This is a genomic window from Paenibacillus koleovorans NBRC 103111 (genome assembly GCF_004000845.1).
GTDB classification, from domain to species: Bacteria; Bacillota; Bacilli; order Paenibacillales; family NBRC-103111; genus Paenibacillus_AA; species Paenibacillus_AA koleovorans.
On record NZ_BIMA01000008.1, the window covers coordinates 57,672 to 110,686 of the forward strand.

Here is a 53,015-nt window from a genome sequence, read left to right on the forward strand (position 1 = left end):
CAACGCCTGCCCGGCCTCGGTCAAATGCACTTTCCCCGAGCTGGAGTAGAATAGCTGCACCCCGAGCTCCTTCTCCAGGCTTTTCATATGAAACGTAACGGTCGGTTGCTTCAGCTCCAGCTGTTCGGCTACCGATGTAATCCGCTTATGCTGGTCCAGCAGCTCGACAATTTGAAGCTTCACCGAAGTCCAATTCATCCTGAATGCACTCCTTCAACAATCTTTATGACCTCATTATAGATAAAATCTATGCACTTGAATAGTTTCATAAAAAAACTTAACAAATGATTTACACCGCGTTGACACTCTACTGATTTTCGAGGACTAGACTGAACTAGAATTCCTCCCATGGAAGGTTGCTAGACTAAGATGACATTACAACTACGCGGTATTCACAAATCGTTCGGCGAGGCGAAGGCGCTAGAATCGATCGACCTGACGGTGGCGTCCGGCAAGTTCACGACGCTGCTCGGCCCATCGGGCTGCGGGAAGACGACGCTGCTGCGCATTATCGCCGGCCTGGAAACGCCGGATCAGGGAGAGCTCCGAATCGGAGACATCGTGCTGTTCGATCGAGCTCGCCGAGTCAATCGACCGGTGCATCAACGCGGCTTCGGCATGGTGTTCCAGGATTTCGCTCTTTGGCCGCATATGACCGTACTGGAGAATGTGGCGTTCGGCTTGAAGGCGAAAGGGGACAAGGCCGGCTGGCGTAGACGGTCGCTGGAGGCGATCGAGCTTGTCCGGCTGGGCGGCATGGAGAAGCGTTACCCCCATCAGCTGTCCGGCGGGCAGCAGCAACGGGTGGCGCTCGCCAGAGCGATCGCGATTCGGCCGCAGCTCGTGCTGTTCGACGAGCCGATGAGCGCGTTGGACGCCATGCTGCGGGAGGAGATGCGTCTGGAGCTGCTGAGCCTCGTGCGGCAAATCGGCTTCACCGCCATCTATGTGACGCATGACCAGACCGAAGCGATGTCGATGTCCGACGAGATCGTCGTCATGCAAGGCGGTCGCATCCTTCAGCAGGATTCGCCGGAAGCGATCTACCGGTCGCCCAAACATGCTTTTACAGCGCGGTTTATTGGCAAGACGAACTGGCTGGAAGCGGACAAGAGGCTCGTCCGACCCGAGCATGTGAGCTGGTCCAGGAAAAGCGAGTCCGATCTGACATGGAACGGGACGGTGCAAGCCGTCAGCTACATGGGAGAGCGTTATGAGATGGCCGTCGATTTAGGGGAGAAGGGCATGTGGCTGGCTTATCATCCAGCCCGCATGTCCATTGGGGAGCCGGTTCAATTGTTTGTGGCTCCAGAGTTTGTTCGCGTGCTGCAATCTGAATAAATCCATTTAGAAGAGAGGAAGTAAGAAACATGAAAAAGCAAGGATCGTGGAAATCCGGTTCCGTCGCAATGTTGTCCGTCTTGATCGGGGTCAGCTTGAGCGCCTGCGCCGGCGGTACGGAGTCGAATAACCAAGGAGCGAGCACAAGCTCTACACCGACGCCGACATCGACTGCGACGGCAACTCCTTCCGCATCGCCTACCCCTACGCCGGTCAAACTTAGCGGCAAGCTGGTCGTTTATAGCGCAGGCCCTGCCGGTCTCGCAGAAGGCATTCAGAAAGGTTTTACCGCCAAAACCGGCGTACAGATCGAAATGTTCCAAGGCACTACCGGTAAAATTTTGGCCCGGATGGAAGCGGAAAAAGCGAATCCGGTCGTTGACGTAGTCGTGTTGGCGTCTTTGCCTTCGGCAATCGGGATGACCAAAAGCGGCTTGACTATGCCTTATAAAGAAGCGAAAAATGCGGACAAGCTGTTCCCGGGCTACTCGGATAAAGACGGCAATTACTTCAGCTACAGCTTGTCGGCGCTCGGCATCGCCTACAACACGAAGCTAGTCACGAATCCTCCGAAAGAGTGGGCCGATTTGACCAAACCGGAATGGAAAGGCAAGATCAATATCCCGGATCCCGCTTTGTCCGGCTCTGCGCTTGATTTCTTAACCGGCTATGTAAACAAAAACGGCGAAGCCGCTTGGGACCTGTTCAGCAAAATTCAAGCCAACGGCGCGATCATCGCAGGCGCGAACCAAGAAGCGCTCGATCCGGTCATCTCCGGGGCGAAAAGCATCGTGATGGCGAACGTGGACTATATGACCTATGCTTCAAAGGCGAAAGGCGAGCCAATCGATCTTATTTACCCGGCCGGCGGCACTGTCATTTCCCCTCGCCCTGCCATGATCATGAAAACAACTAAAAATCCGGATGCGGCTAAAGCGTTCATCGACTACCTGCTCTCCGACGAAGCTCAAAAATTGGTAACCGACAGCTTCATCCTGTCCGGCCGCAACGACATTACGGTGGCAGGACGTCCTAGCGCGAAGGATATTCCGGCGATTCAAGTGGACTGGGCCTGGATGAACGACAATCAGAACGCGGTAACCGAGAAATTTACTCAGCTGTTCAAAAAGTAACACCGGATGGGGATGACCGCCCGATGAGGCTCAAACAACCGGGGACGCTGCTGGCCTTGCTGCTTCTGGCTACGCTGGTCGTCCTCCCTCTTTTATATGTGTGCATGACGAGCATACTTCCGCAGGGCAAGCTGGATTTGTTCGCTCCGATTCGAACGGTGACGGCGAAAAACTTGACCGGCGTATTCACGAACTCGCTTATGCTCGGCGTCTATGTAGTCGCCTTGTGTACCGCGTTCGCCCTGCCGCTTGCGTGGATCATGGCGAAATCGCCGCTCGGCAAACATCGCTGGCTCGATGTCGTGCTGCTCATTCCGTTTATGACGCCGCCTTACATCGGCTCGATGGGCTGGATCTTATTCATGCAGCCTCGCGGATATTTGGAGCAGCTGTGGCCGGGCGGAGTTTGGCTGAGCACCAGGTTTTTCAGCCTGACGGGAATGGTCGCCATTATGGCGCTGCATTTGTTCCCGTTCCTGTATTTGATTCTACGAGGCGCGATTGAACAAGTCGGGGGCAATAAGGAAGAGGCGGCAGCCGTGCATGGCGCCGGGTTTTTCCATGCGGCCCGACGCGTGCTGCTGCCGCTTATTTTCGCCAGCTATGCGATGGGGGCGCTGCTCATCTTCGTGAAGACGCTCGCCGAGTTCGGGACGCCCGCTACGTTCGGCAGGAGGATCGGATATTTCGTCTTGACGACGGAGATCCAGAAGTCGATCTCGAGCTGGCCGATCGATTTCGGCAAGGCGACCTCGCTCGCTTCTTTGCTTCTGCTAGCTTGTCTTGTTCTCTGGTACATCCAGTCCGTAATTGTGAGACGCCATTCCTACAATTTAGTAGGGGGCAAGGGCTCGCGGGGGAAGCTATATTTGTTGCATGGCTGGCAGCAGGCGGTTGCTTGGCTTTATGTAGGCGTGCTTCTGTTGGTGGCGATCGGCGTACCTTATTTCTCCATCGTCTCGGCATCGCTCATGAAGCTGCGCGGCAACGGACTAGCTTGGAGCAACATGACTTTGCAGCATTACGGCAAGCTGCTTGCGTGGGGATCGCCCAGTATGGAGGCGCTGCTGAACAGCTTCGGTCTCGCTTTGTTCGCCGCCAGCATCGCCGCAGCCGTCGGGACGTGGCTCGCTCTCGTAATCGGACGCTCCAAGCGGATTCCGCAGAGGATAACCGACATGCTTAGCATCTTGCCGAACAACGTGCCGGACATTATCATGGTAGTTGGTTTGATCATGGTTTGGAACTCGACCTGGATGCCGATCAAGCTGTACAACACGTACGGGATGGTCGTGCTGACCTATGTCATCTTCTTCTTGCCGTATACGGTGCAGTATGTTAAAGCCCGCAACGGGCAGCTGGACGATTCGCTGCGGCATGCGGGGCAAGTGTTCGGCGGTCGACCGGTCTATATTTTCCGGCGCGTGGTGCTGCCTTTGCTGGTCCCGGGCGTGCTGGCCGGTTGGATGATGACGTTCACGATCTCGTTCCGCGAGCTCGTCGCCTCGATGCTCGTCCTGCCGCCTTCCATGCGGACATCGGCTACTTACATTTTCGCCCAATTCGAGCAGGGACAAATTTCGCTGGGGATGGCCATGGCGGTCGTTTCCGTCGGCCTGACCACTTTGATGCTGCTGCTCCTGACCCTTACAACTACGAATAGAAAGTGGAATCGATCATGATGCAGCTGCATGTGTGGGGCGGTGCGGGCGAGCACGGCCGCTCCTGTTACCTGGTGTGCGCGGGAGGGAAGCGGCTTTTGCTCGATTGCGGCGTGAAACGGACCGGACTTGGCGAGTATCCGCTTGTGGATGCTTCCGTCATTCCGCAGCTGGATGCTGTTTTCCTGTCGCATGCGCATGAGGATCACTCGATGGCCATCCCTTGGCTGTATCGGCTTGGCTATCGAGGTGTAGTATGGACAACCCGCCTGACGGCGGAAAAGATAGAGGCTTATTTGGCCTCTTGGGGCAGCTATGTGTCGAAGCAGGGCGGAGCGCTGCCTTATGACGAGCGGGATATTTCACGTGTGGACTATGCTTATTTGGACGAGCTGACTCCCGCCTTGGAATGGAAGGAGATTGGGGACGGCCTGTCGGTCTGCTGGGGACGCAGCGGCCATATGCTGGGCTCGGTGTGGCTGCTGCTCGAAGTGGAGGGCCGGCGGCTGTTTTTCTCCGGGGACTATACGGAGGAGTCGACGCTGCTGCGGACCGACCGGCCTGCGGATGCCCCGGGCGGATTGGACGGCTTGAGCCTGGCGCTCGTGGACGCGGCCTACGGGCCCGACCCGGAGCGGCAGGCGGACAAGCTCGAGCGGCTGTACGCCGCGGCGGAGCGCGTCTGGGCCGGCGGCGGCCAGCTGCTGCTGCCGGTGCCGCCGAGCGGCCGCGGCCAAGAGCTGCTGCTGCTGCTGCGGCAGCGCTTCCCTCGCGTGCCGCTGCGGGTGGAAGCGGAGCTGCTCCGGGGACTGGAGCAGCTCCGCCTGTCGCCGGGCTGGCTGCAGCCCGGCGCCCTGGGGCAGCTCGCCGACGCGATGGGCGAGCTGGAGATCGTTCGCGGCGAGGCGCAGCGAACGGCGATTTGTGCGCCCGGCGCGGAGCCGGGCGTCATCTTGACCGGCGACGGCATGATGCAGTCGCCGGTGGCGCAGCGCTACTATGCGCGGCTGCGGGGGGAGGCGGCGAACAGCATCCTGATTACCGGGCATGTCGCCCGGGGGACGTTCGCCGAACGGCTGCTCGCGCTGCCCGAATCGGAGCGGGGCTGCGTGGTGGAGCGCTGCGGCTTCAAGATTCACCAGGGGCTGCACGACGTGCGCCGCATGATCGCTTCGATGGCTTCCTGCCACGCGACCGTGCTCGTGCATGCGCCTCACGCGGACACGCTCGCTTTGCGCGACGCGCTAGAGGCGGAAGGCTATAGCGGTCTATTGGCCTTACAGCCGGGGGATCGAATAGAGTTGTAGCAAACTTAGTGCAATGCTATAATGGGAAAAAGCGGAAGCACCGCCAACACGCAAGCCGAACCGGAAACGGATCGGCAGCGTGCTGGCCGGTGCTTTTTTGCATTTTGCTGTTTGAGGAGGCTGGGGTTTTGCCCGTAGACCATGATCGTTTATTCAAGGAATTGATTCAAACGTATTTCCGCGAGTTTCTGCAGCTGTTTTTTCCATCGGCATTTGAGGCGATCGCCTTTGAGCCGCTTACCTTTTTGTCGGAGGAGCTGTTTACCGATTTGGTCGCCGGGGAACGACGCCGCGTGGACCTCCTCGCCGAGACGAAGCTATTGGGAGATGAGGTGCTGATCATTGTGCATGTGGAGCCCCAAGCCTACTACCAGAAAAACTTCGCGGAGCGCATGTTCCTTTATTCGAGCCGCTTGTACGAAAAGTACCGACGGCGCATTTTGCCGATCGCCGTTTTCAGCTACGATCAACTCAAAGAGGAGCCCGATACGTTCGGGTGGGCTTTCCCGTTTCTGGAAGTGCACCAGTTTCGGTTTTTCAAGCTGGAATTGAGGAAGTGCAACTGGCGGGACTATATCCGGCAAAATAATCCGGTCGCCGCTGCGCTGTTGAGCAAGATGGGCTATAATGAAGAAGAGCGCGTGCAAGTGAAAAAAGAGTTTTTGCGTATGCTTGTACGCATGGAGCTCGACCCCGCCAGGATGCATCTGATCGCCGGATTGTTTCATTCCTATTTGGTGCTGAACGAGGCGGAAGAGAAGACGCTGAAGGAGGAGATTCGTTTGCTGGATAAGAAGGAAGAAGAGCAAATATACGAGATTCACAATTATTGGGACAAAAATGCGGTGCAGCGAGGCGTGGAGATTGGAAAGATCGAGGGAAAGATCGAAGGAAAGATCGAAGGAAAGATCGAAGGTAAAATTGAATTTATCGAGCAATACGTTAGGTCTCGCTTTGGCCAGGCAGGTGAGCCAATACTAGTGAAACTTCACAAAGTAAATGAACTCGATCGACTCGAACGTCTGGCGAACGCACTATTCCAGGCAACAGACATCGCAGAAGCTAGAGCATTGGTGGACAAAGCGTAGCCCTGCTGCGTCCCCCAACAAATAGTGCTGCACCCATAACGCTATTTTGCGTCGTCGCCTGCAACAGATTCACATGCAGCTGCGACTTATGAAAAAAACAAGTCCGTAATCGCCAAAATTATTTATACTGAGAGAGGAGATCAAATCTAGCAAACGGAGTGTGCAGCATGCGAAAGTTGAGAACTGGCGTTGTGGGACTAGGGAGAATCGGGTGGAGGTTCCACCTGCCGGAAATAGCGAAAGAGGAAGGGTTTGAGCTGGCCGCGGTCGCGGATCCTTCCAATGAGAGGTTGGCAGAGGCCAAGGCGGAGTATGGCGTCCAAGCGTATGCCGATTATGAAGCGATGCTGAAGAAGGAGCGCCTTGACCTGGTGGTCATCGCTTCGCCGACGATGTTCCATACGGAGCAGACGATTATGGCTTTCCAATACGGAGCGGATGTGCTCTTGGAAAAGCCGATGGCGGCGACGCTTCCGGAAGCGGACCGGATGATCGAAGCGATGCATAATCACGGCCGCAAGCTGATGGTGTATCAGCCGCATCGCACAACCGCCGCCTACCAAGCCGCCAAAAGCATTATCGACGGCGGTCTGCTCGGCCCGATTTACATGCTTAAGAAATCGATTTCTAGATATACGCGCCGAAATGACTGGCAGGCCTTCACCAAATTCGGCGGCGGGATGCTGAACAATTACGGCGCACACGCGATCGACGAGCTGATCAGCCTTGCTGGCCCGAATGTCAAGCGCATAGACGCTCATTTACGAAAAATTGCGAGCCTCGGAGATGCCGACGATGTGGTCAAGGCGGTGTTGGAAACGGAAAGCGGGGTTGTGCTCGACATCGACATCAACATGGCGATCGCCGCGCATTTGCCGGAATGGGTCATATTGGGAGAGCGGGGAACGGCGATCATAGAGGGGGTGGACGACCAGCAGGTGTTCAAGCTCAAGTATTATTTGCCGGAGGAGCTGAAGGAGCTGGCGGTTCATGACGGGCTGGCGGCGCCGGGACGAGAATATAGGAATTTCGATGAGATCCCGTGGCGGCAAGAGGTTGTACGTCTAGCGGACTTCAAACCGATTCCTTTTTATGAGAAATGTTACGAGCACTATGCTTTGAACGAGCCGCCGTTCATTCCGATCGAACAAACGCGGGAAGTAATGCGGGTTACCGCTGAGTGCAGAAAAGAGCAATAAGAGGAGGACAACGGTGGAAATGAAGGAAGCGTTTCTGTCCATGCAAGTATCCAAGCTGCTCGACGGTGTTGCATCAATAGCGGACTGGGAAACGAAACGATCGGAGATTCGTCGCAAGTGGCTTGATACAATCGGGGGCATTCCGGAGAAGGTCCCATCGCTAGTGAAGATCCTGGACGAAACGGTAGAATTGAACCATACCCGCGTACATCTGACGTATGACACCGTGTTCGGCGATGTCGTGACCGCCTATCTCCTGGTGCCGAACAATAGAGCCCAAAACCAAATCTTGCCGGCCATCGTCGCCGCCCATCCGACCTCTTCGATTGGCAAAGCGGAAGTTGCCACCGTTCAAGGGAAGTTCGACCATCAATATGGGCTGGAGCTTGTGTCGAGAGGGTATGTCGTGCTGGCGCCGGATACGATTACGGCGGGGGAGCGCCTGAAGGACGGCCAAACTCCATACCGGACGGAGCCTTTCTATCAAGAAAATCCCGAGTGGAGCGCCGTAGCCAAAATGATCGTCGATCACAGCCAAGGCATCGATGTTCTATGCTCGTTCCCCTTCGTAGATCCCAGCCGGATCGGGGCGATCGGCCATTCCTTGGGCGGATACAACGCCTACTTCCTCGCTGCGATGGATGATCGCATCCGAGCCGTCGTGTGCAGCGGCGGCTTCGGCATGTTCGCCGGCGATCCGGAGCCGCATCATTGGGGACTGCGGGATTGGTTCAGCCACATTCCGGAAATTAGCCGTATGGTAGACCGCGGACAGCTGCCGCCGTTCGAATTTCACGAGATCGCGGCGCTGCTCGCCCCGGTTCCGTTTCTTAACTGGAGCGCGCAGGAGGATCGTTTCTTTCCGAACTGGCAACAAATCGGAATGGCGATGATCGAGCTGAGCGGGCTGTACCGTTTTCTCGGCGCAGAGGAGCGATTCGTCTCCATTCTAGGCGATGGCGGGCATCGCTTCCCGGGGTGGGTGCGCTCGGTGGCTTATGATTTCTTGGATCGCTGGCTGAAAAAGGAGACGATCTAAGGATTGGGGAATGCATCATGATTCAGTACACACGACGTCTGTTTGGAAATTTGTCGCCGGCGGTGCAGCGGTTTATCGGCACGGAAGCCGTATTCGGCACCGGCACCGGCATTTTCAGCTTGATTCTTAATTTGCATATGCTGGACCTGGGCTATTCCCAAGAAGTGGTCGGACGCATCGCTTCGCTCGGAGCGCTGACCGTCGGTATCTTGAGCTTGCCGGCGGGATGGGTCGTGCAGCGGATCGGCCGTAAAAACACGCTTGTGTTCGGCATGGGACTGTCTTTTGCATCCATGATAGTATTTGCATTCGGTACTTCGATCACTGCTCTGACGGTGGCGCAATTGATTTGGTCGCTTGGGATTACCGCCATAGTCAATTCGGAAATCCAGCTGCTGTTCGAGTACTGCCGTTCGAGGGAAGAGGAGCCGGTCGCGTATTCGCTGCTGTTCGCCGTTTTCACCTTGTTCGTAGGTGTCGGTACTTTGCTTGGAGGCTATTTGCCGATCTGGCTGCCGGGAAATACGACGGTGTATCAGTATGCTTTCATTGCGGCTGCGATATGTTTTGCTGCAGGGACCGCACTTCGCGGTTGGTTGCTGCCTGCGTCGGGCGAGGCGTCCATAGCGGAAGCGAGGATAAAGAATACCGCTACGGAAAAATCAATCCCAGGTGAGCCCCTCAGCAAGAAACGAGGCAGGATGACCTCCTTGTTGCTGTTGTCGGTGTTCATCTTTATCGCGGGCTTCGCGACCGGCATGCTTAATCCGTTTTTGAACGTAATCTTGAAGTTCCGCTTCTTATGGGACGACGGGAGCATTTCTTTGCTGCTGACGCTGGCAGGCGTGTTTCTGTTCGTAGGCTCCATGTTGACCCCTTATTGTCTGGACAAATGGGGAAGCCGCCGGACGATTGTAGCTCTGTTCCTCAGCAATCTCGTATTCGTCGCGGTGCTTGCGCTCGCCATGCCGGCGTTGCTGTTCTCTGCGCTGCTGCTGCTTCGCGGCGGACTCTTCAACATGCTGGCCAATTTGCTGGACAGCGAGGCGATGTCCGCCGTCGAAGAAGAGGACCGCAACCTGTATGCAGGGATGCGGACCGTTTCACGCAGCTTAGGCAACGCACTGGCTTCGTACTTGGCCGGTTACATTATGGCGGGCAACGACTATACGCTGCCGTTCCTGATCACCGCTGCATCCTTGTTTGTCGGGTTCCTGCTTTATAAGGCCGTCGTCCAACCACTGCTGAGGGCGGAAGGCGCGTAACGAGCAAAAAAGACTCTGAGGGCTTCCGAATAGGACCCCCAGAGTCTTTCTTCGTTTTCAAGCGTACGCCCGGATCTCAATGATCTCGGCATATTCGCTGCCGTTCGTGGAATCGATGGCTATTCGCAACTGATCGGTCATGACCGACGAAGAGAGCGTATGCACTTGCTTCCGCTTGCGGTTGTCGCCCAGCTCCGCAACGGTCTTCCAATTGCCGCCTTCGAACGCTTCGATGCGGTAATCCTTAGCCAGCTCCGGTCGAATATCGTTCGGTGTCCGATGGTGGTGCAGATTGATCAAGTCCAGCTGGACGTCGTCGTTGAATACGAGTTGAATCGTACGGATCTCAACCGGCTGCGCCCAGGAGAGCTGCAGCCATTCGGGACGGCCCGGAGCCATCGCGGCGGACGACCACAGATGAGGTCCGGCGTAGGGCCGCAAATAGCCGTCCACCGCTTTGCTCGGCGAGAGCGCCGCAGTAGGCGACTGCAAACGGAAACAAGGCGTTTGTCGGATGAAACGGCGCGTGCTCCATTGCACGACAGGCTGGTCCGGCTGTTTCTCCTCGAGCTGCGACGAGACGATCGGCTTCTCGCCCTTCAAGAAAGCGAGTACGCCGGTACGAGCGATCTCTTGGACGTGCAGGGATACCGACTCATTCGCTTTCACGATGACGAATGCATTGCAGGCGGTTTCCGGCTTCCAGCTCAGGTCGAAAGCGACCCATTGCCGTTCGCCTGCAGCAAGCGTAACGGTAGAGGAGGCGATCAATTTGTGCGGGACATAGTTTTCGGCCAAACCGGTATCCCATAGCTCAACGGTCAGTTCCGCAGCGGAACCGCCGTCAAGCAGAAGCTCCAGGCCATTAAGCTCCGGCTCGACCGGCAAGAGCAAGCCGATATCGCTTTCCAGCGCAACGGCTGTAGAGTCGCCTGTCGGCGAGGAAGGCTCCACGGCGAGCTGTTCCAGTACGCTGGAGGCGGTCACCGTCGCCCGGCGCGCCAGATCGGCCGGGTCCTCGTTGCGCAGCCCGATAATGGAAGCGTCCTGCCGCAGCATCGTCTGCTGCAACTCGCTCAGATGCTGCGCGTACAGCTCGCGCGGCGTAACGCCTTTGGCCGCGCAGAGCGCCGCCGCCGACCCGGCCGCCTCGCCGATGACGGCGCATGTGGCCATGACGCGGGTCGTGCCGAACGCCACATGGGTGGCGCTGATGTCCCGACCGGCCATGAGCATGTTCCTCACGTTGACCGAGTATAACGAGCGGTACGGGATATGATAGTTGCCGTCGGGATGCAGGTGTTTGGACCCGGCTTCCGTCGAGTAGACGCCTTGCGGCGGATGCAGGTCGATCGACCATCCGCCGAAGGCTACGCGGTCCTCGAACGGCGCTTGCTGCAAGATGTCGTTCTGGTTCAGCACATAATCGCCGACGAAACGCCGATACTCCCGTTTGCCGGGAATCGAGCCGACCCACTCTAACGTCATGTTGTCTGCGTCGAACTGACCGGAATTTTTGATATAGTCCCAGATGCCGTAAATAACCGACCATAGCTCGTCTCGAATACGTTCGTTGTCGTGGACGGTGTCAAGCTCGCCGCCCCATTCGATCCACCAATAGGCGCAGCCGTTGTCCCCGCTGCGGATGACACGCCGCTGTGGAATGGTCGTCTTCGTAATATCCTTCGCGAAGCTGGGAGGAATGTACTTGACCGGCCGGCCGGCATCCTTCGTGTAGAACAGCAAGGTGCTGCCTAGCGTAATGTCGTCGGAGACGAGCGGCGCCCAATCCTCGTTGTACTCCTCGCGAGCTTCGCGTCCGATTTTGTATTTCGCCCCTGCTAGAAAGCCGACCAGCCCATCTCCCGTACAATCCAAGAAAATCTGGCTTTCGAACCGGATGCGCCGCTCCGACGCCATCATCCATCCAGTGACGGAACGAATCGTCCGATCGTGCTCGTCCCCGTCAGCCTCAACCTCGTGTACGTCGGTGTTCAGGAATACCCGAATGTTCGGCTCCGCACGCACCGCCTCGAGAACGACCAAATCCCAAATGTACGGATTGCCGTCGATGTTGCGGTATTGATTTTCCACAAACAGCTCTCCCATGATGCCGGTTTCACGCGCATATCGATGCGTGCCGTGGCCAGTCGCCCCGCATACCCAGACGCGAACCTCGCTGCTGGAGTTGCCGCCGAGTACAGGGCGGTTGTTGATCAACGCTACCGTTTGGCCGAGACGGGCAGCGGCAATCGCCGCGCATACGCCTGCCAGCCCGCCGCCTACGACGGTAATATCCGATTGAACGACTTCTTGTCTCATCTGAATCCCACACTCCTCGACACGCTATGTGTGAATGATATTGCTTATCCTTGATTTCATCTTAAATCGAACGGTTGCCAAGAAACATACACCGAGTTACGATAGAGCATATCTTTTATTTCACGACAAATGAGAGAGTGGGACAAGTCGATGAGCCGGAACTGGTTGGTGTATCCGATGGGATACATGTACTGGGTGGAAAAGGAGCAGTTTTTGCTGGAGCAGGATACAAGCCGATTTTGGACGATGTGCGCGGTCGAAAGCGGCTCGTTCCGGTATCGCATCGGCGAGCAGGAAGGCGAAGCCGGGTTCGGCGACGTGGTCGTCTGTCCACCGGAAACGCCGTTCAACCGCTGGACCATTTCTCCATTAACGTTTCACTACATGATTTTCATGTGGGAGGAGGAGCCAGGGAGAGAGGAGGTGGCCGGCCGGGTCGGCAAACTGTCGATCCAGGATCTGGAGCGGCTTGCCTCTACGTACCGCTATTTGCGCGGGTTGATGGGAGAAGGGCTAGTGCTGGAGGAGCCGCTGTTCGGCCGTTTCCGCCATTGGCTGGGCGACATTTGGCGGCAGCTCGAATATGAGCGCGGCTTAATCGGCCATCATGCGAACGATCCCGAGCCCAACCGGGAAGACGAACCGGAAGCGGCGATGCAGGCGGCGCGTTCGTGGCTGCTGGAGCATGCTTACGAGCCGTTCCTCATGCGCGAGCTGTCGGACAAGCTCGGGCTGACCGCCGTGCAGCTCACTCGTCGATTCCGAGCTGCTTACCGGGTCACGCCGTCGGAGTTCGTGACGGGCTTGCGCATCGTCCGCACCAGCCGGCTGCTCGAAGAGACGGCACTGCCGCTGGAGGCGATCGCCGAGCGGATCGGCTATGAGAGCGGCTTCTATTTGAGCCGTATTTTCAGCCGCTATAAGGGGATGCCGCCTTCAGCTTATCGTAAGATGTTCCAGGTCTAGCGGACCAGAACCACGGCCAGCACCAAGACCCGAACCAGAACCAAAATCTGAGCCCGAACTCAAACCCGAACGTGAACGCACGGAAGCCGGGAAACGAATGTTTCCCGGCTTCTTCTACGACATCAGCAATCATACGAGGTGCTCGTCTTACAAGTCGGAGAGCTCCTTAAGAGACTTGATCTTCCCATGAGGATGCTGCGTTTGCTTGCGCATCTTGAACGCGTTCTCTCTACGGCGTTTGGACGTGGACACAGGCATGGCCCCTCTCGTTATGAAGTTGACGCACGAGTTAGGATGGCTTGCGCCGCCGCTTCGTATGCGCGTCAGCCGACAATTTCCTTGATCCGGACGGCGCCGGTTTTGCTCAAATCGATAAACTCGTTCCCGACCTTTATGAAAGGACGATTCGGATAGTTCGTATTATTCAGTACGATGCGGCCCCGGCGCCCGTCCGACAAAATGATATCGCTTCCAATTTGAGCGGACATCAAGCGGCTCAAAAATGTCAGGCCGAGGTTCGACTCCAGACGTCCCAGCGTAATTTCGTCGAACAGCTGCGTAACCACTTGGTAGAAAGGCATCGCCGCTCGATGCGGACGTTCGGTTGTCATCGCCATATACATATCGGCCAGGCCTACGATCCTGCTGAGCGGGTCGAGCTGGCTGCCGGTCAGCCGGTTCGGGTACCCGCTGCCGTCCTCGCGCTCGTGATGCTGCAGAGCAATGAGCGCTACACGGGAATCGACGCCGGAGTCCAGCAGCAACTGATGGCCCATGACGGTATGCTGCTTCATTATTTCATACTCATGGGGCATCAGGCCGGTCGTTTTTTGCAGGAGGCCGCTGGGCAGCTTGATCATCCCGATGTCGCACAGGCTGGCGGCGGTCGTGAGCAGATGCAGCTCCGGCTCGTCCAGCTTCATCCACCGGCCGATTGTTGTCGCCATAATAGCTACCCCGATGCTGTGGTTGTACCGGTAATCGGCTCCGGCTTTCAATTGCGTGAACAGCTTGTAAATATTGCTCTGCCCGCTGACATTCAAAATCACAGGCAAAATCGTGCGCTCGATTTCCTCGGTAGGCACCTTGCCGTTCTTTTCAATAAAAGTCTCGATTTCCTTCAACTTCGACTCCGTATGATGCACCCATTTGCGTTCCTCGGATTCCCTCGACGGGGCTTGATCCGCCGGCCAGTCCAGCTCCTCGACATGAATATCCATCACGTCGATGCGGAACTGCTGCAGCTTCTCGATATGAGCATCCGTCAAAATCGTCTCGATCGGAATCAGCAAAACACCTCGGGTGTCGAGGATGTCGTGAAGCAGCTGCTTGCCCACCAACTCGTCGTATTGAGCGCAAATCATTCCAGTTCCTCCTAGAAGCATCGTCCAACGCCACGAATGCGCTTTCATTTCCAATATACGACAAATTATAATGGATTTCGATGAAGTCAGCTACCTGTTGCAGCTAAAATAGTTCTAAAGCATCAGGAAAACAGCTGATCGGAGATCAAAGAGACGACCAGGAAATAAATCATATTGCCGAGCAGCGTTGCGTAAAGAAAATTTTTGAACTTGACGGAGCTCATACCTGCCGTAATATTGACGATACTCGAAGGGATCACGGGGATCAGGCGACCGATAAAAACAACCCAAAACCCCCGTGCGTCGATCCGCGCCAGCAACCGTGGGGACACATACCGGTGAAGCAACGTCTGAAACCAGTACCGCGAGATGAAAAAGGTGATAGTCGCGCCGATGACGCTTGTCGCACAGCTCCAAAAATAACCTTGCACAAAGCCGAAAATCGAAACATTGACCGAGATCAGAAGCACGACCGGAATGAGCGTAATTAAATTTTGTACCGCCATCAGCAGTAAGGTGATCGACAATATGAGCCAAAAATTGCCTTTGGACAAATCTTGAATCGCGGCCGGGTCGCCGGATATAAGGTTAGAGAACGTATCGCTTTTGAGTAGCAGCAGCAGCAAGATAAGGATGCTTGCGAAAGATAGCACTTTCTTCGTATTCAAAGACTGGTCATCCTTCCTGTCCGATCGCCGTGGTCTTTACAACTAGTACATATCATACCTTATAAATCTTAAAAGAGTATAAAGTATTGCTTATTATTTTCGTGTAGTTGGACTTGAATTAAATAGACATTATATTATCAATTTATAATTATATTTGCATTGACCATGCTAAAATGAGAAGAGTATAATAATAATGTGGATTAGATAAACATTAGAAAGTGGGCAGCGCTTTCATATGCTTATCCGTGGATCAATCCAATTGAACGATAGGGGATGGTTGAAAAAAGGGCAATTTAACAATGCATTTAAGGTTGGGCGTGATGAGAGACAGTTCTCGCATGCGCTCCTCGCGGTCTTTCGCGGGGGGCTTTTTCATCATCTCGATGACCGCTTGTTGGGATGCGGCAACTTGTGTATGATGAGGAGAACAAGCGTATATTTTGGGAATAGAAAGGGTTTGGGCATGGAGGATAAATTCAGCCGCAAGACGTTTCGGCTCCGATTGGAGGAGATGACGCGAACGCTGCGGGAAGACATCTTGTCCGGGAAACGTCCTCCCGGCGAGTTTTTGCCATCCGAGCAAGACTTGGCCCGCCAGTTCCACATCAGCAACAAGACCGTGCGCAAAGGGCTGGAGGTGTTGCAGCAGGAAGGTTTGATCGAGAAAATGCCGAAGATCGGCAGCCGTGTAGCGAATCCGTCCACCGACGGCCGTGTTGTCATTCGGTTCGGGTATCACGGAACGCTGATCCGCGAGCTGGGGATGGCTCAACTGCTTGCCGATTTTCACCGCCGTTATCCGCATATTCGGGTCCAGCCGCTCGAAATTCCCCGCGACCGTTATTTCCGCTTCGTGAACGACTGCATGGAGTCCGGCATGCTCGATCTCGTGACGATCAATCAGCATAATTTCCAGGAGTTCTCGGAGAAGGGGAAAAGCGTCCTGTTCGAACCGCAGCAGGAGCAGCCGGGCATGCAGCCTTTCCTGGCAAGCACTTTTCGATCGGGATCTCGGACATTCGCTCCTTCAGCAACCGGGGAGCTGCTGGCGCAGCCGCTCGTTTTTTCGCCGATAATACTATGCTACAACAAAGACCATTTCGCCGATGCAGGCTTGCTGGAGCCAGACAGCAGCTGGACTTGGAACACACTTCTGGATGCGGCGGAGCGACTGGCTGTCGAGAATGAACGTTTCGGCTTTTATTTCCATCTATTCTCGACCAATCGCTGGCCGATCTTCCTGCTGCAGTGCGGAGACCGGTTCCAGCGGGATGCGAGCGGGAATTATTCCATAGCAGGAACGCGGCTGCTGGACGGGCTGGAGCTGTGCCGTAAAATCGTCTCGATGCCGCATGTGTTCCCGGCGTTGCTGTCGGGGAGCGACGCCGATGCGGAGGAGCTGTTCCTTCAGGGCAAAGTGTCGATGATTCTAACCACTTATTTTGGCTTGAACGATTTGAAGCATGCTTCTATTACTTATGATGTCGCGCCGGTGCCGCATTTGAACGAGTTCAAGACGCTGCTCGCCGTCATCGGCTTGGCCATGAACCGCAAGACCGATAATCGGGAAGCGGTCAAGACGTTCGCCGAGTATTTGCTGTCGTACGAGTCGCAGCTCAGCATCCGGCGGAACACCTACAGTTTGCCCGCGCTGAAGGCGGCTGCGGATTGGGAGGGGCAAGAAAGCTTGACCCGTCCGTCTCGTTTCCATATGTATCGGGAAATTATCCCGACCTTCAAGCCGTTCACGGATCTCGGCCTGACGACGGAGCAGCTGGAGGACGTCTTCCGTGAGGCGAAGTGGTACTGGTCGAAGCTGCAGGACAAGTCGACCGCTTGCAAACGAATCGAAGCCGGTTTGAATGGGCAGGGGTAGTGCATAGCTGTGTACGGCAGTGCATGGGCGTACGAACCCAGCCTTCCTATTATGATGGAATTGGAGGCGCTTACAAATGAATGTGATCCGTTATCGGGACCATACGGGAGAGGTTAGGTTGGCGGTCAAGACAGATGAGGGGGGCGTTTACTGCTTGCCGCAGCGGGATTTATTTGCATTGCTTCACGAGGCAAGGAGCTGCGGGCAATCTCCGGGTGAATGGATTCGCAATTATTTGGTTGGCGGCGATCCGGCCCTGCTGGTTGAGGAAGGGCTGGCGTTTCTCGTGCCTGTGGAGGCGCCCGAGGTTTGGGCGGCTGGCGTGACGTACCAGCGCAGCCGGGAAGCTCGCAATTATGAAGCGACCGGCGGTAAGCTCGATGCGTCTACGTTCTATGACAAGGTGTACGATGCCGTGCGTCCCGAGCTTTTCCTGAAGTCGACGGCGGCGCGGACGGTCGGCACCGGCACGGAGGTGCGATTGCGGAGCGATTCCGACTGGCAGGTGCCGGAGCCGGAGCTTGGGCTCGTACTGGATAGCGAAGGGACGATTGTCGGGTACACGATCGGAAATGACATGAGCTGTCGCGATATTGAAGGCGAGAATCCGCTGTATTTGCCGCAGGCCAAAATGTGGAGCCGTTCCTGCTCCATCGGCCCATACGTTCGGCTGGCAGAATTTGTGCCTGATCCTTATGCGCTTGATATTGGCTGCCGCATTTTTCGGGACGGGCAGCTTTGTTTTGACGGCTCCGCCAGCACCGGGCAGCTCAAACGCAAGCTGGAGGAGCTGGTCGAGTTTCTGAAGCGGGACAACGACTTGTTCGAGGGGACGGTCTTGTTGACCGGCACCTGTGTCGTACCGCCGAATGAATTTACGCTGGCGGCGGGTGACCGGATCGAGATCTCGATCACTGGATTGGGGACTTTGGTGAATGTGGCGGCTGCAGGAGCTGGTGCCGATGCTGCGGTGAAGTTGTAGAAGATAGACAGGGAGTCGGGAGCAGGTAGGAGTAGACAGGCGTAAAAGGGGAGATCGGATTGAATGTCGATGACGATTGGGATGCGATAATGGGTCCGCAGGACGATGAAGAAGGGGACTCCGAGGCGCTTTTCTCGATTCGCACGCATGCGCCGGGACCAGAGGGGCGTCTGCCGCTCACGTCCGAGCTGCTGGCGAACAGCCCCAGCGGCGACTTGTTCGGCATGTCGCAGAATGCAGGGATGGGCTGGCAGCCTTCGAAGCTGATGGGCAAGCAAGTTCTCATCCTCAGCACGCAAGGCGGCATCCGCGATGAGAACGGAGCGCCCGTCGCTCTGGGCTACCATACCGGCCACTGGGAGATCGGTCTGCTCACTCGTGCGGCGGCGGAAGAGATCGCCAGGTTTGGCGGCGTGCCGTTCGCCGGAGCCGTCAGCGATCCGTGCGACGGCCGCACGCAGGGCACGACCGGCATGTTCGATTCGTTGCCGTATCGCAACGATGCGGCGATCGTGCTGCGCCGGCTCATCCGTTCGCTGCCGACCCGTCGCGCCGTCATCGGGGTCGCCACCTGCGACAAAGGACTGCCCGCCATGCTGCTCGCGCTCGCCTCGATGCGGGACTTGCCGGTGGTGCTCGTCCCGGGCGGCGTGACGCTGCCGCCGACTTCCAGCGAAGACGCCGGCAAGGTCCAGACGATCGGCGCGCGGTATGCGGCGGGCGAGCTGAGCCTCGAGGACGCAGCGGATCTCGGCTGCCGCGCCTGCGCGAGCCCGGGCGGCGGCTGTCAGTTCCTCGGCACGGCCGCGACGTCGCAGGTCGTCGCCGAGGCGCTCGGGCTCACCGTGCCGCATGCGGCGCTGGCGCCGTCCGGGCAGCCGGTGTGGCTCGAGCTGGCGCGTCAGTCGGCGCGGGCTGCCATGGTGTTGGAGCGCCGAGGCATCCGCGCGAGCGACATCGTCACGGAAGCGGCGATCGCCAATGCGATGGCGGTGCATGCGGCGTTCGGCGGCTCGACGAACCTGTTGCTGCACATCCCGGCGATCGCACATGCAGCTGGGGTGAGGGTACCGACGGTAGAGGATTGGAGCTCGGTCAACCGCCGGGTGCCGCGGCTCGTCAGCGTGCTGCCGAACGGCCCGGTGCATCACCCGACGGTTCGGGTGTTTCTGGCTGGAGGCGTGCCGGAAGTGATGCTTCATTTGCGCCGGTTAGGCGGCATTCTGGACGAATCCGCGATTACCGCAACCGGGCGAACGTGGAAGGAGACGCTCGATTGGTGGGAGCGCTCGACGCGTCGGCAGCGAATGCGGGAGCAGTTGCTTGCGCTGGACGGCATTGACCCGGATACGGTCATCTTGAGTCCGGAGCATGCGGCTAAGCGGGGACTCACGTCGACCGTGACGTTCCCGACCGGCAATTTGGCGCCGGAAGGCGCTGTCGTCAAGTCGACCGCGATCGATCCGTCGGTCGTTGATCCGGACGGCGTGTACCGTCACACCGGGCCGGTTAAGGTGTTCACGACCGAGCGGGCGGCGATCGCGGCGATTAAGACCGGCACTGTTCAGCCGGGCGACATCATGGCGCTAATCGGCCGAGGACCAGCCGGCACGGGCATGGAGGAGACGTACCAACTGACATCGGCGCTCAAGCATGTGTCGTACGGCAAACATGTCGCGCTGCTTACCGATGCGCGGTTTTCCGGCGTCTCGACCGGCGCCTGCATCGGCCATATCGGCCCGGAGGCGCTCGCCGGCGGGCCGGTGGGCAAGCTGCGGGACGGCGATCTCGTCCGCATCGAGATCGATTGCCGGCGGCTGACCGGCACGCTCGACTTCATCGGCGAAGCCGGGCGCGAGGGCGCCCTTGCGCCGGAGGAGGGCGCCGCCGTGCTCGCCGGGCGCACGCCGCACCCGGGGCTCGCGCCGGATCCGGCGCTGCCGGACGACACGCGCCTCTGGGCGGCGCTGCAAGCCGTCAGCGGCGGCACGTGGCGCGGCAGCGTGTACGACGTCGAGCGCATCCTGCAGGTGCTCGACGCCGGCAGACGCGCGCTCGGCCTCTGACCGAGCGCGCGCTCAAGCAAGTCCCTGGGACACAGTTCTCAGGGACTTTCTGTTCACCTGCCCACGTGTGCTTACTTCCAAATATATCCAATCTTAATTACAAGCTTTTGATTGTTCGTGGCGAACGAATTGGAGGAGCCGAAGGGCATGACGTTCTGATCTGAGAGGAGGAGAAGGAAAGCGATGAGCGATATCGTAGTGGTCGGCAGCATCAATGTCGATATGGTCAGCTGCGTCGAGCGGTTTCCCGTGCCGGGTGAGACGTTGAAGTGTCGGTCGACCGAGTATTATCATGGCGGCAAAGGCGCGAATCAAGCGGTGGCCGCTGCACGGGCCGGAGGCAAGGTGGCTATGGTCGGTGCTGTGGGGACCGATGCATTCGGCGAAGGTGAAATTCGGTCTTTGCAGGAGCAGGGCGTGGAGACGGGATTAGTTGCCTTCAAGTCCGGTCCGACGGGGATGGCTTATATTATGGTGAGCGACGACGGGGAAAATGTGATCGTGCTGACCGAAGGCGCGAACGGAATGCTGGCGCCTACAGATGTGGTTGCGGGAGCCTTCGACAAGGCCAGGATCATTCTGCTGCAAAATGAGATTCGCTGGGAAACAAACGTTCATGTGATGGAGCTTGCGCGTGAGAAGGGTATTGATGTGATTTTCAACCCGGCTCCCGCTCTGACGATTCCGGCTGAGGTACTGCCTCTGATCAATACGCTCGTTCTGAACGAGACGGAGGCTGAAACTATAGTCGGCCGTCCGGTGCGGAGTCACGAAGAAGCGAGGGCAGCCTCGTTAGAGCTGATTGAGAAAGGCGTGCGTGAGGTCATCGTCACCTTGGGCGAGCGTGGCTGTTTATATTGCAACCATGCAGGCGTATCGATTGAGCAGCCCGCCTTTCAGGTGCAAGCGGTCGATACGACTTCGGCCGGGGATACGATGATCGGTTACTATGCGGCTTGTATCGGCGAAGGGATGCCGGTCCGAGACGCGCTCAAGTGGGCGTCGGCTGCAGCGGCAATTGCCGTCACGCGAAGTGGAGCACAGTCCTCGATCCCGGAGCGGGCGGAAGTGGACCGGTTGGTGAACAACTTTAGAACACGATAAAGATGGAACGACAGATGGCAAACGGGCAAGCGTACGTGGAGAAAGTGTGTGCCGGCTGGCTGGCGAAAGTGATCGGGGTTCGGCACGGAGATTGATCGAGAACTGGACGAAGCCCTAATATGCAAGTTAGCTTCCTTTGCGGGCAGCCGATTACTCGGCTGCTTTCGCGAAGGAGGCTTTTTTTCTTTGGCTGATGGGCGGGCGGCAAATTGGTGGATGTTGTGAACTTAAGATCACAACCAATGAACCAATTTTTCGTACGTAGGCGCTGACCTATCTGCGGTCAGCGGCAACTGGAGTAGGGTGCAGCAGGTGGGTACCGGATAGGAGGTCAATTCAATCAAGGGCCACGATTACAGCAGCCGCTCGCAACCCCTTTTCCTGCCCTGCACAACCTGAACGCCACACACCAACAAACTTACATCATGCAGGCGCCTGGTGCTGCCGGCGGAACTCGCCCGGCGTGACCCCCGTGTGCCGCTTGAATGCCCGGTTGAAGGGAGCGACCGTGAAATAACCCACCAGCGAGGCGATATCCTGGATTTTCAAGTCGGTGTTCTGCAGCATCTCGCTCGCCTTGTTCATGCGCAGCGTATGCGTGTACTCGCTCAGGTTGGTGCCGGTCTTCTCCTTAAAGTACGTAGACAAGTAAGAACTCGTAATATTCAGCTTCTGCGACAACAAATCGAGCGAAATATCGCTGCCATAGTTGGACTCGACGTAATCCTTGACGAACGTGATCATGTAGTCGGTTTCCGCCGCCGCCTTCTTATCCCTGACTGCCAGAGCGAATGCAGACAAAAAGGTCTGGAAAAATGCCTCATACTGCTCAAGCGTATAACACTTCTTCAATTCCTCATACAGCTGCCGGCTATTCTCATAACCAGGAACGACCAAACTTTGCGCGTAAATCACCTTAATCGCCTTCTCCACGATTTGCCGGCTAAGCGCCTGGATCGCATGAGCTGGCGCACCGGCTTCGCCAAGCTGCTGGATCAGCCGATGCACGAGCGGGATGACGATGACGTCGTTGCCGACATGAAGATTCGTCGCCAGCTTCTGCTCCTGCGCAAGCGTCGGGACTAATGGCAGCTGCAGCGAGACACGCTCCGTGAACAGCTGGATCTGCTCGCCCAATGTGCGCTGCCGGACCAGCTCCTGTACCTCCTCGTATGCCTCGGCGAACTGCTCGGAATGCCGAAGCGTCGGACTGGTACCGATCGTAAAGTTGAAATACGGCGTCTCCGGACGCAGCAACTCCACAAGCGGCTCCAGCTCCTCGTTTAGCTCGGACCATGTGGACTCACTTCGTTCGTTCAGAGATGCTTCACTTCGCTCCCGCTCGAACAAAATCGTCAAGATATGATCCTGCTCGGTCTGGAATGTCAGAGAATCCGGGCATCGATTCGAGAAATGATGCTGCACCATTTCCTTGATCAGCGCATAGGCGCGATGAGGCTCAATCGCCATCTCCGCCTGCGATTGCTCTTTTAGCACCAAGTGCAGCAAAATGAGCCTATAGGGCTTATCGGCGTCGATCGCCGTTTTGATGTCCGCGATGTTCGTGGAGATCATCTTCAATCTACTAATATATGCGTAATGCTGCAGCAAGGAATTTTTGGCGTCCAGGTCGCGGTGAATATCGTGCTGAGTCCGGAACAAGTCATTCAGCTTGTCGGAGAGCAGGTTGAACTCCTTGATGCGACTCGGCCGCAGTGACGGCGTCTGACCGAGCTGGCCGATCGCCTGAACGAGGCCCGACAACGGATTGTGGAACCTTCTCGCGAGCAGCAGCGCCAGCAGCAAGCTCAGTACTAGCGACATCAGCACGATGACGACGAAGATGACGTTCAGCCTACGGATTTGCTGCGAGATGTTGCGAAGCGGAATTTTATCGACATAGAGGAAGCCGGATTCGCCCTGCTGGTACAAATACAACACATCGCCTCGTTCGAGATGCCCGTGCCCCGTCACTCCTTCGAACATTGGCTCACCGGCAGTAGAGGCATTTAATGAAGCGAACACCGTCCGTCCGTCCCGATCGAACATATAGAAGGAGCCGTCCTCAATCGGCTGATGGAGAAAAGCATACATCGACGTCCCGCTCAACATGGCGATCAAGCCGAATTGGTCGTCGTTTTCTTTCTTAACCAGCACGGGGATCATAACGCCAAGCTTGTTTTGACCGAAAGCGGTAATCTCCTTAAATGTCACGGCAGGATACAGATGAAAGCTCTGCAGCTTGGTAATCTCCCGGTCCCAAAAATCGGCGGAATAGCCGTCCCCTACATACAGCTTGGAAAACATCGTATCCGGGTCGCGAGAGCCGTCTTTGTCCAGCAGCAGCTGCGATCCCCGGAGATAGTAGATCAAATTGTCGATGAACAATAGCGAGCTGCTGATCGTGCTTTGAAGCTCCACCTGCACTTTGCGGACCCTTTCATAATCGATCCGACGATTGCGATTGTCGGCTATCGCCTGAGTGTCCGGACGGAACAAGTAGCTCATCAGATAGCTTTTCAACTGCACGATATGATTCTCATAGTTCGTTACGGTTTTGCTCAAATTCAAGCTGTTGCTCTTGATAATCTCTTCTCGAATGTTCTGGCGAAAAAAGGTGTAAGTCAAATAATTGAATGTCATGAGCAGCACGATGATACCCGCGAAGCTAAGGCACAAGGCTAAAAAGAGCGACGTATTGCCGGTCCTGGCCGTCTTCCGCTTCAGCGTTCCTACCCATTTCCTGACCAAATGCATCCGGACCCCGCTTTCTTGGAAGCGTTTTAATTCTGTCAGTATACCATCTGCCATCCGCAGCAACAAACGATTGTTTTTTGCGATTCTTGACTTTCATTTGACTCTGGACCTTTTTTTCGCCGCATTCCATCTCAAGTCAAGGTTCTCAAAATCGCATTATATCGACCCGACCGCCTCTTCTGCTACGATGGCCTCAGTCCCGGGATGCAGCCACACCAACCAGTCCATTTCAGCACCGGAGTTATCCATCCGATAGCGAATAGGAGGAGATCGAACAAGAGGGCAGGTCTATCCAAAGCGAACAGCAAGCGATCGGGGAGTGGTCCGTCCCGGTCAGTGACAATCAGGATTCGGAGGAGCTCGACTCATGGAAAGTAGCGGTCGACTGCAAGCAGGGGCGGATAAAATGACATTCGGCCGCCGCTTGCACAAAAGCAAATATTTACTTCTTCTGTTTTTACCTACGCTCGTGTATTACGTGATGTTTAGGTACGTGCCCATGTTCGGGGTCGTCGTCTCGTTCAAGGATTACAATTTGTTCCGAGGTGTATGGGAAAGCGATTGGGTCGGGCTCAAATATTACAAGATGTTTTTTGACAGCCCCGATTTTTTCAAGCTGCTCCGCAATACGTTTCTGCTTGGGTTTTATCGGCTCGTGTTTGGGTTTCCGGCACCGATCATCCTCGCCCTGCTGCTGAATGAAGTGAGGCGGATGGCGTTCAAGCGGTTCGTTCAGACCGTCAGCTACTTGCCTCATTTTATATCCAACGTCGTCGTCGTCAGCATGCTGGTGCTGTTCCTCTCGCCTTCGAGCGGCATCGTCAACCGGGTGCTGGAGTGGCTCGGGATGGAAACCGTCAACTTCATGGCCCAGGAAGAAATGTTCCGGAGCATCTATGTCCTCTCGGAAATTTGGCAGCATGTCGGATGGGAGACGATCATTTATCTTGCCGCGCTCACGGCGATCGATCCCCAGTTGTATGAGGCGGCCACAATCGATGGAGCGAACCGCTGGAAGCAGATGCTTCATGTAACGTTGCCGGGCATTCGCGCGGCGATCATCATCGTGTTCATCCTGAATGTAGGCAGCGTGCTGGAGATCGGGTTCGAGAAAGTGTTCCTCATGCTGAATCCGGCGATTTATGGAACCGCAGACATTCTGAGCACCTACGTGTACCGGACGGGGATCAGCAAAGGCAACTATAGCTACGCGACCGCTATCGATCTGTTCACGAGCGTCATCAATTTGATCTTCATCGTCGGAGCGAACTGGATCAGCCGCCGTACGAGCGAGACGAGCTTGTGGTAGAAGGGAGGGATCTACTCGATGAAAATGAAGCTGACCGGATTTGACATTCTCCTCTTCATCATGCTGTCCGGAGTCGTCTTCGTGACGCTGTATCCGTTCGTCTACATGCTGGCCGTGTCGCTCAGCAGCAATGTGCATGTGCTGAAGGGAGACGTCTTCCTGTGGCCCAAAGGGCTAAATTTCGATGTGTATCGCGTCGTGCTGCAGGATCCGCTGATCCTGAGAGCGTATGTGAATACGATCCTTTATGTGGTGCTGGGGACAGCCATCTCATTGTTCGTCACCGCTGCCGGCGCGTTTGCCATCTCGAAGAAAGACATGCTGTTTCACCGTGGCTTCATGACTATGATCGTCATCACGATGTTTTTCGGCGGGGGGATGATTCCGACCTTCCTCGTTGTCAAAAGCTATGGACTAGTCGACACGATCTGGGGTATGGTATTACCTACAGCCGTGAGCACGTGGAATTTGATCTTAATGCGTACGTTTTTTGCCGGCCTGCCGAAAGAGATTGAAGAGTCGGGCAAAATCGACGGGCTGAACGAGATCGGCGTCTTTTTCCGGCTCGCTCTGCCGCTGTCCAAAGCGATTCTGGCGACGATCGGCCTGTTCTACGCAGTCGGCATCTGGAACAACTTTTTCTCCGCCATGCTGTATTTGCGAAGCACCAGCTTGTTCCCGCTGCAGGTCGTCCTGCGGAACATCGTGCTCCAGGGCAGCAGCAATTCCAGCGAAGCGACCAGCATCAGCGGAGATACGCTGTTGGTCGACGAATCGCTCAAGTTCGCCACGATTATTGTTTCTACTTTACCTATTCTGATGGTCTATCCGTTCCTGCAGAAATATTTTGCCAAGGGTGCGATGATCGGTTCGATAAAAGGTTGATTTCGTTGGTCAGTTGAAAATAGGAGAGGGGCTCATTCGATGAAAAAATGGGTTATGCCGCTATTGGCGATCGTATTAGGAGCTTCAACACTTGCGGGCTGTTCCGGCTCGGGCTCGGGGAGCACCAAGGATTCCGGCTCGGCTTCGACCAGTCCGTCGGCAGCAGCAACGTCGCAGGCGCCGACGAAGCAGACGTTTACTTTCTTGAACTATAGCAATGCCAGCTGGCCGTATTCGAAGGATTGGCCGGTGTGGAAAATGATCGAAAAGGAAACCGGCGTCACGCTCGATGTTCAGCTTCCTTCCGGCGGCAAACTGGAGGATGCCATCAGCCTGATGGTTGCGGGCGGCACGTTGCCGGATCTGCTCTGGACGCAGAACAAGTCTTTGGCGGATAAGTACGGGCAGCAGGGCGCTCTGGCAAACCTGTTGGACTATACGAAGGATATGCCGAATTTCAAGAAATGGATGGAGCAAAACCCGACGGTTGCGCAAAGCGCCTTGTCCGCTGACGGTAAAATGTATGCGCTTCCGAACCAAGGGATCGGCGATACGAACCGGATGATCTGGATGTACCGAGACGATGTATTCAAGAAACACGGGCTGAAGCAGCCGACCACTTGGGATGAGCTCTACACCGTGCTGAAAGCGCTCAAAGAGCAATACCCGAACAGCTATCCTCTCACATTCCGCAGCGGGCTCGCTTATTTGCGCAACTTCGGCGCTTCGTTCAACTCGTTCGCCCAATACGGCTCCGACCCGAGCGTCTACTTTGATGAGAAGTCGAGCGAGTGGAAATACGCCCCGATCGAAGAAAACTTCAAGACGATGATCGGGTACTTCAACAAATTTTATAAGGAGAAGCTGATCCCGCCTGATTTCCTCACGGTCGACACGAAGCTGTGGCAAGACATCATGTCCACGAATCGCGCGTTTATCACACTGGATTACATTGGCCGGATCGACTTCTATAACTCGGCGCTGCGCAAGGACAATCCGGATTTCAACCTGGCGTTCATGGCACCGCCGGCCGGCTTGAGCGGCGGCCCGCAGAAAAACGCGCACACGCAAATTTCCGACGAAGCGTTCATGGTGTCGTCCAAGTCGAAGAACATTAAGGAAGTCGTGAAGTTCCTCGATTTCTTCTACTCCGAGAAGGGCAAGAACTTGGCCAGCTGGGGCGTGGAAGGCGAGACGTATAAGCTGGAGAACGGCAAGAAAAGGTTCCTCGTCGATGTGAAGGATGTCTCCGATCTACGCAAAAAAACGGGCTTGTCGACGGACGGCACCTTCATCCTGTTCGACTACGACGCGCATATCTCGCTGGCATCACCGGAGCTGAGAGCGGCTTACGAGCAAGCGCCGAAGTACGATTCGCCTCGCCAGCCGAAGCCGGCTGTGTCGGCAGCGGAGCAAGAGATCCTGAGCACGACGGGCGACGCGCTGAACAAGAGCCGCGACGAGAACTTGTCCAAGTTCATCATCGGCGACCGGAGCTTGACCGAATGGGACAAATACGTGGAGGAGCAGAAAAAGCTCGGCATCGACAAAATCCTGGGCATCTACAAAACCGCCTACGAACGGGCTCAGAAGGCAGCGAAGTAAGCAAGTAAGCAGGAAACCCGTCAGTCCCTGGGAGGGTCTGATGGGTTTTTGTGCTGAATGGTGTGAGGACGGCCTAGCTCCAGCTCAATCCCCATGTGAAATGCACGACACACTCGTTCCACTCCAGTAACTTATCTCTCTTCCCCTCCCCCCCACCACGGAGAAGCTGTAATTAACTAACGCCAAGAACCAAAGCAGCGCGAGGGAGGGCGGGTAGAGGGAGTGGAGAAGCGAAGCGTCCGCCTTTGTTATCGTGGCCCAACCTCAACCCCAATTCAATCAAGGGCCACGATAACAACAGCCGGTCGGAACCCCTCAGCCCGTTCTCCCCATGCACTAACTGAACTCCCGCACCAAGTAACCTTCGTACTCCTTACAGCTTCTCAAAATTCAAATTTTTGAACTCGATTTTCCCGCAAAAAGCAAAGTGAGTAATGCTCTTGCGCTCCCCGCTCGTCAGCTTCGCCAGCTCCGGATTGCCCTGATGTTTGCCAAGCCCGGTGTCGTCCAGGTTCATCCAGCGATCCATCACGCTGCGAACGATCTCGTCGAGTGTGCGGGAGTCGTTGAACTTCGTCTTGTAGATGACCGGAATCCACTTTTTGCCGAACCGCACATGCATTCGCTCGTCGACGATGTCGATCTCGGCCGTCATACCGGAGAGGATGTCGCCTTTGGCGTAGTACGCTTCGAGCGACTTCTTCTTGCGCGTGAAGGAGCACGTTTCCCCGATCATGGTCAACTCCGTGTAGTAATTCTCGAGCTCTTGGGTCGCATCCTCGCCGTACGGAATCGGGAAGTCATGGATATTGTAGCCCATCTGCCTCAGACGACGGACACCCATCAAGTGATGGCGCACTTCGTCCCATATATGCCGGCTGAAATCGACGTAAAACTCGAACGGCATATCGTCCATCCCGTAGAAAATGTAGCACATCGGGTCGCACACCTGGATCTCGGTCATGTAGTGCCACATGAAAATTTTCAAGTTGTCCACGACTTCCTCCGGAGGTTCAAAACCTTCCTGCACCTTCAACCATGCCGGGCGGGAACGCTTCTTCGGCGCGGGACCATAAGCTTCCTGCACGGGGCAAACCGGCTGCGGCTTTCCATCCGCTTCCAGCCGTACGTCAACACCGCCGATGTGGCGGGTATACGCCCGCACATAATGGCGCCACCTCTCCACACTAGCGAGCACTTCGCGATCTTTCACCATGTCGTGCACCAATCCGTTGGCCCAGGCAACTTGCGCACGTTTTTTCGGGATCACTTCGTTCAGAATCTCCAACGTCGGCGCATCGAAAATCGGATCCAGCGCTTCGGCATACCGCTCGTACGCTTCAACCGCCCCTTTCGTCAGCTCCAGGAACCAGCCGCCGAGAAAAGCCGGGAACCCGTCCGCCCTCGCGGCATTTTGAACGAGTTGCTCGAACCCGGCGGAAGGGATTAATATTTTCGAATTGCCGGACAGCTCTTCCTTGCGGGTTTTCAGCTTGTCCGCGATCGTCATATTTTGCCACATATAATACGTCATCTGCTGCTTCCATTCGAACTCCGAGGCGGCCGGCACCCAGCCTGCGATAACCCGCGCCGAAGCCCATTCCAGAAATACCATTCGATTGACGAGGGTAATTTGATCGGACACCCGCATCCAGTAAGTCCCCAATTGATTTTCGATACTCTCCGACTCGAACTGCTCGATATCAAACCGCAGCGCCATCCCGAATCCCTCTCTTTTTTCCCAGAATTGTGTGGTATAACTGAAGTGTAAAGCGTTTACGCGCAAACAGACTTGGGTGGAATTCCAAACGAATAAGGCGATTTCACAACACTAGCGGCGAGCAGAGGTGGAGGACGACGCATGACGTTATTGACCGATCGCGAGTACTTGGAGAGCAAACAGTTCCCGTTTTCCATCCGGCTATATCCTTTCACAGCGGACGAGGCGTTCGAGCTGCATTCCCATGAATTCATCGAGTTTGTCTACGTATTGGGGGGGCGAGGGGTACATACGTATCAAGGGAGCGTGCACCCGCTCTCAGCCGGAGACGTCTTCATCATAGAGCCTCACGCGGAGCACGGGTATGAATCGGAAAGAGATAATCCTCTGTTGGTGTATAATGTGCTGTTTCAGCCCTCCGTGCTGGCGGCGGAGCTGGAGCTGCTTTCGAAGGTCAATGCGTTCGTCGATTTCTTCTACCTGGAGCCGTTTAATCGGAAATATGCGAATTTCAGCTCGCAGTTGAATCTGAAATACGAGGAGCAGGCGGAGATGAGCTTGCGGCTGGAGCGGATGCTGAAGGAATTTTCGGCGAAACGGTCCGGCTACCAGCTGGTGATCAAAACGATTCTGCTCGACATGCTGATCATGCTGAGCCGGACCTGGGACGAACGGGATCGGCGGGCGAACCTGACACTGGAAGACGCGGACGAAACGATGGTGCAAGTGTGCCGTTATATTGAGCAGCATCACGCTAGGGCGATTCCTTTGAAGGAAGTGAGCCAGCTGTGCGGGATGAGCCAGTCGTCGTTCTCCACGAAGTTCAAGCAGAAAACGGGGAAGACTTTCATCGAATACCGGAATTCGGCGCGGCTGCGAATGGCGGCCAGGCTCATGCTGGACTCGAAGGAGAAAGTGTTCCTGATCGCGCAGCAGGTCGGCTTTGATGATTTGAGCTTTTTCAACAAGCTGTTCAAGCAGGAGTTCGGGATGTCGCCCAAGCAGTATCGGAATCGGTAACGATGTTGTAGGTGTTATAGCAAGATGTGTAGATTATTCGTTAAATGAGCAATCAATGTGCTGAAAATAAACGGAATTTGCGGTACATTCATGGTAGAGCAACACTCTATAACAAGCTGGGTAGAGGAGCTTCGCCATGATCAGAACATTAATGGAATCGGACTTGGAAGATTGTCTGGCGCTGACCGAATTTTCGTTCCGGCTGAAGCTAAGCGAGAAGGAGCGGGCGCTGCGGCTGGAGCAAATGAAGGGCGATTTTACTCTAGGCTACTATTCGGGAAGCACACTGGCGGCGAAATTGACGATTTTGCCCTTGCAGCTATACTTGGGTGGTCGGCGTCTCGCGATGGGCGGGGTGGCAAGCGTGGCGACATGGCCGGAATTCCGACGAAAAGGAATGGTCGGGGAGCTGTTGTCCCGGTCGCTCGGGGAAATGAGGGAGCAGGGGCAAACCGTGTCGGTGCTCAATCCGTTTTCGTTTTTTTTCTATCGCAAATTCGGTTGGGGGTATATGAGCCGGATCAAAAGGTACTGGATTCCGATCGGCTTGCTGAAAAGGGATTCCGGTACGAGCGGGCATGTCGCCGTTGCACCGATGCAACTAGACGAGGATACGCTGCAGATAGTCGCGCAAGCTTATGAAGCGTACGCCGCTCGTTACAACGGAATGCTGAGCCGGGACGCCGATTGGTGGCAGCAAAACGTGACCCGCAAGAAGCTTGGGCGGCTTGCGATCGATTACGATGCGAATGGACAAATTGCCGGCTACGTGATGTATGCGGTGAAGGACGGCTTGCTTGACGTGAGGGAGCTCGTGTACGTCGACGAGCCTAGCCGTCGCCGGCTGCTAGGGTTTCTGGCGCAGCACGATTCGATGGCGGAGAACGTGACCTTCGAGGCTCCGGCCGACGATACGCTGCTGGAGCTGCTGGACGAGCCGTCGCTGCGGACGGAGCTGAACGCTTGCTACATGTTCCGGATCGTGGACCTGGAACGGCTGCTGGCGATGTATCCGTTCGTCGGAGACGGAGAGGAGCACCGCTTCCGGTTGGAAGTGACGGATCGGTATGCGCCGTGGAATGCCGGATCGTTCGACTTGACCGTGCATGCCGACGGCAGGGCGGAGGTCGTGCGAGAGGCAACGTCGGAAAGTGGCGATGCTTCGACTGACGCGGGGGGAGAAGCGGGGACGCTCGTTGGAGCGATCGACCGGTTGTCGTCGCTATTCGTCGGTTTCTCGAGCTGCTCGTACTATCGGCAGCTCGGCCTGTTGACGGCGTCGGAGGAGACGGCGGCGACATTGGACCGGCTGCTGCCGAAGAAGACGCCGTATTTGTTGGATATGTTTTGAGAAAAATATAGTTGGTTCAATGCCAGGGGCTGGTGCATGCAAGTGATGCGCCAGCCCCTCTTTATGCTATAACTGCTCCTCCAGCAACGCGAGCACAGACTTCGGAACCTTGCATACGACGCTGTACGCCGGGTTGTACACATTGGCAATCTCGTACTCGACCGTCTGCCCGAGCAGTTGGCTTGCCTCCTCGACAGTCAGCCCGTAGTCCTGCTGCAGCCAGAGAGCCATCTCCGTAGTAGCGTGCTGTAGCGCCTGATCCAGCGGGCGGGCATTGCCCACGCAGAACAGATGGCTGTCGGTTTCGCCGCGCGGCCAGCCGATCTTGCGCCCTTTGTGTACGCGCACAGTGAAGCGCACATCCATCGAGATCTCGATGCCGGTGCCGACGATCTCGCCGTCCCCTTGCAGCGCATGCCCGTCGCCCAGATGGAGCAGCGCGCCTTCGACTTGCACCGGGAACAATACCCGCACCCCGGCTGTGAAGCCGCGATAGTCCATGTTGCCGCCGTACGGCCCGGACGTCGCGGTCGAGATCGCCTGGCCGCGGGCCGGCGCAACGCCGAAGCAGCCGAGGAACGGCCGCAACGGCAGCTTGAGCCGGCTAAGCCCGTATGTCGGCTGCTCCGGGTAAGCTGCTCCGGCGTCTGTGTCGACCGTCCAGCGGACGATCTCCGAGCGGGGCAGCGCCTGCACGGCTTCCGGATCTACGACATTCGGCGCCAGCACGTTGGATGTCCAGCCCCACGGCCGGTTCGGCCGGATCCAGTCGAATACGACTTCCAGCGTATCGCCGGGGGCGGCGCTTTCGACGTAGATCGGGCCGGTCATCGGATTGCCGCGTTCGGCAGCCTGCGCTCCATCCCGGTCCCAGCCGCGGGCGTCGACGGTCGAAGTCTCAATCGTATCGCCGTCCCGAACCTTAAGCTGCGGCTCATGCGACCCTATCGTGTTAAAGTAGACACTCGGATGCAAAACAACTGTCATCTCGTCTTCGCTCCTCTCATCTTTACATGGATCCGGATCGGATGGTGCAAGTGAATCGAATTGTTGCGCCAGCGTCAATCGCGCGTATACCCGTCACCTCTGCGGGATACGGCAGGTTGAAGCCATCCGTCGCCGCCGAATAAGGCTCAAGCGAAATCGCCGCTCCCCACGCCGGCTTGAAGACGACCATCAGCGGGAAGGTCCCATCCGTCTCGTAGACGATCGAGGAACCGGTCCCTGCCGAACGAATTTCACAGCGATTATCGTCGCTCCCGCTCATCCGGAACAGCCGATAAACGGTATCCGGAATCGAAGCAGCCGCCACTCCGCTCCCGGCATACTCCATGCAAAGCGAAGTTTCCTGCGGCGGGCCTGGCAAGAAGTTGTCGTTCCCGACCGGCCACTCCTCCACAGCAGGCACTACGACGACCGCATCTTCCGCACATGGAAAATAAGGATGAAATCCTAATGAGAACGGTGCAGACGTATCACCGCCGTTCTCGATTTCACCCTCCAATATAAGACATCCCTCCAGCAGCCGATAAGTGAAACGGAAAGACAAAGCATGCGGAAAATACGCCATCATATCCGCATGGTCGCTATAGTCGAAACGGCTGATCACATAAGCGCCTTCCGTGTCCGAAGCTCCCGTCTCCTCCACCTTCCAAGGCCGTCTGCACAGCTCACCATGGATGTAATCCACGCCATTGTTCGGCGGAAAGCGGTATGTACGGCCCTGAAACGTAAAGGTGGCATTTCGCGTCCGATTGGGCGGGAACAGGATCGGAACGCCATAGCGGCTAGGAGTTTCTTGAAGCATATCCAGGTTAGGCGGAGCGAACACCAGAGGCGCATGCCCTACCCGGAAATCATACGCATTGTTGCCTAGCGCCGGCACGATCAGGGCTTCGGCATCCGTCTTCCCGTCTTGCAGCACAATAACTTCTCTATCTTCCACAATGATGCGATTTACTTCATAGCGGCTCAATGGGCGCCCTCCCTGTACATGAACTGGTCCTACATGTTCATAGTACAAGGAAAGCGGCCGGTTCATCAAGAAGGCGATGAAAAAGCAGGAGCAGGCAGCGTTCGGCCGATTCGCTCGATGCGATAGCCGAAGCCGTAGCCTTGCAGCGTATCAAGCTTGACCGTGCCATTCTCCCGGCTATACAAGCCCGGATGAACAGCCGCTTCATAAGACGAAGCTTCCGGATAAAACTGCATGCCGTTCGTCTCGACGCCCATGATCGTCCCGGCGTAAGCGGCGAGCAGCACATGCGGAATTTGCGCCAGCATCGGGTTGGTCAAATCCTGCACCATCAGCGTCATGCCATGGGCTTTGGCCCATACTAGGCTGAGTAAGGCGCCGGTCTGCGTCTTGCAGGTCTTGAGGGCTACACCGGTCCAGCCGAGCTCGCGTCCGAGTCGAACGACTTCCCAGTCGTGGGCGCTTTCGTCCATGAACAAGGGCTTCCGGGCGCTAACGCTGCGAACATCGATCGGGTGCGCGTGAAGATCGTAAGGAAATGGCTGCTCGACATATAGAATCGACTGGTACACCTTCGGATGCTCCAGCATGAGGCGGTCCAGAATATCCGTCACATAGCCTGGCGCCGTCACTTGACAATTGAAATCCGCCGTCAGCCATTGCACACCCTGCGCTTGCGCGATGGCTCCGACTTGCACAAGGCGGTCGTAGTCCCAGGCCGGATCGTTGCCGGTCAGCTTGATTTTCAGCGCATACAGTCCGTCTTGCCGGGTCCAATCCTCCAGCGCGTACGGATAGCCGTCCTCCGGCTCGGAGCCGTTTAGCTCATGCCGATATAGCATGTCCTTGCCTCCGACGAGATGCCAAGCTACCAACTCCTGGGGAGGCTGAGCTGCGAGAAAATGATCCGGGTACCGCCCGTCGAAACGAACGTCCGCCTCCGCGGCAGGCTCCAAGTAGGCGGATAAGTCGGCGTTCATATAGGTGGCATTGTAAGTGGAATAAGTTGGTACCCGATTCGTCATCCCATAAGCGTCATGCAGCGCTATATCGAAGAGCGAGAAGCAGACGAGAGCAGCCAAGTAGGGCAACGATTCGGAGTCCGACACACCTGATTCGGCGCCTTGTTCCTTCTGGAATCGTTCCTTAAGCTCAGGCAGCCGCTCATGGATGAACCGATAGCCCAGCTCGAAAGCATGTCCAGGCTCCGTCGCCCACTCCGTTAATTCTCCTGCAATCATCAGGCAGAAAGCTTGAAGCGCTTTTTCTCGCGTCTCATAGCTGAGCGGGCTCGGCCACACCCATTGTACGCTTAGCGGCGTTTCGCCCCAGCCTTCACCGGTTTCGCCATTGCGATTTCGTGTCTGGATGCAGGCTCTGGCACATGTCACCTCCGTCAGCGTCTCTGCGCCGAATTTGAGCGGAACTCTGGTACGCACCGGTATAAAGTACAATTGCACGCCTGTGATTTCAATGTCGTATGGTTTCATCCTCGATTGCCTCCTTTGTATTTGCGCCCGTAGGTCTGTGGGAAAGATTGCATTTTGCGCGGGGGGTGATAGGATTAGGGATAGAAATGACCGATGAATAATGTCCATGGGGCAGGTCAATGCTGAGCCTACTTTATCATTGGGAGCTTGTAGAACGAATGGCATTTTTCTCGATAAATTTAGCTTTTTGTGTGATTGAACATTTAAATGACGACGGTGGTGACCGAGTTGAAGGGGATACTAGAAGAAGTACAGCTGCTCATCTTACAGAAGGTCGAGCATTCCGAGCAAACCCGGGTTCACGTTCATAAGCATACGTTCTGGCAAATAGAAACAAGCTTAAGGCAAGAGGTTGGCTATTCGCTGGAGGAGCGAGAGGGTTATTTGCAGCCTGGCGATTTGCTGTTCATTCCGCCGGGGACGCCGCATTCGTTTCATTATCCGTCCCGCGAATGCGCCTGGATCACATTGAAGTTCGATTGGCCGATGCCGCTTGATGCCGTGCGTCTTCCCGAGGGAGGCGTGCTCCATAAAGGTTTGTTGGGCGATACGTTTATCGCCGCCTTGCAGACGATCGGGACGAGCGGCATCATGCAGCCTTTTGAGAAGCGGTTCGTCGAAGGTCTTGTGCGTTCGCTGTTCGGCCATCTCATGTCGGAAGAGCAGGAATGGGGCGGGGATGATCCGGATCAGACGCTCGTTCGGACGGTCAAGGAGCTGGTTCGGGAGCGGGGCGGCAAACCGATTCGCATTGAAGAGCTGGCCGAGATCACGTCGTACTCGCGCAGCCATTTGTCCAAGCAGTTTACCCGGCTGACCGGCGAGAACTTGAAGGCTTACATCGATCGTGTGCGGCTGGAGAAGGCGAAGGAGCTGCTGCTGTACGGCGAAGGGGCGATGGCGGAAATCGCGGAGGCGTTGCAGTTCAAGGATTTGTTCGCGTTTTCGAGGTTTTTCAAAAGAGGGACCGGCCAAAGCCCGAGGGAGTTTCGCAAGCATGAGAAGCTGGTTAGGGGAAGGAGGCTATAGGTGGCTGGAGTTGTTCCCATTCCAAGTGCCTGTGCCAACGATCGCTCCCCCAAGATGACAGAATTGTAAGCTTGTCCGGCGCAGCCGTAAGCTGAATGGATGGTTGATCTCGGCGAATCCTTGTACAATGTTGCCATAAGCCTCGAATTGGCAAGTCTACAATGGCAAATGACGGGTAAGGGAGGAAGCTCGGATGACTTTGTTCCAGTTGGCGCGCAAAAATATGGTGGGCAATGCCGGCAGCTATTTGATTTATTTCGTCTCGATGCTGGTCAGTGTCGTCATTTACTACACGTTCGTGTCGCTTCGATACAGCGATCAAATGGCGGAAATCGTGCAATTTTCGGATGCCGTCGAGTCGATTTTTATGCAAGCTTCGATTATATTGATTTTGTTCGTCGCGGTCTTCATTTGGTATTCGAACGGTTTTTTCACCCGCAAGCGCAAAAAAGAAATCGGTCTGTACTCGTTGCTCGGCATGCGCAAGAAGACGATCGGCAAGCTGCTGTTTTTCGAAAATTTGCTCATCGGCATCGTCGTGTTGGCGGCGGGCATTGCGGCAGGGACGTTTCTGTCCAAGCTGTTCACGATGATTCTCGTCAAATTGGTAGGCTCCGGGGTTCAGGTCAAAATGACGCTGTCGCTCGGCGCGATCCTGAATACGCTCATCGTGTTTGCGATTTTGCTGCTAGTGACGTCGTTTCAGAGCTACCGGCTCGTATACCGGTTCACATTGCTTGAACTGTTCCAAGCGGAGCGGAAGGGCGACAAGCCGCCTCGAATTTCGCCGACGGCCGCTGCGATCGCGGTGGCTTTGATCGGTGGCAGCTACTGGCTGCTGTTCCAGCCGCTCGATACGATCGGGCAATATTATCGCAATCTGCTGCTCTTCCTGGCGGGAATTGTGTCGGGGACGTATTTATTGTTTCGCTTCGTGATTATCGTGCTGCTGAGGTTCGCCCAGTCTCGCAAAGCCAGCTACTACCGAGGTATGAATCTTGTTTCCGTTTCTCAGCTGATGTATCGGATTCAAGGCAATGCTCGCATTTTCACGATGATCGGGTTGCTCAGCGCCTTTACGATCACCAGCATCAGCACGGTCTATGTGCAGTATTATACAAGCGCGGAACGGGCGGAAGCCGCCTCGCCGTTCAGCTATATGCATTTGTCCAAAGGTGAGGCCTTCGATGCGCAAGTGAAAGGCATTTTGCTGGAGGATAAAAGTCATCCGATCGTGATGGAGCAATCGTTCCAGGTGCTGGAGGCAAAGGCGAAGCTGTCGGACTGGGTGTACATCGGGGAGGATGAGGGCACCGCTCGACTCATGTCGGCCGGCGATTACAATGCGATTTCGGATGCTCTGGGGCGTGAGGCTCATGTTAGCTTGGCCGGGAACGAGGTCGCGCTCGTGCGGCAGATGAACGTCACGTTGTCGGCGGATTCATTTCTCGGTCGGCAGTCATTATTGCAGCTTGGCGAGACCGGCCGAGAGGTGATGTTCAAGGAAACCGCTCCGGAGCGGGTGTTCGAGTGGCGCTATCCCGACCTGACGATTGTCGTCAGCGATTCGTTGTTCGCAGAGCTGAAGGCGTCAGGCTCGGTGCCGATCCAGACGTACAAAGCCTACAAAGTCGATACCCAACGAAGTACGAAGGCTACTTTCAATCGGCTGAATGGGTTAGGCTTCGGGGAAGGGGAGCTCACTTCGTACTATCAAGTGTACAAACGGGGGCTGGAGCAGAACGGGCTGGACATTTTCCTATTCGGCTTTCTGGGCCTTGTGTTTCTGGCGGCTACCGGCAGCATGCTGTACTTCAAGCAGTTGACCGAAGCGCAAGGAGATAAGGAGCGGTACGACATTTTGCGCAAAATCGGGGCCAGCACGCGGGATATTCGCCGTTCGATCGCCCGCCAGACGCGGTTCGTGTTCGGGCTGCCGCTGGCCGTCGGCATCATGCACAGCCTGATGATCCTCAAGGTCATCGGCACCTTGACGGAGCGCAGCTTGCTCGTGCCGGTGCTTGTTGCGTTCGCAGCCTATCTCGTCATCTACGTGCTGTATTATGGGCTCACTGTCCACTCGTACAACGCCATCGCGAATCGTTCGCCGCAGTCGGTTCGGTACTGATCGGTTCTTTGCTCGACTGCCTGACATCCAGGAGTATATTTGGGGTATAATGGAACGGACAGGAAGATGACCCCTGGTGCAAGTGGGAGTAGGAGTGGGAGGCAACGAGATGGGAGAAGACTTGTTGAGCTTGGTGTCGCGCGGATTGGCGGTGGCGGGGGCGAGCGTGCTCGAGCTATGGGCGGCCATCCCGCTGGGGTTCGCGCTGGGCTTTCATCCGGTTTGGACCGGCGTGCTCAGCGCCATCGGCTCGATGGCCAGCGCCTTCATCGTCGTGCTGGTCGGCGGGCCGCTGCGCAACTGGATGGTGAAGCGGTGGGATCGCAAGCGCCAGAGCGGCAAGCCGGGCAAGATGAAGGCGATCTGGGATCGCTACGGCGTAGCCGGCTTGGGGCTGGTGTCGCCCTTGATCACCGGCGCGCCGCTTGGCGCGGTGATCGGCGTGTCGTTCGGAGCCCGAGCCGGGCGGCTGCTGGTGTGGATGTGCGTCGGCATCGTCGTGTGGAGCGTGATCTTGACGGCGCTCGTCCATTACGGCGTGGCCGAGTTTTTGTGAGGTGGTATGCTTTCAAGACGGACTGTTACTGCAAAATCTGCAGCTAATTGTTAGCAAAAGCCAGATTTGAAGGAAATACATGCTAAAGATACAGCTAATTATGGAGATTACCCTGATTTTTGTACTGGTAAACCACAATTAGCTGTATTTTTTGCATCTTTCAAAGTGAAACGGCTGTCTTCAGAAAAATGAACTGCAGTTTTTACATCTACTGAATGGCAACCGGGGCGGTTGTTCGTTGTTAATTATCGTATAAACTCAAACGCCCGGTGAGTCAGCTCAAAGCAAACCATACGCTCTCCCTTACCTCGAACCAAGTGCACGAACCAGCCTTTTTCGCAAAGCTTTCGCAACAGCGCAACGGCTGTACGATGATTGATTTCGAAGTGCAGCTCCACATCCTTCGGACGAATGGGACGGGCAAGCTGGATTGCGAGCCGGATGAGTTCTTTCTCGGCTAGCTTCAGTCTGGTGACGGGTGCCTCGGCGGTTTGGAACCGACTCATGATGGAACGCAGCAAATGCATGCACAGCTCAGGTCTTTGCTCCACATCGTCATAGGCGAACGATACGACCGGATACCCTAAGCCGAGTAAAAAAGCTTCGCGGTTCAGCTCTCTGCAATAGGACTGGCGGTCCATGTCCCGGACGTGCTTGCTGAACCCTTTGATCTCGATCAGCAGCTTCGTATACCCTGGCAGCCAAGCAAAGTCCGCGAAGTAGGAGCGCCCTCGCCAATCAAGCACCTCATATTCCGGATGCAAATGATCGAAGCTTCGCATCAGCTCCCACCACACTTGACGCGCAAATAACTGCTCTCCATGCAGGTGACCTCGCTCCAAACGGCCCTGTCGTTCTCCAGTACGCCGAGTTAGATGATGCTGAATAAAACCCGCATGCACCTCTTCATAATTCACTCCCGCCCCAACCTCCTCACAGAAAATAAAAAACGCCCCGGACTCATTTCAAATGAGCGGGACGTGCTTCGTCGCTAGCTATAACAGCAAGTATAAAGGATTAACCCAACACATGCTAGTATTTTCTACGAAAACCTTCAACCCATCTCCATCTTCCCCATATCGCCGCCCGGCATCGCCACCATCATGGAGCCGCCGTCCTCGTCGTTCTCCACAACCGGCGACAAAATAACCGGCGTGCCGAACTTGGGCGTTGCGAAGGGCAGATGCGTCCGGCCGCGCGCGAGGATGTGCCGCTCGTTCGAGCCAGACCAAGGCACCCAAGACCGCGCATTGCAGTAATGGGTAACGTAGGAGCGGCGGTAGCGGTCCGACGTGCGGTTCACATAGGAGCGATGCAGCAGATGCGAGTGGAAGAACAGCACATCGCCCGGCTCCAGCACCACTGGAACGGAGGATCCGTATTTGGCGGCGACCCCGGACAAGTTATTGACCTCGTCGTCCATGTGGCTCGCGTTCTGAACAGTGAACAGGCCGTCGATGACTGTCTCGGTCGCATGCACGAAATGGCCGCGTGCCTCCGGTGGATAAACCGGCTCGTGATGGGAGCCCGGCGCGACCCAGAGGCAGCCGTTCTCTTCATCGGCGCGGTCGAGCGCGATCCAGGCGCCGATCAGCGAATCCGGCTGCGTCTGGATGTAGAACGAGTCCTGATGCCAGCCTTGGCCGCCTTTGCCCGGCGGGTTGAAGAACATCATCGACTGCAGCGCCAGCACGTCGGGGCCGATCAGCGCCTCCAGCACGTCGAGCACGCGTGGGTGCAGCAGCCCCCACTCCGCAGTCGCATTCTCGTTATGCGGCTGGTGAAGCCGCGCGGAGGAGAGGCGCTCCGGCTTTTTGCCATCCTGCCACGAATGGTCGTGGTGCAGATGATCAAGACTTGTTTCCCGTCCGGAATAAATGTCGTCGGTCCAGGCCTGCAGCCGGCTCGTATCGGCGGGGGAGAGCAGTCCTCTAACGATCAGAAACCCGTCTCTTCGATAAGATACATATTCGTCAATGGTTACGGTATATCGGTCCAATCCGGTAGATGAAGTCACTTCCATCGGGCATTCCAACTCCTTCGTGAAAATCGGATATTCTCCCTCTATTGTGCAGCATCACGCCGATACCCACAATGCACGCAGCCGGAAAAAAGATGGACGAATTTGATCTCTCAATCTGCCGGAAGATCGCGCAGCGCCACGAAATGATTGAGCGGGTAAAACCGCTCCCACTCGCCCGGCGGCGCTAGCTGGCGCATCCGGCTGTCGGCGAATTTGCGCCTGTACTCGACGGCGGTCATACCCATCAGGCGGCGAAACAGGCGGTGAAAATAATACTCGTCGGCAAAACCGAGGCCGCGGGCGATCTGCTTGACGCTGTCCGGGCTTTGCAGCAAATGCTGGGCCGCCAAGTCGATGCGGCGCTGCGAGATCCAAGCTTTCGGCGAATGGCCGACATAACGCTGGAACGTGCGAGTGAAATGCTCGTGCGACCAGCCGGACAACTGAGCGAGCGCCTCCACGTCGATCGGACCGTCCGCGTGACGTTCAATATACTCGAGCGCAGCTGCGATCTGCGCGGGCATCTTCAACGCCGGCTCACCGCCGGGGCCGCCGCCGGTCGAGAGCTGCGCTTCCATCTCCTCGAGCACGGTCAACACCAGCGTCTCCGCGAAGGAATGCCAGCGTACTCCCCGGGTGTGGAACAAATAAAGCATTTGCTTCATCAGCACCGGGACGAGCGACTGCTCCTGGAGCCGAACGACCGGCGTGCCGACTGCAAGAGACGGATAACGCCGCTCGAACAGCCCGCCTGCAAAGTCGAAATGCAGAAACAGATGACGCGTGGGCAACTGCGTATCGAACCGATATGCATGCGGCTCACCCGGACGAGTCAGCAGCACGCAAGGCTGTCCGAGCGCATGTGGAATTTCCCCTAATGTATATACAGTCTCGGAGCTCTTGGGGAAATAGACGAGCTCATAATCCGCCAGCCGCCTAACCTCTAGATGCTGCCCTGGCTTCACCGTTACATCGCCTGCGGAGTGGAAGTTCAATAAGATTTCGCGGTTGCTGCCCACAGCTAACTTTCCCCCTTAATGGACCAAACCTCGAGTCGTTTCTCCTATATAAAAGTCGCCTTGAATGCGAGTATGCTCGAAAGGCAGCGTAGGATTGGCAAGCCGCCAAAGCATACGGTCGGCCGCCCGATAGCCGGTCTCGCGGATCGACAGCAGCGGTCTCGTTAGCAGAGGCAGTCCACCCGGCTGCTCGTTCGGCATGCCGACGAAGGACACGTCCTTCGGGACGCGAAGCCCAAGCGAGCCAAGCAGTCGAAACACCGGCTCCACCTCGTTGCTGATCCCGCATAAAATCGCCGTCGGCCGATTCGCCCGAATAAGCCCGTTCAGCTCATCCAGCCATAAGCCGCCCGTCTCGCGTCGGGAGATCGAATGCCCCTGCGTATCGACTGCGATGCCGAATTCCCGCATCGCTTGCTGGAACGCTTGCCAACGCAAAATAAAGCCGCGTTGCCCGTAAGTGTCGCCTGTATATAAAATTCGCCGATGGCCGATGCCATATAAATAAGCTACAGCTTGATACGTCGCTTCATAGATATCCCAGATCACGCTATCCACCCGGCTGCCAGCCGGCGGAAAGTTAAGCAAGATTTTGGGTGTGTCCAGCTGCAAAATCGGTGCTTCCCAAGCTCGGGGCACGATGCTCGGAGCAAGGAACAACCCGTCGGCGTAAGCCATCCCGCTTGATTCCACCCACCGTGGGATCGCTGGCAAACCGACATCTTTGGGTAACCGGCACAATTCGATCCGGTGGCCGAACGAGGCGAACCGCTCGTGAAGCCCTTCCAGCATGAGCTTGTTATAGCTGACCGACTCCTCGGTCTGCACGAGCAGGAACCGCTTCCGCTCATGCGGATAAGGCGGGATGAGCTCCGCTTTTAGGCTGCGAATTTGCTCCATCGAGAAGTAACCGAGCTTCTCAGCTGTCGCCAGAATCAGCTTGCGGGTCGACTCCGCCATGCCGGGTTTGCCTTTCAACGCCTTGGACACGGTCTGGACGGAGACGCCGAGCTCGCGGGCGATGGTCACTTGCGTCACCGTTTTTTTGATGGGCATTGTCCAGAATCACCTCCCCGTCCATCGTACCACGAATTCGTTTTTAGCTTAAACTAAAATTAAACTAGCTCCCTCAACTACGCGCTCTATAATGAAGAGTAAATTCGCATTAGCTAGCAGGGAGGACTTCTAATGAAAACAATAAGCGTAACAACAGAGCTGCCGGTTCGTTACACCGCCGATGTGGTCGTGCTGGGCGGCGGAGCTTCCGGCATCGCAGCAGCCATCGCAGCAGCACGCAATGGAGCGGATACGCTTCTGATCGAGCAACGAGGTTACATGGGCGGTATGGGTACAGCCGCCCTCGTGCCGGCATTCTGCCCGTACACAGACGGCGAGAAACCGGTTATTCGCGGCATCGGGCTGGAGCTGCTGGAGAAGATGAAGCAAGCAGCGGGAGAAGCTTACATGAGCCAGTACAAAGACTTGCTCGATTGGGTGCCGATCGACGTCGAGACGCTGAAGCTCGTGTATGACCGCGAAGTCGCGTCGAGCGGGGCGCGAATTTTGTTCCATACCGTCGCGGACCACGTGCTGATGGACGGGGACCGCATCGGCGGCCTCGTCGTCACGAACAAATCCGGCCGATCCATCGTGCAGGCGAGGCTCTACATCGATGCCTCCGGCGATGCGGACTTGGCGGCGCTGGCCGGCGTGCCGTTCCTCGTAGGCGGTGAACAAGGCGAGCTGCAGCCGGGGACAATGTGCTATCTCGTCAGCGGCGCAGATCGCGCCAAGTTCAAGCAATTTCTGCAGGAAACCGGCCAGGGAGGCCAGCTCGACAAGTCGGTAATCGAAGCTCAGGAGAACGGCGATTTGCCGGAGGGTCGCAAACGCGTATCGGGCATCTCGTGGGTATCGGATACGGTGGCCGGCTTCAACTTCGGGCATGTGTTCGGCATTGACGGCACGAATGCGGAAGATTTGACCCGCGCGGCGATCGAAGGAAGGCAATTGATTCAGACCCAGCTTCGCTTCCTGCGCAAATACATCGGAGGCTTCGAGAACGCGCATCTCGTCCATACCGGCGACCAGATCGGCATTCGGGAAACGCGCCGGATCGCCGGCGACTACACGCTCGTCGTCGAGGATTTCCTGACTATGCGCTCATTTGAAGACGATATCGCCCGCAATTCGTATTTCATCGATATCCATCTGGCCAATGCGGACAGCAAGATGGTCATCAAACATTTGCCGAAGGGCGAGTCGCACGGCGTGCCTTATCGCTGCATGCTGCCGCAAGGCGTCAGCAATCTGATCGTCGCGGGCCGTTCGGTCTCTTCGGACCGGCCGGTGCAAGGCTCGCTGCGGGTGATGCCGAACTGCTTCGCCATGGGACAGGCGGCAGGTACCGCGGCAGCGATGCTCAGCTCGGCCGACGGCCAGCCTGGATTCCGCGACGTGTCGGTGCCGCTGCTTCAGCGCAAGCTGATCGAACAAGGCGCTTACCTGGGCGTTCGTCCCGGCCAAGCCGAAGCAGCCGTAGCCGTGCTTGCCGGCGGCATTCAATTCGACGACGAGACGCATCCGGACCCGGAAGAGGAAGAAAAGCTGCTGGGCACTTAGCGCGCAAACAAAAAGGGGGCTGTACCTCGTCATGCGAGCATGACAGCGGTACAGCCCTTCTTCATTGGAGCGGGGATGGGTAAGCGTTTACATCTTTTTCTTCATATCCATCAGGTACTTAAGCGCTACCCCGACAATGCCGACATAATATCCCACTTTGATCAGCCAGTCGGTGTGGTCCAGAGACATCATGTTGGAAAGGAGGAACAGCGGCAAGATGTAGAACAGCATGTCTTGCAGGTAGCCCAAGATCAAGGTGTGGGAGAACGTGTTCGTCTTGAAGGACTTGTAGAGACCGAGCAGGAAATCCAGGCCCATCAGTCCAAGAACAAGCCACATTCCGTAGAGCATCCAGTCCGTAAGCTCAAAGGTCATTTTAGTTCACCTCCCGGATGAATACTTCCTTCCGTACTTCATACTATGTAGCGGGGTGCGAACTTGCTCTAGTTGCTTGCTCTATTTTCCGAATTTACTGATAATTTTGGAACGAATCGGGGCAACGCACCAATCTGGCCGTCCGCCCATACTCTGTAGGGGAAAGCGACTAGATGGGATGTGTGCAGCATGTGGGGGAATGGAACGAACGGAATTTGGGTTTCTCCGGGTTATTGGGTCGTACCGGCCGCATCGGAAAGGGAAACCAGCCGGAACGGATGGCGGACGCCGGGTGAAGGAAACGGACATAATTTGCGGGCGGTGAAGCTGTATCCGATGGCGGTCATGACGACGTCCGGGACGAAATGGGGCTACATGAACGATCGCGGAGCGGTGTTCATCCAGCCTCACTTCGACAGTGCCGCCGATTTTCAGAGCAATGGGCTGGCGGTCGTGCAGGTCGGAGACTTGTATGGGCTGCTCAAGCCGAACGGCGAGTTCGCTGTGAAGCCGCAATTCGGATTCATCAACGATTTTCATGAAGGCCGGGCAGTCGCATACGTGGATCAGGGCAGCGTCGTCATCGACGAGCAAGGCCATATTCTGACGTCGCAAACGTATACGTACATCGGCACTTACAGCGACGGATTGGCGCTCTTCTCCAAAACGGACAATCAAAGCAACTATTTGTACGGCTACTTGGATTTGAAGGGGCAGGAGGCGATCCCGGCTCAATATAAGAGCGGGACCGACTTCAAGAAAGGGAAAGCCGTCGTCCAGGTGAACGATCGCGAGCATGCCTTGATCGGGCATGACGGCAAGCGGCTCGCCACATACCCTTATCCGCGTGTCGGGGAGCTCAGCGAAGGGCTGCTCGCCTATCAGGCGGAGCCGAACGGCAAGATGGGGTACATCGACGAGCAGGGACGCCAGGTCATTGCTCCCCAATTTACGTACGCCGAAGCGTTTAAGGATGGCCGTGCCGTTGTGAACATGGCGCCGGACTATAACAACGAATATGGGCTGATCGATCGGACCGGCAAATGGATCATGAAGCCGCTCTACAACAGCATCGAGCTGCTGGGTGAACAACGCGCTTCGATCGGCGAGGCGATCGATCCCGAGCAGCCTTACATTGGCTCCAAGTACGCGCTAGCCGATGCGAAAAACGGGCCGCTGCTCACGGGGTTCCAGTATGCCAGTATCGGTCCGTTCGAGAAAGGACTGGCGTCGGCGAGCGACGGCAAACTCACCTTTTTCCTGACACGGGACGGCCATCTGGCTCCTCATTCGCCCAAGGTAAGCGGTAACGGGACGCTGAACTGGGTCGGGTCGCTGATCAAAGCGAATGTCGACCAACGCCTGTCCTACTACGACCGCTGGGGCAAGCTCATTTGGAGGCAAACGGCGAATGTGGCTTTGACGCCGCCGCTTAAAGTAAAGGAAGGGAAGTATCGGCCGAACAAGGACTATTTCGTCTACTATCCGCAATTCGCGGGCATGAGAAACATTCGGGCGCAGCAAGCGGTGAATCGGAAGCTCAAGATGATGTCCCAAGTGAAGCCGGTGCCGGCAAACACGCAGCTGGATTATAGCTATTCCGGAGATTATTCCGTGGCATTCTACAAGGATTTGCTGCTCGTCCTGGAGTTGACCGGCTATAATTATCCGTTCGGGGCGGCCCATGGCTCGCCTAGCAAGGTGTATGCGCATGTCAACACGAAGACCGGCCAGTTTTATCAATTGAAGGATCTTTTCAAGCCGGATAGCAACTATGCAGAAGTGCTTGGTCGAATCGTCGGCGAGCAGATCAAGAACGATCCCCAGTACGATTATGTGTTTCCGGACAGCTACAAGGGCATTAGTCCCGACCAGCCGTTTTATGTGACGGAGCATGCGCTTCACCTGTATTTCAATCCTTACGATATCGGTCCGTATGCGGTCGGCTTCCCGACTTTCCGGATTCCATATACAGAGATTGAGACCATTTTGAATAAGCAAGGATCGTTCTGGAAGTCGTTTCATCAAAGTTGATTGGCGAGCATGGACCTCTGGAGCCCTATCCTCCAGAGGTTTTTCATTAAGAAATATTTAAGAATCGTGCTAGCCCAATCTTAAGATTTGCCCCGTACAATCTTAGGTAGTTGAGAGCAACAAGCTAATTATGAAGGATTGAGGAGAGATTCGATGGCGACAGTGCTAGCGGTCAGAGGCGTCACGAAACGAATCGGCGGTCGGACGATCGTCGACAACATTTCGTTCGACGTGCAGGAAGGAGAAATATTCGGGCTGCTCGGGCCGAACGGCGCCGGCAAGACGACGACGATCCGCATGATTGTCGGCCTCGCCAAGCCGTCCGAAGGGTCGATCGCCGTCTGCGGGCACGATGTGCATACCGATCACCGTAACGCGATGCGTCAGATCGGCACGATTGTAGAAAACCCGGAGCTGTACCCTTACTTGAGCGGGCTTGAAAATTTGCGCCAATTCGCCCGGCTGTCCGGTCCGGTCGATGCGGCGAAGATCGACAGCATCGTCAAGCTCGTCGGCCTCGAGGAGCGGATTCGCGACAAGGTGCGCCGCTATTCGCTCGGGATGCGGCAGCGGCTCGGCGTAGCGCAGGCGCTGCTGAGCGATCCGAAGCTGCTCATTCTGGACGAGCCTACGAACGGGCTGGATCCGGCGGGCATCCGCGAATTCCGCGAGCTGCTCCAGTCGCTGGCGAGACAAGGCATCAGCATCCTGATCTCCAGCCATCTGCTGAGCGAGATTGAGCTGGTGTGTACGCGCGTCGGCGTCATTCACCGAGGCAAATGGATCACAACGGCTTCGGTCTCCGCCATGAAGGAAGAGGCGGCCGGCACGGACTCCGTGCTGATCCACGTCTCGAGCGCGGAAGCTGCCATTGCCGCACTCATCGCCGCCGGCGCCAAGGGATTGAAGTTTCACGAGGTGTCGGCGACGACAATCGCCGTGGACGGGATCGGCCATTCTCTCAATCCGGTTCTGCGGCCGCTGCTCGACGAGGGGATCGCCATCATGCGGATCGAAGAGCGCCGCTCGAATTTGGAAGACATTTTCTTAGAGATTACAGGAGGAGCGCTCCATGGCTGAGTTTTTCCGTATCGTGCAGAATGAATGGATCAAGCTGTTTCGGCGCCGCCGATTTCTCGTCGTCTTGGCGCTGGGGCTGGCGCTGGTCGCCTTTTACGCTTATTCGATGTATAGCGATAAGAAGAACAGCAACGAGTATAATGATCCGGCCTTCCAGCAAATGAGGATGCAGCAGCGCATCGACCGACTGGAAACGATGAAAACGACCGACACCGGCTTGACGGAGGAACGGAAGAAATCGATCGATCTGGAAATCGCCAATACCCGCGAGCAGATGAAGCTGGTCGAGCAGGAAGCGGCCAACTCGTCACAGACGCCGGTTTTCGACGAAGCAAAGCAGAAGCAGCAGTTGGAGAACATCAAGAAGCAGCTCGAGAACGTCCCCCCAGGCGACTACAATATGAAAGCACGGCAGGAAATGACGATCAAGATGATGGAGTACCGGCTCGAGCATCAGCTCCCTACGGGGACTAACGATCGGTTCAGCATGTGGAAGCTCGTGGTACAATTTTTGGATGTCGGTACGCAAGTGTTCATCCCGTTGCTCTGCGTTCTGTTGGTGGCGGACATGGTATCCGGCGAGCAAACGGGGGGAACGATCAAGCTGCTCCTCACGCGGCCGCCGACCCGCGGGAAAATTTTGTTCGCCAAATACGTCACATCGGTTCTGGCCAGCGTGTTCGTCGTTGCGATCCTGCTCGGAGCGCTCGTGCTTAGCTTGCTCGGACTCGGCACGGAAGGCGCTCAGAATCCGGTCCCTATCGGGGTAGAGTACAACACGGTCGAACAGATGATTAACGGGAAAATGGGAACGGTAGCTGTGCCGGATTCGAGCCACATGAGTTTTATTTCGATGGAACGTTTCACCTGGATTTCCTTGTTGCTTACTCTGCTTGCTACGGTAGCCATGAGCACATTCGGCTTCTTCTGCTCGATGCTCGTTCGTTCGGCGGCAGTCAGCACGGGAATAGCCTTGGCGGTCGTCATCATCGGCACGATTCTCGGGCATTCGCTTACCGGCATACCGGCAATGAAGTTCTTATTCACAATGCATTACAATTTGCCGTTCGCCTGGACGGGCGAGCTGTCGGAGCAGTTCGAGACGCCGATGTCACTGATGCAAAGTCTGAGTATTCTAGGCGCCTGGACGGTGGGCATGTACTTGGCAGGTCATATTCTTTTCAAAAAGCGAGATGTGCTGGGCTAGTGAATCACAAGCTAGTCGAAGCCTTCGTTTGGCTCCTTGGAGCCGGCGGAGGCTTTTTGCCGCTAAGCAGCCCATCTCTTTTTTCACTGTTTCATTCTTTTTCCAGTCCAGGCAACAAACAATGAAGGATTGATAATAGCGACGATCCACGGCCAAGATGTAATCGCTTACTATTAGAGCTGTAACCGGACGCGCAAGCCCCGGAACCCCGACCAGAGAGAGGAGGCACTTACAACTTAGACGGCACCTGGTGTTTACCCCATGACCCCCTCACTACATTTCGGAAGGAAAGGTGTGGATTTATGCGAGCTTTCACCAAATGGTCCAAAAAAAGTTTCGTCATGCTGTTCGTGGTCGCCCTCTTGGCCACCTTGTTTCCCACGATCACATCGGCCGCCGTTCAATCGTTCTATGCCCCGGCTGAATCATCCGGCAGCGTCAGCGTGAAGCTATACCCGATGGAAAATGTAACGTCCGGCCAAACGAAGCTGGTCACCTTCGGCGTTCCGTTCCCTCGCGGCTCCATCACGCCGGCTAACGTCTCCAAGATCCGCGTCCTGAAAGGCGGCGTGGAAATCCCTGCTTATGTAGAGATGCAGACGCCATGGAGACATATTACCAACAATTCGATCGACGGCGCTTCCGTTCGGGTTGCGCGCATCCAGATCCAGAACACGTTCACTTCCGTTTATCCGAACTTTGAAACGATTACCGTCGAGTGGGGTACCACGACCCGCACGCAAAATATCGCCACCTTGACGAATCCGCGTTCCGCCTGGCATCAGGTGACCTCCGGCACGTTTGTCTCCGCCGATAATGTGTATGAGCCGGATGTGTATGCGGTGCTGCCTAAGGACTTCCTGGCCAAAGGCGTGTTGAAGGCTACTCGGATGACGGCCTTTGACAGCAGCGTACCGGAGACTCTCTCGAATCCTACAACGATGGATGCGACCGAGCACTGGCCGGGCTACACCGAACGCGAGCATGCGATGAAAAACAATTTCTTCAGTCTGATCAACGAGGACGATCCGCTCGTAATTCCGGGCAATTCCGGTTCCGGTTATCAGAGCGACTACAAGACCAACTTTGATCCATGGCTCTACGATCGCGCGGCAACCATGTACACCCTGTACATGCAGAACGGATCGCTGAAGGCACTTCGTGAAGCGACTCGAGCGACCGATTTTTACAAAGGCAAGCTGTATCCTTCGACGCAAACTCCTGCACGCGCCATCGGGCTGTTTACATTGAAAAATCCGAATCCGAACGGCTGGGCGGGCGGCAACGGAGCGATGTACAGCTACAATGAATCACTTGCCTACAACTACTGGCTGACGGGCGACAACGAGATGCTTACTTGGATTCCGCTCATCGTGACGGCGCATGAAACGAACGACGAGCCGACGCGCTGGACTTCGAGCCTGGTCACTTGGACGGAACGCCATACGGCATTCCGCCTGCTCGCGAACCTGATCGCGTACGAGGTGACGGGCAACAGCACATATAAGACGAATGTGCAGACGCAAACCGACGATTTTATCTGGCACCAGAACGGCGCAGGCGGCGTCTTGCCATCGGGCCGGATCGACGGCGGCTTGTACCACTACGGCAGCCAGCACGGCGACGGGGTGTCGGGCGATTTGGTCGCTTCCTCCTGGATGTCGGTGCTGACGCAGGATGCGATGATCCGGGCTTATGCATTCACAGAAGATTCGAACATCGCGAACTTCATCAAGCGGATGGGAACGTTCCTGAATACCGCTTCGAAAGCCGACGCGTACCACATGTACGACACATACACCGGGACGCTTCGTTATCCCGACTATATGATGAAGTATGACGGGACGACAGACGCTTCCAACGGGGAACGCGGCAGCTCTTCCAATCCTTACGGCGGCACGACAATCGAGCATAATCTGGACGTTTCCGGCGCGTTGCTGTGGGCCGATTACTTTAACCAGCTGACCGGCGGATCCCCGAATACAACCTGGAAAAATACGATCAGCGATCTGTACTTTGGGTATGATATCGGCGTCAACTACTGGATTCGTCCTACAGGTCCTTCGGCGGCAGGCAAAACGGCTTACCGTGTCACGCCTAACCGGAAATGGGGCTGGGAGCATCGGACGACCGGTAGCTGGTCCTGGCTCGCTTCACAGATCTTGACTTCATCGCCTTCGGACACTACCCCTCCAACGGTATCGGTCACAGCGCCAACATCCGGAGCGACGGTGAGCGGCTCGATCACGCTGTCCGCGAACGCCTCGGATAATGTCGGCGTGGTAGGCGTTCAGTTCCGTGTGGACGGCTCGAATGTCGGTGCGGAGGATACGGTTTCGCCGTACTCGATCTCATACAGCACGTTAGGGCTCAGCAACGGCTCGCACACGATTACGGCCGTCGCACGGGATGCCGCCGGTAACACGACGACATCGTCCGGTGTTACGGTGACCGTATCGAATTCGGATACGACGCCTCCAACGGTATCGGTCACTGCACCAACATCCGGAGCGACGGTGAGCGGCACGATCACGCTGTCCGCGAACGCTTCGGATAATGTCGGCGTGGTAGGCGTTCAGTTCCGTGTGGACGGCTCGAATGTCGGTGCGGAGGATACGGTTTCGCCGTACTCGATCTCATACAGCACGTTAGGGCTCAGCAACGGCTCGCACACGATTACGGCTGTTGCGAGGGATGCCGCCGGCAACACGACGACATCGTCCGGTGTTACGGTGACGGTATCGAATAGCGCTCCGACCGGGACGGCTACGTTCCAATATGGCGTGAGCGGTTATACGGGCACCAAGGACACCTCGATCAGCTCACAGGGTGGCGGCAACGGCTACAACATCAATAGCGGCACGATGAAGCTGTTCGATCAGACGGGTCAGGCGACACCGTATGAGATCAATTCGTTGATCCGCTTTGACAATCTGTCGCTGCCATCCGGTGCTACCGTGCAGACGGCAAAACTGACGCTGAAGGTCAGCACTTGGTCGTCGGGCTTCACGGCGCAAGGCCGCTACATGCTGGCGGATTACGATCCGACCTCTTCCTCGATCGGCTGGGCGAACCGCAATGCCAGCTCCACCTGGTCGACGCCAGGCGCGAAAGGGAGCGGCACGGACTTCGTCTCGGGCAAATCGTTCTCGATCACCGGCTTCACCGCTACGGGCGTGCAGACGCGCGAAGTGAACCTGGATCCGGCCATCGTGCAAGGCTGGATCACCAATCCTTCAACGAACAAAGGCATTCTGCTGTTCATCGACCATACATCGAACATCGCGATGGACATCTACTCCTCGGAGGATGCGACGGCAAGCAACCGTCCTCTGCTGACGATCACTTACTAGAGTTGGAGAAAGAACCGTTCTGAGAGAGGCTGTGAGCGCTCAGACGGTTCTTTTTTTTCAAGATGTGTTTCAAAAGAAGTCTATTGGGGTAATCAG

At 56.3% G+C, this 53,015-nt stretch carries 41 protein-coding genes (1 of these 41 only partly in view); 26 read left to right on the forward strand and 15 right to left on the reverse strand.

Annotated elements, in window-relative coordinates:
* Window positions 1-198: the 5' portion of a LysR substrate-binding domain-containing protein gene (locus PKO02S_RS04335; RefSeq protein ID WP_127579865.1), read on the reverse strand. The gene continues 732 nt to the left of window position 1, outside the view; the window shows 198 of its 930 coding nt (coding positions 1-198); the start codon lies at window positions 196-198; its stop codon lies off the left edge, out of view.
* A gap of 171 nt (window positions 199-369) precedes the next feature.
* Between PKO02S_RS04335 and PKO02S_RS04340 the strand changes: the two genes are divergently transcribed.
* The 8 genes from PKO02S_RS04340 to PKO02S_RS04375 all read left to right on the forward strand — a co-directional run bounded on the left by PKO02S_RS04340 (window position 370) and on the right by PKO02S_RS04375 (window position 10,033).
* Window positions 370-1,341: an ABC transporter ATP-binding protein gene (locus PKO02S_RS04340; protein WP_127579866.1), complete on the forward strand. Its 972-nt coding sequence runs from the start codon at window positions 370-372 to the stop codon at window positions 1,339-1,341.
* Between the two features lie 29 nt (window positions 1,342-1,370).
* A complete protein-coding gene (locus PKO02S_RS04345; RefSeq protein ID WP_164821286.1) occupies window positions 1,371-2,474 on the forward strand; it encodes an ABC transporter substrate-binding protein in 1,104 nt (367 codons plus the stop codon).
* Between the two features lie 23 nt (window positions 2,475-2,497).
* On the forward strand, window positions 2,498-4,156 hold the full coding sequence (locus tag PKO02S_RS04350; RefSeq protein WP_127579867.1) for an ABC transporter permease: 1,659 nt from the start codon (window positions 2,498-2,500) through the stop codon (window positions 4,154-4,156).
* Entirely contained in the window at window positions 4,153-5,442 is a 1,290-nt protein-coding gene (locus PKO02S_RS04355; protein WP_127579868.1) for an MBL fold metallo-hydrolase, read from the forward strand. Before PKO02S_RS04350 ends, PKO02S_RS04355 begins: the two co-directional genes overlap by 4 nt.
* A gap of 128 nt (window positions 5,443-5,570) precedes the next feature.
* On the forward strand, window positions 5,571-6,530 hold the full coding sequence (locus tag PKO02S_RS04360) for an RpnC/YadD family protein (protein WP_127579869.1): 960 nt from the start codon (window positions 5,571-5,573) through the stop codon (window positions 6,528-6,530).
* A 167-nt stretch (window positions 6,531-6,697) separates the two neighbouring features.
* Complete coding sequence (locus PKO02S_RS04365) at window positions 6,698-7,729, forward strand: Gfo/Idh/MocA family protein (RefSeq protein ID WP_127579870.1); 1,032 nt, start codon at window positions 6,698-6,700, stop codon at window positions 7,727-7,729.
* Between the two features lie 19 nt (window positions 7,730-7,748).
* Window positions 7,749-8,768, forward strand: coding sequence for an alpha/beta hydrolase family protein (locus PKO02S_RS04370; RefSeq protein ID WP_127579871.1), 1,020 nt, complete (start codon window positions 7,749-7,751; stop codon window positions 8,766-8,768).
* 17 nt (window positions 8,769-8,785) lie between these two features.
* The gene (locus tag PKO02S_RS04375; protein ID WP_127579872.1) at window positions 8,786-10,033 is read left to right on the forward strand and encodes an MFS transporter; all 1,248 of its coding nucleotides are present in this window, start codon (window positions 8,786-8,788) and stop codon (window positions 10,031-10,033) included.
* Between the two features lie 57 nt (window positions 10,034-10,090).
* Here the strand turns inward: PKO02S_RS04375 and PKO02S_RS04380 are convergent, their stop codons facing one another.
* A complete protein-coding gene (locus tag PKO02S_RS04380; RefSeq protein ID WP_127579873.1) occupies window positions 10,091-12,355 on the reverse strand; it encodes an FAD-dependent oxidoreductase in 2,265 nt (754 codons plus the stop codon).
* 150 nt (window positions 12,356-12,505) lie between these two features.
* Here PKO02S_RS04380 and PKO02S_RS04385 point away from each other — a divergent pair, with 150 nt between their 5' ends.
* Window positions 12,506-13,321, forward strand: a complete 816-nt coding sequence (locus PKO02S_RS04385; RefSeq protein ID WP_164821287.1) for an AraC family transcriptional regulator — start codon at window positions 12,506-12,508, stop codon at window positions 13,319-13,321.
* Window positions 13,322-13,468: 147 nt separating this feature from the next.
* Here PKO02S_RS04385 and PKO02S_RS33090 read toward each other — a convergent pair whose 3' ends face one another.
* From PKO02S_RS33090 to PKO02S_RS04395, 3 genes are all read right to left on the reverse strand, one after another.
* Window positions 13,469-13,573, reverse strand: coding sequence for a DUF6254 family protein (locus PKO02S_RS33090; RefSeq protein ID WP_246066831.1), 105 nt, complete (start codon window positions 13,571-13,573; stop codon window positions 13,469-13,471).
* A 71-nt stretch (window positions 13,574-13,644) separates the two neighbouring features.
* Window positions 13,645-14,685, reverse strand: a complete 1,041-nt coding sequence (locus tag PKO02S_RS04390) for an HD-GYP domain-containing protein (RefSeq protein ID WP_164821288.1) — start codon at window positions 14,683-14,685, stop codon at window positions 13,645-13,647.
* Between the two features lie 122 nt (window positions 14,686-14,807).
* Window positions 14,808-15,353 carry a TVP38/TMEM64 family protein gene (locus PKO02S_RS04395; RefSeq protein ID WP_127579876.1) on the reverse strand — a complete coding sequence of 182 codons (546 nt, stop codon included), beginning with the start codon at window positions 15,351-15,353 and terminating at the stop codon, window positions 14,808-14,810.
* Window positions 15,354-15,816: 463 nt separating this feature from the next.
* Here PKO02S_RS04395 and PKO02S_RS04400 point away from each other — a divergent pair, with 463 nt between their 5' ends.
* The 4 genes from PKO02S_RS04400 (at window position 15,817) to rbsK (ending at window position 21,381) form a co-directional block, all read left to right on the forward strand.
* Window positions 15,817-17,229, forward strand: a complete 1,413-nt coding sequence (locus tag PKO02S_RS04400) for an extracellular solute-binding protein (RefSeq protein WP_127579877.1) — start codon at window positions 15,817-15,819, stop codon at window positions 17,227-17,229.
* Between the two features lie 76 nt (window positions 17,230-17,305).
* On the forward strand, window positions 17,306-18,211 hold the full coding sequence (locus tag PKO02S_RS04405) for a fumarylacetoacetate hydrolase family protein (protein WP_127579878.1): 906 nt from the start codon (window positions 17,306-17,308) through the stop codon (window positions 18,209-18,211).
* Window positions 18,212-18,300: 89 nt separating this feature from the next.
* The gene (locus PKO02S_RS04410; RefSeq protein ID WP_127579908.1) at window positions 18,301-20,277 is read left to right on the forward strand and encodes a YjhG/YagF family D-xylonate dehydratase; all 1,977 of its coding nucleotides are present in this window, start codon (window positions 18,301-18,303) and stop codon (window positions 20,275-20,277) included.
* A gap of 183 nt (window positions 20,278-20,460) precedes the next feature.
* A complete protein-coding gene (gene rbsK, locus PKO02S_RS04415) occupies window positions 20,461-21,381 on the forward strand; it encodes a ribokinase (RefSeq protein WP_127579879.1) in 921 nt (306 codons plus the stop codon).
* A 423-nt stretch (window positions 21,382-21,804) separates the two neighbouring features.
* On the opposite strand, the gene PKO02S_RS04420 is transcribed toward rbsK, so the two are convergent.
* Window positions 21,805-24,138, reverse strand: a complete 2,334-nt coding sequence (locus PKO02S_RS04420; RefSeq protein ID WP_164821289.1) for a helix-turn-helix domain-containing protein — start codon at window positions 24,136-24,138, stop codon at window positions 21,805-21,807.
* Between the two features lie 367 nt (window positions 24,139-24,505).
* On the opposite strand from PKO02S_RS04420, the gene PKO02S_RS04425 reads away from it, so the two are divergent.
* From PKO02S_RS04425 to PKO02S_RS04435, 3 genes are read left to right on the forward strand one after another with little or no spacing between them, the layout of a single operon-like run.
* The gene (locus PKO02S_RS04425; RefSeq protein ID WP_127579881.1) at window positions 24,506-25,447 is read left to right on the forward strand and encodes an ABC transporter permease; all 942 of its coding nucleotides are present in this window, start codon (window positions 24,506-24,508) and stop codon (window positions 25,445-25,447) included.
* 18 nt (window positions 25,448-25,465) lie between these two features.
* On the forward strand, window positions 25,466-26,332 hold the full coding sequence (locus PKO02S_RS04430; protein ID WP_127579882.1) for a carbohydrate ABC transporter permease: 867 nt from the start codon (window positions 25,466-25,468) through the stop codon (window positions 26,330-26,332).
* Window positions 26,333-26,371: 39 nt separating this feature from the next.
* Window positions 26,372-27,937 (forward strand): extracellular solute-binding protein, encoded by a 1,566-nt coding sequence (locus tag PKO02S_RS04435; protein ID WP_127579883.1) that lies wholly within the window; start codon window positions 26,372-26,374, stop codon window positions 27,935-27,937.
* Window positions 27,938-28,310: 373 nt separating this feature from the next.
* On the opposite strand, the gene PKO02S_RS04440 is transcribed toward PKO02S_RS04435, so the two are convergent.
* Complete coding sequence (locus tag PKO02S_RS04440; protein ID WP_127579884.1) at window positions 28,311-29,657, reverse strand: DUF455 family protein; 1,347 nt, start codon at window positions 29,655-29,657, stop codon at window positions 28,311-28,313.
* 141 nt (window positions 29,658-29,798) lie between these two features.
* Between PKO02S_RS04440 and PKO02S_RS04445 the strand changes: the two genes are divergently transcribed.
* Both PKO02S_RS04445 and PKO02S_RS04450 read left to right on the forward strand, forming a co-directional pair.
* Window positions 29,799-30,677: an AraC family transcriptional regulator gene (locus PKO02S_RS04445; protein ID WP_127579885.1), complete on the forward strand. Its 879-nt coding sequence runs from the start codon at window positions 29,799-29,801 to the stop codon at window positions 30,675-30,677.
* 136 nt (window positions 30,678-30,813) lie between these two features.
* Entirely contained in the window at window positions 30,814-32,028 is a 1,215-nt protein-coding gene (locus PKO02S_RS04450; protein ID WP_127579886.1) for a GNAT family N-acetyltransferase, read from the forward strand.
* A gap of 66 nt (window positions 32,029-32,094) precedes the next feature.
* On the opposite strand, the gene PKO02S_RS04455 is transcribed toward PKO02S_RS04450, so the two are convergent.
* The 3 genes from PKO02S_RS04455 to PKO02S_RS04465 all read right to left on the reverse strand — a co-directional run bounded on the left by PKO02S_RS04455 (window position 32,095) and on the right by PKO02S_RS04465 (window position 35,493).
* Complete coding sequence (locus PKO02S_RS04455) at window positions 32,095-33,015, reverse strand: acetamidase/formamidase family protein (protein ID WP_127579887.1); 921 nt, start codon at window positions 33,013-33,015, stop codon at window positions 32,095-32,097.
* 22 nt (window positions 33,016-33,037) lie between these two features.
* Window positions 33,038-34,003 carry an aldose 1-epimerase gene (locus PKO02S_RS04460; RefSeq protein WP_164821290.1) on the reverse strand — a complete coding sequence of 322 codons (966 nt, stop codon included), beginning with the start codon at window positions 34,001-34,003 and terminating at the stop codon, window positions 33,038-33,040.
* 65 nt (window positions 34,004-34,068) lie between these two features.
* Entirely contained in the window at window positions 34,069-35,493 is a 1,425-nt protein-coding gene (locus PKO02S_RS04465) for an enolase C-terminal domain-like protein (protein ID WP_127579889.1), read from the reverse strand.
* A gap of 228 nt (window positions 35,494-35,721) precedes the next feature.
* Here PKO02S_RS04465 and PKO02S_RS04470 point away from each other — a divergent pair, with 228 nt between their 5' ends.
* The 3 genes from PKO02S_RS04470 (at window position 35,722) to PKO02S_RS04480 (ending at window position 39,206) form a co-directional block, all read left to right on the forward strand.
* On the forward strand, window positions 35,722-36,522 hold the full coding sequence (locus tag PKO02S_RS04470; RefSeq protein WP_164821291.1) for a helix-turn-helix transcriptional regulator: 801 nt from the start codon (window positions 35,722-35,724) through the stop codon (window positions 36,520-36,522).
* Window positions 36,523-36,715: 193 nt separating this feature from the next.
* Window positions 36,716-38,650 (forward strand): ABC transporter permease, encoded by a 1,935-nt coding sequence (locus PKO02S_RS04475; RefSeq protein ID WP_127579891.1) that lies wholly within the window; start codon window positions 36,716-36,718, stop codon window positions 38,648-38,650.
* A 76-nt stretch (window positions 38,651-38,726) separates the two neighbouring features.
* Window positions 38,727-39,206, forward strand: a complete 480-nt coding sequence (locus PKO02S_RS04480; protein ID WP_246066832.1) for a small multi-drug export protein — start codon at window positions 38,727-38,729, stop codon at window positions 39,204-39,206.
* A 245-nt stretch (window positions 39,207-39,451) separates the two neighbouring features.
* Here PKO02S_RS04480 and PKO02S_RS04485 read toward each other — a convergent pair whose 3' ends face one another.
* From PKO02S_RS04485 to PKO02S_RS04500, 4 genes are all read right to left on the reverse strand, one after another.
* Entirely contained in the window at window positions 39,452-40,123 is a 672-nt protein-coding gene (locus tag PKO02S_RS04485) for a hypothetical protein (RefSeq protein WP_127579892.1), read from the reverse strand.
* Window positions 40,124-40,260: 137 nt separating this feature from the next.
* Window positions 40,261-41,229 (reverse strand): phytanoyl-CoA dioxygenase family protein, encoded by a 969-nt coding sequence (locus PKO02S_RS04490; RefSeq protein WP_127579893.1) that lies wholly within the window; start codon window positions 41,227-41,229, stop codon window positions 40,261-40,263.
* A 110-nt stretch (window positions 41,230-41,339) separates the two neighbouring features.
* Window positions 41,340-42,248: an AraC family transcriptional regulator gene (locus PKO02S_RS04495; RefSeq protein ID WP_127579894.1), complete on the reverse strand. Its 909-nt coding sequence runs from the start codon at window positions 42,246-42,248 to the stop codon at window positions 41,340-41,342.
* A gap of 15 nt (window positions 42,249-42,263) precedes the next feature.
* Window positions 42,264-43,304 (reverse strand): LacI family DNA-binding transcriptional regulator, encoded by a 1,041-nt coding sequence (locus PKO02S_RS04500; protein WP_127579895.1) that lies wholly within the window; start codon window positions 43,302-43,304, stop codon window positions 42,264-42,266.
* Between the two features lie 132 nt (window positions 43,305-43,436).
* Here PKO02S_RS04500 and PKO02S_RS04505 point away from each other — a divergent pair, with 132 nt between their 5' ends.
* Entirely contained in the window at window positions 43,437-44,870 is a 1,434-nt protein-coding gene (locus PKO02S_RS04505; RefSeq protein ID WP_127579896.1) for an FAD-dependent oxidoreductase, read from the forward strand.
* A gap of 87 nt (window positions 44,871-44,957) precedes the next feature.
* Here the strand turns inward: PKO02S_RS04505 and PKO02S_RS04510 are convergent, their stop codons facing one another.
* Window positions 44,958-45,245 carry a hypothetical protein gene (locus PKO02S_RS04510; protein ID WP_127579897.1) on the reverse strand — a complete coding sequence of 96 codons (288 nt, stop codon included), beginning with the start codon at window positions 45,243-45,245 and terminating at the stop codon, window positions 44,958-44,960.
* 189 nt (window positions 45,246-45,434) lie between these two features.
* On the opposite strand from PKO02S_RS04510, the gene PKO02S_RS04515 reads away from it, so the two are divergent.
* The 4 genes from PKO02S_RS04515 (at window position 45,435) to PKO02S_RS04530 (ending at window position 52,919) form a co-directional block, all read left to right on the forward strand.
* Window positions 45,435-47,279, forward strand: coding sequence for a WG repeat-containing protein (locus PKO02S_RS04515; RefSeq protein ID WP_127579898.1), 1,845 nt, complete (start codon window positions 45,435-45,437; stop codon window positions 47,277-47,279).
* 153 nt (window positions 47,280-47,432) lie between these two features.
* Window positions 47,433-48,359 (forward strand): ABC transporter ATP-binding protein, encoded by a 927-nt coding sequence (locus PKO02S_RS04520; protein ID WP_127579899.1) that lies wholly within the window; start codon window positions 47,433-47,435, stop codon window positions 48,357-48,359.
* Window positions 48,352-49,566 (forward strand): DUF2705 family protein, encoded by a 1,215-nt coding sequence (locus PKO02S_RS04525; protein WP_127579900.1) that lies wholly within the window; start codon window positions 48,352-48,354, stop codon window positions 49,564-49,566. The genes PKO02S_RS04520 and PKO02S_RS04525 overlap by 8 nt, the downstream gene beginning before the upstream one ends.
* Window positions 49,567-49,868: 302 nt before the next feature.
* Window positions 49,869-52,919 carry an Ig-like domain-containing protein gene (locus PKO02S_RS04530; RefSeq protein WP_164821292.1) on the forward strand — a complete coding sequence of 1,017 codons (3,051 nt, stop codon included), beginning with the start codon at window positions 49,869-49,871 and terminating at the stop codon, window positions 52,917-52,919.
* Window positions 52,920-53,015 lie beyond the last annotated feature (96 nt).

Excerpts from the sequence above, each read along its gene's own strand:
- PKO02S_RS04430 (WP_127579882.1), top strand. The coding sequence starts at position 25,466 with ATGAAAATGAAGCTGACCGGATTTGACATTCTCCTCTTCATCATGCTG.
- PKO02S_RS04520 (WP_127579899.1), top strand. The coding sequence starts at position 47,433 with ATGGCGACAGTGCTAGCGGTCAGAGGCGTCACGAAACGAATCGGCGGT.
- PKO02S_RS04410 (WP_127579908.1), top strand. The coding sequence starts at position 18,301 with ATGGGTCCGCAGGACGATGAAGAAGGGGACTCCGAGGCGCTTTTCTCG.
- PKO02S_RS04365 (WP_127579870.1), top strand. The coding sequence starts at position 6,698 with ATGCGAAAGTTGAGAACTGGCGTTGTGGGACTAGGGAGAATCGGGTGG.
- PKO02S_RS04455 (WP_127579887.1), bottom strand. The coding sequence starts at position 33,015 with ATGACAGTTGTTTTGCATCCGAGTGTCTACTTTAACACGATAGGGTCG.
- PKO02S_RS04530 (WP_164821292.1), top strand. The coding sequence starts at position 49,869 with ATGCGAGCTTTCACCAAATGGTCCAAAAAAAGTTTCGTCATGCTGTTC.
- PKO02S_RS04370 (WP_127579871.1), top strand. The coding sequence starts at position 7,749 with ATGAAGGAAGCGTTTCTGTCCATGCAAGTATCCAAGCTGCTCGACGGT.
- PKO02S_RS04345 (WP_164821286.1), top strand. The coding sequence starts at position 1,371 with ATGAAAAAGCAAGGATCGTGGAAATCCGGTTCCGTCGCAATGTTGTCC.
- PKO02S_RS04445 (WP_127579885.1), top strand. The coding sequence starts at position 29,799 with ATGACGTTATTGACCGATCGCGAGTACTTGGAGAGCAAACAGTTCCCG.
- PKO02S_RS04355 (WP_127579868.1), top strand. The coding sequence starts at position 4,153 with ATGATGCAGCTGCATGTGTGGGGCGGTGCGGGCGAGCACGGCCGCTCC.
- PKO02S_RS04440 (WP_127579884.1), bottom strand. The coding sequence starts at position 29,657 with ATGGCGCTGCGGTTTGATATCGAGCAGTTCGAGTCGGAGAGTATCGAA.
- PKO02S_RS04435 (WP_127579883.1), top strand. The coding sequence starts at position 26,372 with ATGAAAAAATGGGTTATGCCGCTATTGGCGATCGTATTAGGAGCTTCA.
- PKO02S_RS04340 (WP_127579866.1), top strand. The coding sequence starts at position 370 with ATGACATTACAACTACGCGGTATTCACAAATCGTTCGGCGAGGCGAAG.
- PKO02S_RS04465 (WP_127579889.1), bottom strand. The coding sequence starts at position 35,493 with ATGAAACCATACGACATTGAAATCACAGGCGTGCAATTGTACTTTATA.
- PKO02S_RS04405 (WP_127579878.1), top strand. The coding sequence starts at position 17,306 with ATGAATGTGATCCGTTATCGGGACCATACGGGAGAGGTTAGGTTGGCG.
- PKO02S_RS04385 (WP_164821287.1), top strand. The coding sequence starts at position 12,506 with ATGAGCCGGAACTGGTTGGTGTATCCGATGGGATACATGTACTGGGTG.
- PKO02S_RS04390 (WP_164821288.1), bottom strand. The coding sequence starts at position 14,685 with ATGATTTGCGCTCAATACGACGAGTTGGTGGGCAAGCAGCTGCTTCAC.
- PKO02S_RS04475 (WP_127579891.1), top strand. The coding sequence starts at position 36,716 with ATGACTTTGTTCCAGTTGGCGCGCAAAAATATGGTGGGCAATGCCGGC.
- rbsK (WP_127579879.1), top strand. The coding sequence starts at position 20,461 with ATGAGCGATATCGTAGTGGTCGGCAGCATCAATGTCGATATGGTCAGC.
- PKO02S_RS04425 (WP_127579881.1), top strand. The coding sequence starts at position 24,506 with ATGGAAAGTAGCGGTCGACTGCAAGCAGGGGCGGATAAAATGACATTC.
- PKO02S_RS04505 (WP_127579896.1), top strand. The coding sequence starts at position 43,437 with ATGAAAACAATAAGCGTAACAACAGAGCTGCCGGTTCGTTACACCGCC.
- PKO02S_RS04525 (WP_127579900.1), top strand. The coding sequence starts at position 48,352 with ATGGCTGAGTTTTTCCGTATCGTGCAGAATGAATGGATCAAGCTGTTT.
- PKO02S_RS04450 (WP_127579886.1), top strand. The coding sequence starts at position 30,814 with ATGATCAGAACATTAATGGAATCGGACTTGGAAGATTGTCTGGCGCTG.
- PKO02S_RS04400 (WP_127579877.1), top strand. The coding sequence starts at position 15,817 with ATGGAGGATAAATTCAGCCGCAAGACGTTTCGGCTCCGATTGGAGGAG.
- PKO02S_RS04350 (WP_127579867.1), top strand. The coding sequence starts at position 2,498 with ATGAGGCTCAAACAACCGGGGACGCTGCTGGCCTTGCTGCTTCTGGCT.
- PKO02S_RS04375 (WP_127579872.1), top strand. The coding sequence starts at position 8,786 with ATGATTCAGTACACACGACGTCTGTTTGGAAATTTGTCGCCGGCGGTG.
- PKO02S_RS04380 (WP_127579873.1), bottom strand. The coding sequence starts at position 12,355 with ATGAGACAAGAAGTCGTTCAATCGGATATTACCGTCGTAGGCGGCGGG.
- PKO02S_RS04490 (WP_127579893.1), bottom strand. The coding sequence starts at position 41,229 with ATGGAAGTGACTTCATCTACCGGATTGGACCGATATACCGTAACCATT.
- PKO02S_RS04500 (WP_127579895.1), bottom strand. The coding sequence starts at position 43,304 with ATGCCCATCAAAAAAACGGTGACGCAAGTGACCATCGCCCGCGAGCTC.
- PKO02S_RS04420 (WP_164821289.1), bottom strand. The coding sequence starts at position 24,138 with ATGCATTTGGTCAGGAAATGGGTAGGAACGCTGAAGCGGAAGACGGCC.
- PKO02S_RS04515 (WP_127579898.1), top strand. The coding sequence starts at position 45,435 with ATGTGGGGGAATGGAACGAACGGAATTTGGGTTTCTCCGGGTTATTGG.
- PKO02S_RS04510 (WP_127579897.1), bottom strand. The coding sequence starts at position 45,245 with ATGACCTTTGAGCTTACGGACTGGATGCTCTACGGAATGTGGCTTGTT.